This window comes from Micromonospora sp. NPDC047644 (assembly GCF_040704315.1).
Lineage (GTDB): Bacteria > Actinomycetota > Actinomycetes > Mycobacteriales > Micromonosporaceae > Micromonospora.
Window position 1 is genome coordinate 1 of sequence record NZ_JBEYSY010000001.1, and the last position, 57,671, is coordinate 57,671.

Below are 57,671 nucleotides of genomic sequence, written 5' to 3' on the forward strand. Positions count from 1 at the left end.
TGCCACTCGGGCCGGACGAGTCCGGCTGGAGCATGCCGCACGGGCGTGGCTGAGCCGGGTCGGCCGACCGCCCCGACCGTTCCGAGCGCCCGCGCACCGGGGCGGCTGGCAGCGCCCGACGGCGGCCGGAGCCACCACCGGGGCGTGCGGCGTCCCGGATCAGGCCGGGGCGACGGCGCGCGTACGGCGCATCGTCAGCACGTACTCGACCAGCGAGATCAGCACGTGCTTCGTCGACTCCCGGTTACGGGCGTCGCACGCCACCACCGGCACGTCGCTCGAGATCGCCAAGGCGTCCCGGACGTCCTGCGGGTCGTGGTACTGCATCCCGTCGAAGCAGTTGATCGCCACCAGGTACGGCAGGCGTCGGTGCTCGAAGAAGTCGATCGCCGCGAAGCAGTCGGCCAGCCGGCGGGTGTCCACCAGCACGACCGCACCGATCGCGCCCCGCACCAGTTCGTCCCACATGAACCAGAAACGGGTCTGACCCGGCGTACCGAACAGGTACAGGATCAGGTCACGGTCGATCGAAATCCGGCCGAAGTCCATGGCCACCGTGGTCGTCGTCTTGCCCGGCACCTGCCGGGTGTCGTCGACGCCCACGCCAGCGGAGGTCATGATGGCCTCGGTGGTCAGCGGCGTAATCTCCGAGACCGAGCCGACCAGCGTCGTCTTACCGACGCCGAATCCACCGGCGATAACGATCTTCGCCGACGTCACGCGGCCGCCCGGGTTCGGCGGGCGGTGCGACATGTCAGAGCCTGCGAAGTCCACTCAGCACCCTCTCCAGCAGTTCAGTGCCCACCGCGTCGTCGGAGTCGTCCAAAATGGTCGGCTCGTGGACCGCGACCAGGCCGTCCGTCGCCATGTCGGCGATGAGCACCCGGGCCACACCGAGCGGGAGCTGCATCCGCGCCGCGATCTCCGCGAGCGACTGCACGCGACCGTCACACAGCGCGGCGATGTACTGGTGTTCGCGGCCCTGGCCGCCGTTGCCATTGGCAGCGGCCCGACCGCGCACCGTCGTCTCGACGAGCGCCTCCAGCGCGATGTCGAGCCGGGGACGGGTGCGACCACGGGTCACGGCGTATGGACGGACCAACGCTCCGGTTGGTTCGTCACGATCGGCCATCTCGCCGCTCACCTCCTTCGCACCCGTTACCGGCTCCCACCGGTGAAACCCGTCGTTGTCGTTGTTGACGTCGTGCCGACCTCACGATCGGCGAGACGTCAGCCCAGCATGCCCGCAGCCGCACGCGGCTGCGGGGTCAGCGCGTCGCCCACCCGGTCGACCAGCAGCGCCATCTCGTAGCCGACCTGGCCCACGTCGGAGCTGCGGGCGGCCAGCACGGCGAAGGACGAGCCGTCGGAGATGGACATCAGGAACAGGAAGCCATTGTCCATCTCCACGACGGTCTGCAACACCGCGCCTCCCTCGAAGCAGCGTGCTGCCCCCTGGGTCAGGCTGACCAGACCCGACGAGATCGCGGCGAGCTGATCTGCCCGGTCGCGCGGCAGATCCCGTGACGACGCGAGGAGTAGGCCGTCCGCCGATACGGCGACCGCATGCGCGACGCCGGGCACCCGGTCGGCGAAGTTGGCCAGCAGCCAACCAAGATCCTGCGTAGTTGTCATCCTTCTTGCTCCTTCTGCCCGCTCCCGGCCACCGGGCCTGAGCCAGACTGCGAGGATTGCCCTCCCGGAGTCGCCTCCGGGCTGGTCGGGTTGTCCGAGGTGCTACGCCCTCGCTGCACGCCCCGGTGGTAGGCGGAGAGCAGGCCACGAACCGCCTCCGGGGAGCGCCGCTGGACCGAGGTGGTGGGCTTCTCCACCGCACCAGGTACCAGCTGCGCCATCGGCTTGCGCTTCGGCAGACCGGTCGTGGTGGTCTCGCTCACCGGCGCCGCGCCGGCCGCCGCGGAGGCAGCACGCCAGCCGTCGTCGGCGGCGGTCTGCCAGCCGTTGCTCTGCGGTTGGGGCCGGCGGTTCGGCAGGCTCTCGGCGAGGCTGGGGCGGGTGCCCTCGTTCGCTGTGGAGCCGTTGTCCCGCGGCGCTCCTCCGGCCGTCGGAGTGTCTGCCATCGGTGTGTTACCTGTCGTCCCGGGTGGTGTCTTGTGGACTGCCCGACCGGTGGCCTCGACCGCGGCGAACTGCTGGGTCGCGGAGTCGCCGTTCGTCGCCGGCTCGGCGCCGGCCGCGGTCTCCTCGGAGCCCGGGCGACGGGTACGGAACCAGGCCGACTCGAGCTCCCGGAAGATCGGCAGCTCCATCGTCTCATCCGCGTACCGCTGACGGTTCTGCGCCTGCGGCTGCTGCGGCGTCGGCCGAGTCTGCGGAGCAGCCGGAGCCGGAGCGGGGGCCGGCGCTGCCGCCGGGGTCGGCGCCGGTGCCGGAGGCTGGGCTGCGGCCGGCTGCTCGCCGGGTCGCGGCACCCTCGGCAGCTCCGTCGTCATGTCCAGCGCGGCGGCGAGCCGCTCGGGCACCGGCGGGGTGGCGGTGTCCCGGTCGCTTCCCGGCACCGGCGGCCAGGCTGGCGGCGCCGGGGCGTTGGGGGCCGGCGCGGGCGGCGCGGACCGGGGCGCGAAGCCGCTGAACGACTGGCTGGCGGCCGGCGGCGCCGAGTACGGCTGGTTCGCGTACGGCTGGCCGGACGCCGGCGAGGCCGAGACGGGCGACGCGGACACCGGCGGACCGGCGTACGGCTGCCCGGAGGCCGGAGCGGCGGACACCGGCGCGCCGCCGTACGGCGCACCCGAGTAGGGCTGCCCGGAGTACGGCTGGCCGGAGGCCGGCGAGGCGGAGACCGGGGCACCGGAGTAGGGCTGCGCGGAGACCGGCGGCGCGGAGTACGGGTGCGCCTCGGGGCTGCTCGGCAACTGACGCGGAATGGACGGCTGCTGGTCGTTGGTCGGGGTCTCGTCCCCGGCCCGACGCTGCGGCAGCGGGTCGTTGCCGTGACCGTTGGTCGGCCGGGGGGTGAACCCGTCGCCGCCGTTGACGCCGTTCGTCCCGGCCGCGCCGGTCAGGTCGGACCAGGCCGGCATCGACCGGTACGCGCCGCCGTTGGCGGGGGTGCCGGCGCCGTTGCGCGTCGCGGGGTCGAACGGGCGGCCGCCCAGGGTGACCTGGTTGCCGGACTCGCTCGGGCGAGGGCCGTTGCCCAGGGCGGGCAGCGCGCCGAAGACCGGGGCGGGCCCACCGGACTGCGGACCGCCGAACTGGGGAGCAGCGGACTGCGGACCACCGAACTGGGGCGCACCGGCCGCCGGCAGCGCCGGAGGTTGCTGCACCCGACCGGAGAGCGCCCGGGGCACCAGCACCGAGGTGGGCAGGGTCACGTCGGCGACGGTGCCGCGGTCGTTGCCGGGTCGCAGCTCGACCCGCACCCCGTGCCGGGACGCCAGCCGGGCGACCACGACCAGGCCCATCATCCGGGACACGGCCACGTCCACCTGCGGCGGCGTCGCGAGCCGCTCGTTGAGGTCGTGCAACTGCTCGGCGCTGATGCCGATGCCGCGGTCCTCGACGTACAGCGAGGAGCGGTCACCGACCCGGCGGGCCTCGACCATGACCTGCGAGTCGGGCGGGGAGAACGCGGTGGCGTTGTCGAACAGCTCCGCGACGAGGTGCACCAGGTCGTTGACCGCGTGCGCGGCGACCTCGATGTCACGGTCGATGACCCCGAACTCGATCCGGGTGTAGTGCTCGACCTCGGACTGCGCGGCGCGCAGCACGTCGATGAGAGCGGCCGGCTCACGCTGCACACGGGTGGAGTCGGCGCCGGCGAGCACCAGCAGGTTCTCGTCGTTACGGCGCATCCGGGTGGCCAGGTGGTCGAGCTGGAACAGCTCGGCCAGCCGGTCCGGGTCCTCCTCGCCGCGCTCCAACCGGTCGAGGTGACCGATGAGGCGGTCGACCAGGATCTGGGAACGACGGGCCAGGTTGACGAACATGGTCGCGACGGAGGCACGCAGCGCCGCCTGCTCGGCGGCCGTGCGGACGGCTTCCAGGTGGACGGCGTTGAACGCCTCGGTCACCTGGCCGAACTCGTCCTTGCTGCGCACCGGCAGCGGTTCGGCGATCTGGTTGGCCAGCTGCACCGGCGAGAGCTGCCCGACGACCTGCGGGTCGCGCAGACGGGCCACCGCCTGTGGCAGACCGTACTGGGCAACGGAGAGCGCACCCTGCCGCAGCTCACGCAGGGAGCGGGCCATCGAGCGGGCCACCAGGTAGGCGAAGAGGATGGCCAGCAGCAGCATGCTGAGCAGCAGGCCGGTCTCCAGGAAGACCTGGCGCTGGACGTCCGAGCGGAGCGCGTCGGCCTGGTCGACCACCTCGCTGTCGAGTTTGATCTCGACGGTGCGGATCAACCTGGAGTTGGCCGTCATGGCGGCTTCCCACTGGTCCGGGCCGAACGGCGCACCGCGCATGTCGCCGGTGGTGTTGCCGTCGATCCAGCCGGTGTAGTTCTGTGCCTGCCGACGGTCGCCGCCCGCGACCGTCTGGTCGTGGAACTTGGCGTCGTCCGGGGTGGCGACGGCCTTGAAGCTCTGCAGGGCCTGCTGCTGGCCGGTGTCACTGGCGATGTAGTCCCGACGCAGTGCCGAGGTCAGGCGCTGACCGCCCTTCACACCCAGCGCGCGGTGCACCACGACCCGACGTACGGCGAGGAACTCCTTCTCCCGGGCGATCGCCGCGGCGGCGCGCATCCGGTCGCTCAGCTGGTTGTCACCGGCGAGCTGCGTGGACGAGTCGCGGATGGCCAGCAGGTCGCTGATCAGCCCCTCGTACGCCTGCACGGTCTCGGTGAGCGCGAGCTTGCCGTTGAACACCTGGCTGCGGACGCCCGCCAGATCCTGAAGGTTCTGGTCGATGCTGTCGAGCAGACCTTCCAGGCTGCTCGGCAGGTCCTCGACCTCGGCCCGCTGCTGCCGGTAGGGGGCCGCTGCCTGGTCCACCCGGGAGTTCACCCGGTTGTAGGCCTCCTGGTACTGCGCCGTCGGCTGCGTCCCGTCGGCGGCCAGCAGCAGTACGGCGGCGGTCCGCTCGTCCTGGAGTGTGTCGACCAGGTCACCGGAATAGCTCGACAGATTCGCCAGGTCGCCAGCTCGGTTGGCATTGTTGAGCGTCTCCACGTGGTCGATGAGACCACTGGTGCCCACCACGACCGTGGCGATGGTCGGCACGATCATGATGAGACCGAGCTTGGACCAGATCGGCATGTCCCGGAGCCGGCTGGCCGGCCGGCGCAGCCGCGACAGGAAGGAGCCCGCCGTCTTTGGCCGTTTGCTCACGTCACCGCCCTCGCGATTACAGCTTGAACGCGTTGCCCCGGGCAACGCCCAGCGACCGACCCGGCGGGTCGGACCCCCGAGATTCCATCACGCCGGTCGACAAGAAGAAAGCCCAGGTTGTCCCAGACCGAAGGTGTGATGAGATGTTGATGCGATTTGATAGCAGTCTGTCTGGCCGGAGTAACTGAAGGTAATGGAACATCCGCACCGAGTTGTCCTACTGGCCGGCCCATCGGGGTCCGGAAAGTCGTACATAGCGCAGCAAACCGGCTTGCCGGTGCTGTGCTTGGACGACTTCTACAAAGACGGCGATGACCCTACGTTGCCGAGACGAAACGGCCAGGTGGATTGGGAATCGCCGCACTCCTGGGACGCCCTCAGTGCGGTGGAAATCATTGCCCAACTTGCCCGTGAGGGCCGAGCCGATGTGCCGGTTTATGCGATCGGCGCAGATCGACGGGTGGCCACCCGGCCATTTGATGTCGCCGGATCGCCACTTTTCGTGGCCGAAGGGATCTTCGCCGCCGAGATCGTCGAGGAGTGCCGTCGCCGCGGCCTGCTCGCCGGGGCGTACGCGCTGCGACGCCCGCGCGGGGCCACCTTCCTACGCCGACTCGCCCGCGACCTGTCCGAGCAGCGCAAGGCGCCCCGGGTGCTTATTCGGCGCGGGGTGACGCTGCTACGGGCCGAGCCCGCCGTGCTGCGCCGGCAGATCGGCCTCGGCGCGGAGGCGGCCCGGGCCCGGGAGGTGCTGCGCCGGGTGGCCGGGCTGCTCGCCGGCCACCCGCATGGCTGAGCTCAGGCCAGCAACTTCGCGTACGCCGGCTTGATCACGTCATCGATGATCCGCAGCCGCTCGTCGAACGGGATGAAGGCGCTCTTCATCGCGTTGATGGTGAACCACTGCAACTCCTTCCAGCCGTAGCCGAACGTCTCCACCAGCAGCGACATCTCCCGCGACATCGAGGTGCCGCTCATCAACCGGTTGTCGGTGTTGACGGTGGCCCGGAAGCGCAGGTCCCGCAGCAGGCCGATCGGGTGGTCCGCGATCGAGGCCACCGCGCCGGTCTGCACGTTCGACGAGGGGCACAGCTCCAGGGGGATCCGCTTGTCCCGGACGTACGCGGCGAGCCGGCCGAGTGAGCCGTCGGGGGCGATGTCGTCGACGATCCGCACCCCGTGGCCGAGCCGGTCCGCCCCGCACCACTGGATCGCCTGCCAGATCGACGGCAGGCCGAACGCCTCGCCGGCGTGGATGGTGAAGTGGAAGTTCTCCCGTTGCAGGTACTCGAAGGCGTCCAGGTGCCGGGTGGGCGGAAAGCCCGCCTCGGCGCCGGCGATGTCGAAGCCGACCACCCCGGCATCCCGGTGCCGCACGGCCAACTCGGCGATCTCCTGGGAACGGGCGGCGTGGCGCATCGCGGTGAGCAGGGTGCCCACCCGGATGGTGAGGCCCGCCTCCACCGCCTGGGCGGTGCCCTCGGCGAAGCCGGCCAGCACCGCCTCGACGACCTCGTCCAGGCTGAGGTCCCGTTCCAGGTGCTGCTCCGGGGCGAAACGCACCTCGGCGTAGACCACGCCGTCGGCGGCCAGGTCCAGGGCGCACTCGCGGGCCACCCGACGCAACGCGGGCGCGGTCTGCATGACGGCCACGGTGTGCGCGAACGTCTCGAGGTAGCGCTCCAGGGAGCCGGAGTCCGCGGCGTCGGCGAACCAGCGTCCGAGCCCCTCCGGGTCGGTGGTGGGCAGCTCGTGGCCCACCTCGGCGGCCAGGTCGACGATCGTCGCCGGCCTCAGCCCACCGTCGAGGTGGTCGTGCAGCAGCGCCTTCGGGACCTTGACGATGTCCTCGTACCGGATAGTTGCGACCATGCTCAGACCCTAGTCAGCGGCCTGGGCGGACCGGTACGGGACCGGCCGGGCGTCACGGCCGCCAGCCGTACACCCGGTGCACGTCGAGTCGGATCACCAGCCGGCCGTCGGCGACCATCGCGGCCCGGTAGTCCGCCCAGTCCGGGTGGTCACCGCGAATCCGGCGGTAGACCTCGACGAGTTCGTCGACTGTCTCGTCGGTGGTGGCCAGGGCCGGCTCGCTGAGCGTCACGGCCCCCTCCGCGACCGCGTACGCGCCGCCGTCCGGCGTGGTGACGTGGAAGCTGGCCCGGGGATCGCGGCGCAGGTTGCGGACCTTCGCCCGGTCGCCGGTGGTGGAGCAGCGCAGCAACCCCGGCTCGGCCAGGTAGTCGAGGTTGGACAACTGGGGCCGCCCGTCCCGGCGCACCGTGGCGAGCACTCCGCGCCCCCGCTGGCCGAACAGCTCCCACAGCCGGTCAGCGGCGGCCGCCGCCGGCACCCCAGGCCCCTGGCGAGAATTGGTTGACATGTCATCGAAACTAGAGGCAGATCGATGACATGTCAACGAAAGCGTTAGACTCGACGGATGGACACACCCCGGTGGTTGGACGCTCGGGAGGACCGCGCCTGGCGTGGCTACCGCCGGATGCGTCGACTGCTCGACCTGGAACTGGCCCGGGAGCTGACCCAGGACGCCGGCCTCTCCGAGGCCGACTACGACGTGCTGTCCGACCTCTCCGAGACACCGCAGGGGCGGCTGCGCCTGCGGGAGCTCGCGGACCGGATGCTCTGGTCGCGCAGCCGGCTCTCCCACCACCTGACCCGGATGCAACAGCGCGGCCTGGTCACCCGCGAGGAGTGCGCCGATGACGCCCGGGGCTCGGTCGTCGCCCTCACCCCCGCCGGGCGGCAGGCCATCGAGTCCGCCGCCCCCGGTCACGTGGCGGCCGTCCGCCGGCACCTGATCGACCTGCTCACCCCCGCCGAGGTCGACGCCCTCGGCGCGCTCACCCACCGGGTGGTCGACCACCTCGGCGGGCGGGCGCCCCGGCCACGGCACGATGCGGAGGTCTGACGTGGACCCCCGCATCCTCGACCGGCTGCGCTGCCCGGTCTGTGGCGAACCGCTCGCGCCGGCCACCGACACGAGGGCGCTGCGCTGCCCACGCCGGCACAGCTTCGACATCGCGCGCCAGGGCTACGTCAACCTGCTCACCGGTCGGGCCCCGCACGTCGGTGACACCCCCGACATGGTCGCGGCCCGCGCGGACTTCCAGGCCGCCGGGCACTACGACGTCATCTCGAGCGCCCTCGCCGCCGCCGCGACGGACGCTGTCGGCCGTCTCGCCGGAGCGCCGCTGGAATCCACGCCAGCAGCGGCACAACAGCCTGGCTTCGGGGCGTACCCCCTGGTGGTGGACGCCGGCGCCGGCACCGGCCGCTACCTCGGCGCGGTGCTGGCGGCGCTGCCGGACGCCGTGGGGCTGGCCCTGGACGTCTCCAAGCCGGCGCTGCGCCGCGCGGCCCGCGCGCACCCCCGGGCCGCCGCCGCGCTCGCCGACACCTGGCAGCGACTGCCGCTCGCGGACGCCTCGACCGCCGTGCTGCTGAACGTCTTCGCCCCGCGCAACGGCCCGGAGTTCCACCGGGTGCTACACCCGGCCGGCACGTTGCTGGTGGTCACGCCCGACACCGACCACCTCGCCGAGTTGGTGGACACCCTCGACCTGCTGCGGGTGGACCCGGACAAGGCCGACCGGGTGGCGGCCAGCCTGGGCGGGCACTTCACGCCGGTCAGCTCGGCGGTGCACCGGGCCGGGTTGGCACTGACCCGGCCCGAGGTCGCCACAGTGGTCGGCATGGGCCCCAGCGCCTGGCACACCGACGCGGCCGCGCTCACCACCCGACTGGCCGCGCTGCCCGAACCGGTCCGGGTCACGGTGGCGGTCCGGCTCGACGTCCTGCGACCTCGCTGACCTCAGGTGGAGAGGTCGACCTCTTCCCAGCCGGGCGGCTCGTCGTGGTACGGCCCGCGCAGGATCACCGCCCACTCCAACGCCCAACGCCGCTGCCCGATCGCGTTCGCGTCGACCAGGCCCGGTGCCCGCCGGCCGCCGCGCTCGGTCTCCAGGTACGCCCAGTCCAGGCAGTAGTGCAGGTCGAGCAGGGCTGCCGCGTCGGCCGGGTGCTGCGGCGCCGTGAGGATCCGGGAGCGCCAGTGCGCGAAGGTCTCCCCGTCGACGATGTGCGGCATCCGCTCGACCAGCCGCTCGTCGACGGCCAGCGTCGGGTCGAGCTGCTTGCTCAGCCCGAGCACCCAGGCCAGCGCGAAGAGCGCGTCGTGGTGCAGCACGAACGACCGGTGGTCACCCTTACCGCCCATCACGAACTGCCACTCCGGCGGGGTGACCATGTCGACCAGATGCGAGCCGAGCAACCAGCTCATCGCGGCCTGCGGGGGCATCCCGAAACAGCGCGCCAGGATGAGGTGCAGCACCGCGATCCGCGCCTCGATCTCCACGGTCGGGCGCAGGTCGATCTGGTCACCCGGCTCCCAGACGAGGGGAAACTGGGCCGGCGGCAACGGCAGGCCGAGCCGGGACAGCTCGTCCAGGCTCGCCTCGCGCACCTCACGTGGGTCGGGGGCAGCAACGGTCACGGCGGATCTTCCTGTCTGCTCGCGCCGGCGCAAGGCCGGTTGTCCCCCCTTGGCCTGCGACAATAGCGCTCCCACGGGACCGGCACCATGCCAGGGCGAGGGCCGGGTCGATCAGCCGACGCGTTCGATGACCAACGACGTCGCCGCCGGGGCCGTCGACCCGATCCGCACCGCGTTCGCGGCCTCGGTCAGCGCGGCCGGAATCCGCGTCGCGTCGTCGGCACGCAGCTCGTAGAGCGGGTCACCGGCCCGCACCTCGTCACCCGGCCGCTTGTGCAACACCACACCGGCCGGCACGCTGACCGGGTCCTCCTTGCGCGCCCGGCCCGCGCCGAGCCGCCACGCCGCAACCCCCATGGCGTACGCGTCGACGGCCGCGACGTACCCGTCGCGCTCCGCGCGCACCACCTCCACCTCGGCCGCCGCTGGCATCGGCGCGTCCGGATCGCCGCCCTGCGCCCGGATCATCGCCCGCCAGGAGTCCATGGCCCGGCCGTCGCGCAGCGCCGCGGCCGGATCGGCGTCCGGCAGACCGGCGGCGTCGAGCATCTCCCGGGCCAGCGCGAGGGTCAGCTCCACCACGTCGGCCGGCCCCCCACCGGCCAGCACCTCGACCGACTCGGTCACCTCGACCGCGTTGCCGATCGCCAGACCGAGCGGGGTGGACATGTCGGTGAGCAGGGCGACCGTCCGCACCCCGTGCGCACCGCCCAGCTCGACCATGGTGCGCGCCAACTCGCGGGCCTGGTCGACGGACTTCATGAAGGCGCCCGAGCCGACCTTGACGTCGAGGATCAGCGCCCCGGTGCCCTCGGCGATCTTCTTGCTCATGATCGAGCTGGCGATCAGCGGGATCGCCTCCACGGTGCCGGTCACGTCGCGCAACGCGTACAGCTTGCGGTCGGCGGGGGCGAGCCCGGCACCGGCCGCGCAGATCACCGCACCGACCTCGTCCAGCTGGGCGATGAACTCGTCGTTGCTCACCGTGGCCCGCCAGCCCGGAATGGACTCCAACTTGTCCAGCGTGCCGCCGGTGTGCCCGAGACCCCGGCCGCTCAGCTGCGGCACGGCCGCGCCGCACGCCGCCACCAGCGGGGTGAGCGGCAGAGTGATCTTGTCGCCCACGCCGCCGGTGGAGTGCTTGTCGACCGTCGGCCGACGTACCGCCGACAGGTCCAACCGCTCGCCACTCGCGATCATCGCGGCGGTCCACCGAGCGATCTCCGGCCCGGTCATGCCGTTGAGCAGGATCGCCATCGCCAGCGCGGACATCTGCTCGTCGGCGACAACCCCCCGGGTGTACGCGTCGACCACCCAGTCGATCTGCGCGTCCGACAGCACACCGCCGTCCCGCTTCACCCGAATAACGTCAACAGCAGCAAAACTCATCAGAAGATCTTCCTAGTCCTTTGGCGGAACCGACGCACGGCATTGCCGACGCGGGGCGGGGGCCGACCGTGCCCGGCGGAGGGATCAAGCCTGACCGCCCGGAGCCGGGCACGGTCGGCCCCGCCCCCAAGCTCAGCCACCAGACCACCGAGTCGGGATCTCCAAAGGCGGCTCACCCTCGCCGGCCCAGAAGATCGTGCCGGTCGCGTCGACCACCACCACCCGCGGTGTCCGGGCCAGACCCCAGGTGATCGCCTCGGCCGGGTCGTCCCAGCTCGGCGCCTCCTCCAGCACCCCGGTCTCGGCACCCGCGTCGTCGCCGGCCGACCGCTCCCAGTACGCCGTCCAGACCTGCTGGCCGGCGGACATGTCCGGGTGTACGAAGACCGTGCCGCGCCCGCGCCAGGCGGCCAGTCGCTCCGGAACCACCGGCACCGGTGTCTCACCGACGACGGCTTCCAGGTCCTCCACGCCGAAGGCGTGCGGCAGCAACTCGGCCATCCGCAGCGGGTTGCCCTTGGTCTCGATCAGGCACTCCGGGCCGCCGTGTTCCCAGAGCAGCTGCCGACACCGACCGCAGGGCATCAGCGGCTCACCGGTCGCGTCGACGCAGGAGAGCGCGACGAGTCGACCGCCACCGGTGGCGTGCAGGCTGGACACCACCCCGCACTCGGCGCAGAGGGTCACCCCGTACGCGGCGTTCTCCACGTTGCAACCCACCACCACGCGGCCGTCGTCGACAAGCGCGGCCGCGCCGACCGGGAACGTCGAGTACGGCGCGTACGCGTGCCGCATCGCGTCGGTGGCGGCGGCGCGCAACCGCGCCCAGTCAATGTCGCTCATGCCGCCATTCTGCCCAGGTAGCCCAGGTCAGAAGCGGGCAGGGGTCCAGGGCGCGGTCCAGCCGACACGCCGACCAACGCACCGCAGAGCGTTGATCAGGTGATGAGAAGTAGGCCATGGACGGCCGTGGCACCTACTTCTCATCACCTGATCATGGTGGCGCAACGCCAGGGGGTCAGCCCTTGATGTACGGCTTGCCGTCGGCGGCTGGCGCCCGGACCCGACCGACCAGCCCGGCGACCGCCAGGATGGTCGCCAGGTAGGGCAGCATGGCCAGGAACTGGCTGGGGATCGAGCTGCTGATCGCGCCCAGGTACGTGGCGAGCTGGTCGGCGAACCCGAAGAAGAGCGCGGCGAGCAGCGCGCCGGTCGGGTTCCACCGGCCGAAGATCAGCGCGGCCAGGGCGATGAAGCCCTTACCGCCGATCATGTTCTTGGTGAACGAGTAGAGCGCCAGCGTGTAGGACGCGCCACCGATGCCGGCGACGACGCCGGCCAGCAGCACGTTGCGGTAACGCACCCGCAGCACCTTGACGCCGAGCGTGTCGGCGGCGATCGGGTGCTCGCCGACCGAGCGGGTCCGCAGCCCCCACCGGGTGCGGAACAACCCGATGTGGATCACCAGCACCAGGAGCAGCCCGAGGTAGAGGAAAATGTTGCCGCGGAACAACGCCGGACCGAGCACCGGGATGTCCTTCAGCAGCGGGATCTCCCAGTTGCTGAACCGGGGCGCGCTGTTGTACTTCGCGGCGTCGGTCTGCATCAGCCGCTCGTACAGGAAGCCGGTGACGCCGACGGCCAGCAGGTTCAGCACGATGCCCATGACGACCTGGTCGACCAGGTAGCGGATGGCGAAGACGGCCAGCAGCAGCGAGATGAACGCGCCCCCGATGGCTGCGGCGACCAGGCCCACCCACACGCTGCCGGAGATGCTGCCGAACAGGGCCCCGCTGAACGCGCCCATCAGCAGTTGACCCTCGATGGCCACGTTGACCACGCCGGACCGCTCACAGAGCACCCCAGCGAGCGCGCCGAAGATCAGCGGCAGGGCCAGAATGAACGTACCCCGGATGATGTTGACCAGCGGCATGAAGTTCTGCCCGGTCGGCGCGGCGCTGACCTGCCAGCAGAGGAACGACAGCACGAAGGCGACCAACCCGACGCCGAGCACGGGTAGGAACCAGCGCTTCGGCACCCCGGCCAGCAGCGCCGCGCCAGCGGCGATCGTGATGATCCCGAAGAGGATCGCCCCGATCGTGCCGTTGATCTCCAGTGCGGCACCGGCCGCGTCGTCGCTGAGGGTGAACCGGGCCTGTTGGTCGGTGGCGAGCGCGCCGAAGAGCACCGCGGCCAGCAGGCCGAGCGCCAGCAGCGTGAGACCGACCTTCCGGCTGCGGGTCCAGAAGCCCTCGTCGACCGGGGCGACCGCGATGTCGGGGACAGCCATGGTGGACATGAGTTACCAGCCCTTCGCCAGGCTCGTCTGCAACCGGGCGGCGCGCGCGGCCCGGAGCTGGAAGATCGCCTTCACCAGGGCCGGTGCGGCGATGAAGATGACAATCAGCGCCTGAAGCACGGTCACCAGCTCCAGCGAGATCCCGGAGTACGACTGCATCCGGTTACCACCGGCCTGGAGCGCGCCGAACAGCAGCGCGGCGAGCAGCACCCCCCAGGGCTTCACCCGGCCGAGCAGCGCCACCAGGATGCCGTCGAAGCCGATCTGCGCGACCACCAGCGGGGTCAACGCGCTGGCGGTCGAGCCGAGCACCATGTTCGAGCCGCCGAGGCCGGCCAGGATTCCGGCGAAAACCATGATCAGGATGTACGTCCGGGTGACGCTGATGCCCGCGGTCCGGGCGGCGTCCGGGTTGGCGCCGACCGCGCGCAGCTCGAAACCGAGCGTCGAGCGGTTGAGCAGCCAGGCGACCGCCCAGGTGGCCAGCACGGCGAGCAGGATGCCGGCGTGCACCCGCAGGTTGTCGCCGAGCAGTCGGGGCAGCTGGGCGGAGGTGTCCACCGCCTTGCTGATCGCGTCGGCACGGCTCGGGTCCTGCACGCCGTTCTGCACGATCAACCAGGTGAGGAAGTACGTGGCGACGTAGTTGAGCATGATCGTGTTGATCACCTCGTGCGCGCCGGCACGGGCCTTGAGGATGCCGGGGATGAAGCCCCAGATCGCTCCACCCAGCGCGCCGGCCAGCACCGCCACCAGCAGGTGCAGGCCGGGCGGCAGCGGCAGCAGGAAGCCGGCCAGCGCCGCCATGATCACACCGATGATGGCCTGGCCCTGGGCGCCGATGTTGAACAGACCGCCCCGGAAGGCCAGCGCCACCGACAGGCCGGTGAAGACCAGCGGCGCCGCGTAGGTCAGCGTCTCCGAGATCGGCGCGAGCACCGCCTGCCACCCGTTGGCGCCGTCCAACCAGCCGGAGAACGCCTCGGGATCGAAGATCGAGCCCTTGAACAGGTTCGCGTACGCCTCGCTGACGAGCGTCCAGCTGGAGTTGATCGCGTCGGACGGGCGGGAGGTGATGTACGAGTAGGTGGAGAGCACGTCGGGATCAGAGATGATCATCAGCACCGCACCGACCACGATCGCCAGCACCAACGACAACAGGGTCACCGTGAAGGTGTTCGCCGCCCAGAGGTTGTCCAGGAACAACCGGCCCAGGCTCGGCTTCGGCTCCGGGCCCGACTCCGCCACCGAGCGGTCCGGCTCGGTGGCCACCTCGGCGCGTTCGGTGTTGCCGAGCGCGTTCTGCGCGGCCTGCGCCTCGCTCGCCGGTTCCTTGTCCGGCGAGCCGGACTGCGGGTTGGAAGGGTTGGTCATGCCGTCACTCCGCTTCGCTGCCTGACGTCATGACGCACCAACCCCCGACAACCATGATTCACTCGCTGGCGCTCGCTCATGCCTTGTCCTCGCTCGCGGAGCCCGCGTCGCTCGCCGGGCTCCCGTCTGCCGCTTCGGGCTCGCCGTCGGCGGGTGCCGCGACGGCTTCGTGGGCCGCGTCCGGGCTGATGCCGGCCATCAGCAGGCCGATCTCCTCACGAGGGGTGTCCGGGCCGACGATGCCGATGATCCGACCGCGGTACATCACCGCGATCCGGTCGGCCAACCCGATCACCTCGTCGAGTTCGCTGGAGACCACCATGACGGCCGTGCCGACGTCGCGTTCGTGGATGATCTGGCTGTGGATGAACTCGATCGACCCCACGTCGACACCACGGGTCGGCTGGGCGGCGATGAAGAGCTTCAGCGGCCGGGACAACTCCCGGGCCACGATCACCTTCTGCTGGTTGCCGCCGGACAGGGTGCCGACCGCCGCGTCGGCCGATGAGGTACGGACGTCGAACTGCTCGATCCGTTCCTTCGCCGAGGCCGCGATCGCGTCCGGCTTCAGCGCGAGCCCGGAACCGAAAGGTGGCCGGTCGTAGATGTCCAGCACCAGGTTCTCCGCGACGCTGAACTCCTTGACCAGGCCGTCCACGCTGCGGTCCTCGGGCACGTAGCCGACGCCCGCCCGGAGCACCTTCTTGGGCTTCCAACCGTCGATCCGGTCACCGGCCAGGCTGACCGTGCCGGCCAGCACCGGGCGCAGCCCCATGATCGCCTCGATCAGCTCGGTCTGACCGTTGCCCTGCACACCCGCCACGCCGAGCACCTCGCCCGCGTGGACGGTCAGGTCGATGCCGTCGACCGCGCGGATCTGCCGGTCATCGTCGACGACGAGCCCGGCCACCTCCAGCACCGGCTCGCCCGGCGTGGCCGGGGACTTGTCCACGGTGAGCCGGACGTTGCGCCCGACCATCAACGCCGCCAACTCGTCCCGGCTGGCCTCCGGCGAGGCGGTGCCCACGGTCTTTCCGCGTCGGATCACGGTGATCCGGTCGGCGATGGCCTTGACCTCGCCGAGCTTGTGGGTGATGAAGACGATCGACTTGCCGGCCGCCTTGAGCGACCGCATGACCGTCAGCAGCTCCTCGGTCTCCTGCGGGGTGAGCACCGCGGTCGGCTCGTCCAGGATGAGCAGGTCGACGTCGCGGGTGAGCGCCTTGACGATCTCGACCCGCTGCTGGATGCCGACCGGCAGGTCCTCGATCACCGCGTCCGGGTCGACCCGCAGGTTGTAGCGCTCGGACACCTCGGTGACCTCGCGCCGGGCCCGACGCCGGTCCAGGAAGCCGGCGATTCCGCCCCGGACCTGCTCGGCGCCGAGCATGATGTTCTCGGCGACGGTGAAGACCGGCACCAACATGAAGTGCTGGTGCACCATGCCGATCCCGGCGCCGATCGCGTCGGACGAGCCCTTCAGCTTCAGCGGCTTACCGTCGACCAGGATCTCGCCCTCGTCGGGCTGGTAGAGCCCGTAGAGCACGTTCATCAGGGTCGACTTGCCCGCGCCGTTCTCGCCGAGGAGGGCGTGAATCTCTCCAGGCTCCACCGTCAAGTCGATGTGATCGTTGGCGACCAGATCACCGAACCGCTTGGTGATGCCGCGCAGTTCGAGTCTCAGCGCAACCTCCTGGAGTGCGAGCGATGGTGCAGCCTAGCTGCCGTCGAACCGGCCGGACCGGCCCGGCCGCCGTGGTGCGCGATCGGCCGCTCCGACCCTGCGGGGCATCCGCGGAGCCAGAGCGGCCGATCGGTCGTAGCTGTCCCCGCCGACCTCCCCGATGATCTCACCGGAGGGGCCGGCCGGTTGTCACTTGGTCGGCTGGGCCTTCGAGGTGACGGTGATGGTGCCGGCGGCGATGTCCGCCTTGATCTTGTCGACCTCGGCCTTCAGCTCGGCCGGAACCTTGCTGTCGAAGTCGTGGTACGGGGCGATCGAGACACCGTTGTTGGCCAGGGTGCCGACGAAGCCCGGCGTGGCCGGCAGCTTGTCACCGGCGGCGGCCTTGACCACGGCCTCCTTGACGGCGTCCGGGATGTTCTTGACCACGGTGGTGATGATCGCCGCGCAGTCCGGGGTGCTCTCGCAGCCGTCGACGTCCACCCAGATGGTGCTGTACTTGCCGCCCGACGCCTTGGCCGCGGCCGTGGTGCCCAGGCCGGAGCCGCCGGCGACCGGCATGATGATGTCCGCGCCCTGGGCGACCAGCGCGTCGGAGACCTTCTTGCCCTCGTCCTGCTTGTCGAAGGCGTTGGAGAAGGAACCCTTCTGGGTCTCCTTGTTCCAACCCAGGGCCTGGACGTTCTTGCCCTTGGCGGTGTTGAAGTACTTCACACCGTCGACGAAACCGTCCATGAAGATGGTCACCGGCGGGATCGGAACCGCACCGTAGGTGCCGACCTTGCCGCTCTTGCTCATCCCGGCGGCCAGGTAGCCGGCCTGGAACGCGGCCTGAGCGGTGTCGAACTGCATCGGGTAGACGTTGGCGTCACCCGGGTTCGCGTCGACGATGCCGAACTGCTGGTTCGGGTTCGCCTTGGCGATCTTCGAGGTGGCGTCGCCCATCAGGCCACCGACCGCCAGGATGAAGTCGCACTTCTGGTTGACGAACTGCGTCAGGTTCGGCTCGTAGTCGGCCTCGGCCTTCGACGCGACGTACTTGATGTCGATGTTGTCGTTGGCGGCCTTGGCCTCCTGCAGGCCCTTCCAGGCCGAGGCGTTGAACGACTTGTCGTCGATGCCGCCAACGTCGGTCACCATGCAGGCGCTGAACTTCTTGGCGCCACTGCCGGCGTTGTTGTCATCCTTGGGCGCCTCGCCACAAGCGGCGGCGGAGAGCGCGAGCCCACCCACCGCGAAGATCGAGGCGATCCGCATCCCACGCACCGAGCGCAAGACGTCTCCTTCCCATTGCTCACCGCGCCTTGTGCGGTGGCAGCCCATCAGCCGGCCTGCGGGTGTGCCGCCGGCTGTCCCACGTTACGGACGGGAGCGTACGCCCGCGCCCACCCACCGGCCGACAATCGTGCACGACTGTTGAGCGCCTGTTACCCGGGTGTAACCCTTGCGTGGGGCACGTCACTCTTCGTGCTGGTAACCGTGCGCCGCAGCGTCCGCAACGTCCGTTTTCAGGAGGCCCCTTCCTCCCCGGACGTTACCGCCAAAAGACCGCGACCGCCGCGTTGACCAGGGTCAGACCGACGATCGCGAGGAAGTGACCGCGGTTGACCACGTCCCGCTTCCGCGAGAAGAAGACCATGACGAAGATCAGCAACGCGATCACCAACTTCGTCACAAGTTTCGCCGGGCTCGGCTCGTCGTCGCCGCCACCGCGCAGCGGCGCGGAGAGGCCCAGCCCGGTCAACAACTGGATCACCGCGCCCCACAGCATGGCCGGGTTGATCCGCAGCCGACCGCTGGCGTACTGGGCGATCGAGCCACCGAGCAGCAGGGCGAACCCGATCAGATGGACGTAGAGAAGGATGAGTCTGAGAGCTTCCACGCTCGCCATACTCCCCTATGAACGACGGATCGTAGTAGAGGGAATCGCCCGCGAACGCGGATCAGTCGATCAACCGGCCACCGCAACGCCGCCCACTCTCGTTGCGGGGACGCAAGCAAGGCGTTGCAAGTAATGGAAGAGCTTGCAGGCGTACCCCGCAAGAACTTGCCGGTGGGCTACAGTGCCGCCATGCGCGCTCGACTGTCCGACATCGCCCAGCAGGCCGAAGTCAGCGAGGCCACGGTGTCGCGGGTGCTCAACGACCGCCCCGGCGTGGCCCCGGAGACCCGGCAGGCCGTGCTCACCGCCCTCGACGTGCTCGGGTACGAGCGGCCGGCCCGGCTGCGCAAGCGCAGCGCCGGTCTCGTCGGGCTGGTGGTGCCGGAGCTGGACAACCCGATCTTCCCCGCCTTCGCCCAGGTCATCGAGTCCACACTGGCGCAGAGTGGATTCACGCCGGTGCTCTGCACCCAGACCGCCGGCGGCGTGACGGAGGACGAGTACGTGGAGATGCTGCTGGACAGGCAGGTCTCCGGCATCGTCTTCGTCTCCGGGCTGCACGCCGACACGGCCGCCAACCACGACCGCTACCGGGCGCTGCTCACCCGGCCGATGCCGGTCGTGATGATCAACGGGTACGTGCCCGGCATCGGCGCGCCCTTCGTCTCCTGCGACGACCGGGAGGCGGCCGAACTGGCAGTTGCCCACCTGGTCGCGCTCGGGCACCGACGGATCGGCCTGATCACCGGCCCGGACCGGTTCGTCCCGGTGCAGCGCAAGGTGGCCGCCTGGCGTTCCGCGATGACCCGGCTGGCCGGCGTCGCCGAAGCCGACCTGGGCCCGCTGGCCGAGCTGTCACTGTTCGGGGTGGAGGGTGGCGAGGCGGCGGCCGGCCGCCTGTTGGACCGCGGCGTCACCGGCGTGGTCTGCGGCTCCGATCTGATGGCGCTCGGCGCGATCCGGGCCGCCCGTCAACGCGGCCTCGACGTGCCCGGCGGCCTCTCCGTGGTCGGCTACGACGACTCCCCGCTGATGGCCTTCACCGACCCGCCGCTGACCACCATGCGGCAACCGGTCACCGCGATGGCGGTGGCCGCCGTCCGCGCCCTGGTCGACGAGATCAACGGGCACGGCGCCCCGCACTCGGAGTACCTGTTCCGCCCGGAGCTGGTGGTGCGCGGCTCCACCGCTGTCGCACCGAGTTCCGCCCGCTTGTCTTACGCAAGATCTGCTTGACTCTTGCAACGGCGGGCCGGCATATTGCTCGAATGATCAGCACCGCCAGCCCGCCGCAGACCACCGACGCCGACTGGTGGCGCTCCGCGGTCGTCTACCAGGTGTACGTCCGCAGCTTCGCCGACAGCGACGGTGACGGCATCGGCGACCTCCAGGGCATCCGGCAGCGCCTGCCGTACCTGCGCGACCTCGGGGTGGACGCGCTGTGGCTGACCCCCTTCTACACCTCGCCGATGATCGACGGCGGGTACGACGTGGCCGACTACCGGGACGTCGACCCGATGTTCGGCACACTCGCCGACTTCGACGAGATGATCGATGACGCGCACGCCCACGGCCTTCGGATCATCGTCGACCTGGTACCCAACCACACCTCCAGCGCGCACCACTGGTTCAGCGCGGCGCTCGCCGCCGGCGCCGGCTCATCGGAGCGGGCCCGCTACCTCTTCGCCGACGGTCAGGGCACGCACGGCGAGTTGCCCCCGAACGACTGGGAGAGCATCTTCGGCGGCCCTGCCTGGACCCGGATCGCCGACGGCCAGTGGTATCTGCACCTGTTCGACAGCTCGCAGCCGGATTTGAACTGGCGTCACCCGGAGGTTCGCGCCGAGTTCGAGGACGTGCTGCGGTTCTGGCTGGACCGGGGCGTCGACGGATTCCGCGTCGACGTGGCGCACGGCATGATCAAGGCCGAGGGGCTGCCGGACGTCGGCTTCAGCACGGCGACCACCGGCCAGCGGCAGGTCGAACTGCTCGGTAAGGGCCGGCTGCCGTACTTCGACCAGGACGAGGTGCACGAGATCTACCGGGCCTGGCGGCCCATCCTGGACAGCTACCCGGGCGGTCGAATGGCGGTCGCCGAGGCGTGGGCCGAGACGCCACAGCGCCTGGCCCGCTACATCGGCCCGGACGAGTTGCACCAGGCGTTCAGCTTCGACTTCCTCGACGCCACCTGGTCGGCCGAGTCGTTCCGCAAGGTGATCGACACCGCGTTGGCCGAGGCGACCGTCGTCGGAGCGCCCACCACGTGGGTGCTGTCCAACCATGACAAGCAGCGCCACGTCACCCGGTACGGCGACGGCGTCGAAGGGCTGCGCCGAGCCCGGGCCGCCAGCCTGCTGATGCTCGCCCTGCCTGGCTGCGCCTACCTCTACCAGGGCGAGGAACTGGGCCTGCCGGAGGTCCTCGACCTCCCCGACGAGCTGCGCCAGGATCCGGCGTTCCTGCGCACCGGCGAGAGCCGTGACGGCTGCCGGGTGCCCATCCCGTGGAACGGCGAGCTGGCTCCGTACGGCTTCGGGCCGGCCGGTAGTGCGCTGAGCTGGCTACCCGCGCCGGCGCTCTGGCGGGCGCTGTCCGTCACGGCGCAGACCGACCTGCCCGGCTCGACCCTGGAGCTGTACCGGACCGCGCTGCGGATCCGCCACGTTCATCCCGCGCTCGCCCTCGACGCCGACGGGGTCACCTGGCGGGAGAGCGAGCCGGGCGTGCTGGCCTTCTCCCGCTCCGCCGGCGCGACCGAGCTGACCTGCGTCGTCAACATGAGCGGCGCGCCGGTCCTGATCGACGGGTACGGTCAGCCGCTCGTCGCCAGCGACGAACTCACCGAACAGGGCTCCGGCCGGCTGCTGCCAATTGACGCGGCAGTCTGGTTGGAACGGCGCTGAACGGGTAACTCGTTCTCGACCTGGTCGTTCGTCGTGCCCCGCGCCGGCGGGCGACTGGGCTACCGGCCCCTTGTGGTGGGGGGTGAGGTGCCACCGGTGCCACGCGGAGTCCACTCCGCGTGGCGCCGGTGTCCGTGCACACCGACCCAGGTCGTCACTTCGCGGTGAGCAGCGCCGCGATCCGGGTGAAGCCGGCACGCACCTCGGCCTCGTCCGGCGCTTCGACGGGCTCACCGTGGCCGGCCTCGTCGGCTGCCGCGTCCAACTCCTCGTCGATCACGTCCTCGAAGTCGCCGTACAGGTCGGCCCCCTCCACCTGCCGGGCCTCGTCCTCGGCGGCGACCTGCGCGGCGGCGATCTCGCTGCGGATCTCGTCGGGGGACAGCGCCGGCAGCAGCGGCTCCACCACGGCCATCAACTGCTCCTCGGCCACCACCGCCTCGGCCAGGGCCAACGCGTGCGGTCGCTCGTACGGCCCGCAGACCACCGGCTCCCACTCGTCGAGATCACCGAGCGGACCGAAGGTGATGATCCACGGCAGGCCGAGGAGCGGCGAGTCCGCTGGCAGGTCCAGTGTCATGAGTGCGCCCACCGGCTCATCATGGTCCGCGAACGCGAGCGGTGGCGCGGTTCTGCTCAGTTATCGCCCGTCCGACGGTCCATCGGCAGCCGGTCAGCCGGGGCGGACCGCGTCCAGGGCGGCGCGGACCAGGGCGAGCGCGGTGGCCGGTGGCACGCCGAGCCGGCCCGCCTCGGCCGCGTAGCCGGCCGCCGCCCGCTGCAACCGGTCGACGGCGTCGTCCCGCCCGGGAGCGACGAAGGTGCCGTTGCGCCCCCGGGTCTCCAACAGCCCGGCCGCCTCCAACTCCCGGTAGGCGCGGGCCACCGTGTTCGCGGCCAACCGCAGGTCGGCCGCGAGCTGCCGGACGGTGGGCAGCCGGCTGCCCACCGGCAACCGGCCGTCGCCGATCAGCTCGGCGAGCTGCACGCGCACCTGCTCGTACGGGGGCACCGACGAGTCCGGGTCGACCGAGATCAGCACCTGCACGCCTTCCGTCATCAGCCCGCACCGCCCGGCGTACCGGGGTCGATGCCCTCGTCGACATCCTTCGGCGGGGCGGGGGTCTCCGCCAGGTCCACCACCCGGCCGGTGGTGCTGGTCGCCAGGAGGGCCGCGCCGAACAGAACCAACTGGTTGAGCAGGTAGAGGTACAGCAGCAGACCGACGGCGCCGGCCACCACGGTGTACGCCGGGTTCCGCTCGGTCCGCACCACGTAGTACCGGCCGACGGTGTTCAGCAGCGTGATGCCGACAGCGACGAGCAACACCACCGGGCGCAGCCGGGACCGGCTCATCCGCAGCCGGGGCACGGCGAGCAGCAACGCGGTGGCGAGCACGGTGTTGACCAGCACGCTGAGCACCGCGCTGATGGTGGTCAGACCCACCGAGCCGGTGCTGCGCAGCAGGAAACGCAGCAGCGACTCCAACGCGTCCACTGCCGCGACCGAGACGCCGAGCAGCACGAAGACGCCGATCATCACGCCCAGGTCGACGAGCCGCCGCACCACCAGATTGCCCGGCTGCTGGTTGAGCTGGTACATCAGCCGCTGCGAGGATCGGATGGCCTCGACCCAACCGATCCCGGTGAAGACCAGGATGACCAGGCCGACCACACCGACGGTGCCGCTGGAGTTGGCGATCTGCTCGGCGTCCAGGAACGGCAGATTCTCCTTGAGGAAGTCGGCCGCAGCCGCGCTGACCTCGTCGTTGTCCTCCAGGATCGCACCGAAGACGGAGAACGCGACCAGGGCCAGGGCGAACACGGCGAAGAAGCCGTAGTAGGCGATCGCGGCGGCCAACCGGCCGGCCAGCACCTCGCCGTACAGCACCCCGGCCCGCCACACATGATCGAAGAGTCCCGACCGGTGGCGCGCGGCGCTCACCCAGCGGTCGATGCCCGTCTCGATCCGGCCGATCACGTTCACGCGGTCATCCTCGCCGATCTCCCACCGCTGTAGTGGCAACCGGCTCCCGATGCTCGCCGGCCGGCGCGTCGCTGCTTCAGGTGCTGACGGCTCGGTTGCCGGCGTTTCAGGTGCCGAGGCAGAAGTCGCGACGCGGCTGCCACCTGGCCTGCCCGCTGTGCGAGAAGAGGGTGAACCCGTCGACCTCGAACATGGCGGAGAAGTCGGCCAGATCCTCGTACACCCGGTCCAGGGCCTCCGGCGCCACGTCCTGAGCCACCGTGACGTGCGGATGGTAGGGGAAGCGGAGTTCGCGGTGCAGGCCCGGCGCCGCGGCGATGGCCGCGGCCAGCAGCTCGCACTCGCTGATCCCGGCGGCCACCGCGACGAACACCACCTGGGTGACCGGACGGAACGTGCCGGTGCCCCGCAGGTGCAGGGTGAACGGCAGGTGCGCGGCGGCGACGGCGGCCAGGTGCCGCTCGACCGCCGGCAGGTTGGCCGTCCGGATCTCGGTGGGCCCGAGCAACGTCACGTGCGCGGGCACCGCCAGCGGATCACCGGCCTCGACCCGCCGCCGGGTGAGCAGGGCACCCCACGGCTCGGGGATGTCCACGGCGATGCCGATCTGGATGGTGTCGCCGGTCGGCGGCACCCCGCCACTGCGATCCACGCTTCGCGCCGCCCCTCCGAGCACCGAGCCGTCCACCTGTACCGCGGAGCTACTCGCCGCGCACGGGCGGGAAGAACCCGACCCGCTCGTACGCGGACCGCAGGGTCGCCGCGGCCACGGTGCGGGCCTTCTCCGCGCCGGAGGCCAGCAGCTTGTCCAACTGCGCCGGGTCGTCGAGGTAGGCGCGGGTGCGCTCCTGGATCGGCCGGACGAAGTCCGTCACCACCTCGGCCAGCTCCTTCTTCAGATCGCCGTAGCCACGGCCCGCGTAGGCGGCCACCAGCTCGTCGATGCCGCGGCCGCTCAGCGCCGAGTAGATGGTCAGCAGGTTGGACACACCCGGCTTGGTCTCGGTGTCGAAGACGATCTCCCGACCGGTGTCGGTCACCGCGGACCGGATCTTCTTCGCGGACCGCGCCGGGTCGTCGAGCAGGTCGATGATGCCGGCTGGCGAGGACGACGACTTCGACATCTTCGCGGTCGGGTCCTGCAGGTCGGTGATCTTGGCAGTGTCCTTGACGATGTGCGGCGCGGGCACCGTGAAGGTCGCGCCGAACAGCGAGTTGAAGCGCTGGGCCAGATCCCGGGAGAGTTCCAGGTGCTGGCGCTGGTCCTCGCCGACCGGGACCGCGTTGGCCTGGTAGAGCAGGATGTCGGCGGCCTGGAGCACCGGATAGGTGAACAGCCCGACGCTGGCCCGCTCGTTGCCCTGCTTCTGCGACTTGTCCTTGAACTGGGTCATCCGGCTGGCCTCGCCGAAGCCGGTGATGCAGCCGAGCACCCAGGCCAGCTGCGGGTGCTCGGGCACCTGCGACTGGACGAACAGCGTGCTGCGTTCCGGGTCGAGCCCGACCGCGAAGAGCTGGGCCGCGGCCACCCGGGTCCGCTGGCGCAGCAGCGCCGGATCGTGACCCGCGGTGATGGCGTGCAGGTCCACGACGCAGTAGAACGCGTCGTGGGTGTCCTGTAGCGCCACCCAGTGCCGCACCGCGCCGAGATAGTTGCCGAGGTGGAACGAGTCGGCTGTCGGCTGGATGCCGGAGAAGACGCGGGGCCGGGCGGGAACGTCGGACATGGCGATAATTCTGTCAGCAAGCAACCCGGTCCGTCATGACGGGCCGGCGGGTCGGCTCCGGCCCGCCGGTGCCGGGGCGCTGACCTCGCGTGGTTCGCCAGCGCCGACCCGGCGCGTCGGCCCGACCGATACCCGGCGGTGCTGCCCCGTCACCGCCTCCCGGGTCGGCTCGGGGCCGCCCGCCGAGGGCGACGTGACGTCGTACTCGCGGCGCTTGCCGGGGCTCTGCTCTCGGCGCTGATCGGTGGTGCGGGCGGCGGAGACGGCGAGTCGGGCCACCCGGCGGCCGTCCAACGTGAGCACCCGCAGCAGCCAGCCGGCCGGCAGCTCGGCCGGATCGGGTGCGCCGACCTCGGCGGGCGCAGCCGGCACCGGCACCTCGTCGCCGGTCACCGGGAGCCGGCCCAGCGCGGCCATGACGAACCCGCCCACCGTCTCGTACGGTCCGGCGGGCAGGGCCACCCCGGTCCGCTCGGCGAAGTCAGCGAGGTTGAGGCGACCGTCCACCACGGCCGGCAGGCCGGCACGCTCCGGGTCCGGGGTGGCGTCGTACTCGTCGTGGATCTCGCCGATCAACTCCTCGATGAGGTCCTCCAGGGTGACGATCCCGGCCGTGCCGCCGTACTCGTCGACCACCACCGCGAGGTGCTTGCCCTCCCGGCGCATCTCGGTCAGCGCGGCGAGCACCCGTTTGCTGCTCGGCAGCCGCTTCACCTCCCGGGCCAACTCGCCGACGGTGACGCACGGGTCGGCGTCCGGGCGCAGCAGTACGTCACGAAGGTGCACGAAGCCGACCACGTCGTCGTGCGTGCCGTCGGTGACCGGGTAACGGGTGTGCGTCTCGGCGCGGACCAGTCGGGCGGCTTCGACGATGGTCATCCGTGCCGGGAGGAAGACCACCTCGGTGCGCGGCATCATCACCTCGCGGATCAGACTGGCACCGGCCACCAGGACCTCGTCGATGATCCGCCGCTCGTCCGGGTCGAGCACGGTGTTCGCCGCGACAAGGTCCCGCAGGTCGGCCTCGGAGATGTGCTCCCGGCCGGCCGTCGGACCGGTCCCGAGTAGATCGGTGACGAGCCGGGTGGCACCGTCCGCAGCGCGAACCAGCACCCGGGCGACGGCCCGGGCGAGCGGGCCAGGGTCGCGGCGGGGGTGTGCCCGCGCGTGTCGCCGGAGCCCGGTACGGGCCGCTTCCCGCATGACAGAGATGGTAGACACCGTGGGCCCACCGCACCGGCGATCACGCGGAGCGGCGGAGAGATGTTCGGCTCTGTTTAATCATGAAAGGTTATGATGGAATGGGGTTGGCGGTGGCGACGGCGAGAGTGCCGGCCACCGCCCTAGTGTGATCACCGGAAGGCCACGTCCCGGGCGGGCCAGGCAGGAGGCAACGACGTGAAACTGCTCGTCACCGGGGGCGCCGGCTTCATCGGGAGCGTGGTGACCCGGATGCTGCTCGACGCGGGTCACCAGGTGGTCATCCTGGACGACCTGCGCACCGGCCACCGCGAGGCCCTCGCCCCGGACGCCACCCACGTGGAGGCGTCCATCCACGACGCCGCCCAGGTCATCACCGCGGACGCCGGTTTCGACGGGGTGCTGCACTTCGCCGCCCTGATCGCCGCCGGCGAGTCGATGGTCAAGCCGGAGCTGTACTGGCAGAACAACACCATCGGCACACTCGCCCTGATCGACGCGGTCCGGGCCGCCGGGGTGCCTCGGATGGTCTTCTCCTCCACCGCCGCCGTCTACGGCAACCCCACCGAACTGCCCATCACCGAGAACGCGGTCAAGGCACCCACCAACACGTACGGCGCCACCAAACTCGCCGTCGACATGGCACTCACCTCCGAGGCGGTCGCGCACGGGCTGGCCGCCGTGTCGCTGCGCTACTTCAACGTGGCCGGCGCCCACCTCGACGGCGACATCACCCTCGGCGAGCGGCACGACCCGGAGACGCACCTGATCCCGATCGCACTGGACGTCGCCGCCGGCCGGCGGGAGAAGCTCCAGCTCTTCGGGGACGACTACCCCACAGTGGACGGCACCTGCGTCCGCGACTACATCCACGTCGCCGACCTGGCCCGCGCGCATCTGCTGGCGCTGGACGCGGCCACCGGCGGTCAGCACCGGATCTACAACCTGGGCAACGGCAACGGCTTCACCAACCGCCAGGTCGTCGACGTGGTCCGCGAGGTCACCGGGCACCAACTGCCCGTCGAGGTCGCGCCGCGCCGCGAGGGCGACCCGGCCGAGTTGGTCGCATCCTCCGCACTGGCCCGCGACGAGCTGGGCTGGGTGCCGCAGAAGCCGACCCTGCACGACATGGTCGGGGATGCCTGGGCGTTCTACCGCACGCACATCCTGGGCCAGTCATGACCCGCCCGAGCAGTGATGTCGCCGAGCGGGCCGCGGCCGGCTTCTCCGCGCAGTTCGGTGCCGAGGCCACCGGACGCTGGGCCGCCCCGGGGCGGGTCAACCTGATCGGTGAGCACACCGACTACAACGAAGGCTTCGTGCTGCCCTTCGCCCTGCCGATGCGCACCGTCGTCGCCGCCGACCGGCAGGACGGCGAGCACTGGACGGTCTGGTCCGAACTCTCCGGCGAGTCGATCACCTTCGGCGCGGACGACGTCGCCGAGCCGGGTCGCGTCGCCGGCTGGGGCGCGTACGTCGCGGGTGTGGTCTGGGCGCTTCGCGAGGCCGGTCACCCGGTGCCCGGCGCCCGGCTGGCGATCGCCTCCGACGTGCCGCTGGGCGCCGGGCTCTCCTCCTCGGCCGCGCTGGAGTCGGCAGTGCTGGCCGCCCTGCTCGACCTCGGCGAGCTGGAGCTCGCCCCGGAACTGCAACCCCGGCTGGCGCAGCGGGCGGAGAACGTCTACGTGGGTGCGCCGACCGGCATCATGGACCAGTCCGCGGCGATCCGTTGCCGCGCCGGGCACGCCCTCTTCCTCGACTGTCGGGACGAGTCGGTCGAGCACATCCCGTTCGACCTCGACGCCGACGGGCTGGCTGTGCTGGTCATCGACAGCCGCGCCCCGCACCGCCACGCCGACGGGGAGTACGCGGCCCGCCGTCGCTCCTGCGAGGCCGGGGCCAACGCGCTCGGCGTCACCGCGCTGCGGGACGTGAGCATCGACCAGCTCGACGCCGCGCTGGCCCGGCTGGACGACGAGGAGACCCGGCGACGGGTCCGGCACGTGGTGACCGAGGACCAGCGCGTACTGGACACGGTGGCGTTGCTCCGCGCCGCCCGGGTCCGCGACATCGGCCCGCTGCTGACCGCCTCCCACGTCTCGATGCGCGACGACTTCGAGATCACCGTGCCGGAGATCGACACCGCGGTCGAGGCAGCGTTGGCCGCCGGCGCGCTGGGTGCCCGGATGACCGGCGGCGGCTTCGGCGGCTGCGTGCTGGCCCTCATCGAGGTCGACAGTGCCGACGCGGTGACCGCTGCCGTGTCCGACGCGTACGCCCAACGGGGCTTCACCGCCCCCGACACCGTGACGGTCCTCCCCTCCCCCGGCGCCACCCGCCTGCCCTAACCCCCCACACCCACTCCAGGCCGGCGGTGATCAAGAGCTTTGCGTCAGTTCGAGGCCGAATCCTGACGCAAAGCTCTTGATCACCCGCCGCAGGCGGGGGTGGGGGTGGGGGGTGCGGGGTGGGGTTAGCTGGCTTCGACGATCATGGCGGCGCCCACCGTGCGGTTGGTCGCCTCGTCGATGATGACGAAGCCGCCGGTGGTGCGGTTACGGCGGTACTCGTCGGCCAGCAGCGGCACCGTCGTACGCAGTCGCACCCGGCCGATCTCGTTGAGCCGCAGCTCGTCGGCGGACTCGTCGCGGTGCAGGGAGTTGATGTCCAGCCGGTAGTGCAGCCCGCGCACGATCGCCCGTGCCGACCGGGTGGTGTGCTTGATCGCGTACCGGCCGCCGACCCGTAGCGGGGCCGTCTCGTCCATCCAGCAGACCATCGCCTCGATGTCCTGGGCCACCGCCGGCGCGTTGTTCGGCCGGCAGATCAGGTCACCCCGCGAAATGTCGATCTCGTCGGCCAGTCGTACCGTCACCGACATCGGCGGGAACGCCTCCGCGACCGGCCCGTCGGCGGTCTCCACGGCGGCGATCCGGCTGGTGAAGCCGGAGGGCAGCACCATCACCTCGTCGCCCGGCTTCAGCACGCCGGAGGCGACCTGGCCGGCGTAGCCGCGGTAGTCGGTGACAGTGGTCGACTGCGGGCGGATCACGTACTGCACCGGGAACCGGACGTCGACCAGGTTGCGGTCGCTGGCGATGTGCACCCGCTCCAGGTGGTGCAGCAGCGACGGGCCCTCGTACCAGGGCATGTTGTCCGACCGGCTGACGATGTTGTCGCCGCGCAACGCGGAGACCGGCACCACTGTCAGGTCCGGTACGTCGAGCTTCGCCGCGAATGCGGTGAACTCGTCGGCGATCCGCTCGTAGACCTCCTGCGACCAGTCGACGAGGTCCATCTTGTTGACACAGAGGACCAGGTGCGGCACCCGCAGCAGGGAGCAGAGGAACGCGTGCCGGCGGGACTGCTCGACGAGGCCCTTACGCGCGTCCACCAGGATCAACGCCAGGTCCGCCGTCGACGCGCCGGTGACCATGTTCCGGGTGTACTGGATGTGGCCCGGGGTGTCGGCGATGATGAACTTGCGCCGGGGGGTGGCGAAGTACCGGTACGCCACGTCGATGGTGATGCCCTGCTCCCGCTCGGCACGCAGACCGTCGGTGAGCAACGCCAGGTTGGTGTATTCGTCGCCGCGGGCCGCGCTGACCGCCTCCACGGCCGCCAGCTGGTCGGTGAAGAGCGACTTGGTGTCGTAGAGCAGCCGCCCGATCAGGGTCGACTTCCCGTCGTCCACGCTGCCGGCGGTGGCGAACCGCAGCAGGTCCATCGGCCGGGCCTCCGACCCGGCGCCGGCGACAGCCCGCGCGTCCGCGCTCGCGGCGGCCACGATCTCGGTACTCATCAGAAGTAGCCCTCCCGCTTGCGGTCCTCCATGGCGGCCTCGCTGACCCGGTCGTCACCACGGGTGGCGCCGCGCTCGGTGATCCGGGTGGCCGCCACCTCCTCGATGACCTTCTCCACGGTGTCCGCGTCGGAGCGGACCGCGGCGGTGCAGGAGGCGTCGCCGACGGTGCGGTAGCGCACCTGCGCCTTGAACCGCTCCTCACCCGCGCGGGGGCGGAAGAACTCGTTGACGGCGTAGAACATGCCGTCCCGCTCGATCACCTCGCGCTCGTGCGCGTAGTAGATCGACGGCAGCGGGATGCGTTCCCGGGCGATGTAGTGCCACACGTCCAGCTCGGTCCAGTTGGACAGCGGGAAGACCCGGATCGACTCGCCCGGATGGTGCCGGCCGTTGTACAGCGACCACAGCTCCGGCCGCTGGTTCTTCGGATCCCACTGACCGAACTCGTCGCGGAAGCTGAACACCCGCTCCTTGGCCCGGGCCTTCTCCTCGTCGCGGCGGGCGCCACCGAACAGCGCGTCGAAGCGGTGCTTCTCGACGGCGTCCAGCAGCACCGGTGTCTGGATCCGGTTGCGCATGCCGTCACCGGACTCCCGGACCATGCCGCTGGCCAGGGCCTCCGGCACGCTCGCCACCACGAGTTGCAACCCCAGCTCGGCGACCCGTTGGTCGCGGTATTCCAGGACCTCGGGGAAGTTGTGCCCGGTGTCGACGTGCATCACCGGGAAGGGGATGTTGGCGGGGGCGAACGCCTTCTGCGCGAGCCGCAGCATGACGATCGAGTCCTTGCCACCGGAGAAGAGCATCACCGGGCGTTCCATCTCGGCGACCACCTCGCGCATCACGAAGATGCTCTCCGCTTCCAGGGCGTCCAGGTGGGAGACCTGGTACGCCGCGGGGGTGGTCATGACAGCGGCTCGATTCGCTCGCTCATCCGATTTCCAGACCTTTCCGGTCGGACATGTCAAGAAAGTGCGCTCAGGCTACCCGGAATGTTTCTGCAGCGCTGCAAGCAACCGGGTGGCGAGATCCTTGCGGCAGACCAGGAGGTCGGGCAGCCGCGGATCCGCCTCGTTGTATTTCAGCGCAGAACCGTCGATCCGGGAAGCGTGCAGTCCGGTGGCCGTCGCCACAGCGATCGGGGCCGCCGAGTCCCACTCGTACTGCCCACCTGCATGGATGTACGCGTCCACCTCCCCGGTGACCACTGCGGCGATTTTCGCGCCGGCCGAACCCATCGGCACCAGGTGCGCCCCGACGTCCTCGGCCAGATCGGTCAGGAAGACCGGCGGCCGGCTCCGGCTCGCGGCCAGGCGGATCTTCCGCTCGCCGGCCGTCGCCGCCTCCACGGTCATCGGCGGGTACGCCGGTGGGTAGTCGGTGCCCAGCACCCGGTGCTGCGCCGGCAACCCCACCGCCCCGGCGACGAGCCCGTGCGGGCTCGGCGCGTTGCGCGCCCAGAGCGCCACGTGCACCGCCCAGTCCGAGCGGCCCTCCTCGGAGAACTCCCGGGTGCCGTCCAACGGGTCGACGATCCACACCCGGTCCGCGTTCAGCCGGGACACCGCTCCGGTGTTGACCTCCGCGGCCCAGGCCAACCGCGACCCCTCGTCCTCCTCGGAGAGCACCGCGTCACCCGGACGCCACTTCGCCAACTCCGTGCGGATCAGGTCGTGCGACACCTTGTCCCCGGCCGACTTGAGCGCACCGGCGTCGGAGAACCCCATCTCCGTACGCAGGTCGAGCAGCGCCTGCCCGGCCCGGGAGGCCAACCATCGGGCGAACGCGCCATCGATCATCGGAGGACTGCTCATCTGTCCGCTCCCGTCGCCTCGCCGCGCTGCCCGCACGGGCCGATCCGCCGCGACTCGCGTCGCCGGTCGCGGCACGCTGAAAGGCGCAGACTACCGGCCCGCCGTTTCCGATTCGGGTACGCCCCGCCCGGCTCAGCCGCCGTGGTAGAGGTTCTGGGTCGGCTCCACGCCCTTGGTGATCACCGACTCCACCATGTCGGCGGCCCGGTCCACCAGGAAATCCAACTCCTTGCGCTCGGCCGCGCCAAAATCCGACAGCACGTAATCCGCCGGATCCTGCCGCCCCGGCGGTCGGCCGACGCCGAACCGCACCCGGGCGTAGTCCTTGGTCCCCAACGACTTCGACATCGAGCGCAGGCCGTTGTGCCCGCCCTCGCCGCCGCCGAACTTGACCCGCACCTGACCGAAGCCGATGTCCAGCTCGTCATGCACCGCGATCACCTGCGCGGCCGGCACCTTGTAGAACTGTGCCAGGGCAGCGACCGGCCCGCCGGACAGGTTCATGTACGTCAGTGGTTTGACCAGCACCAGCTTCGGCCCACCGAACCCCAGCCGCGCCTCGGCGACCTCGGCCACCGCCCGCTTGTGCCGGCCGAAGCGCGCACCCAACCGCCCGGCCAGAAGCTCAGCCACCATGAACCCGACGTTGTGCCGGTTGCCGGCGTACTCCCGGCCCGGGTTGCCCAGGCCGACCACCAGCCACGGCCCCGCCTCGTCTGTCACGACCCGTCCCTTCCGACGCCCACCGCAGCGACTCCCGATATGCCGACAGGCGCCCCCGAACATCCGGGGACGCCTGTCGCACAGTACGAACCGATCAGGCCTCGGTACGCGCCTCGGTCGTCTCGCCACCCTCGGCCGGGGCCTCGTCCGCGCCCTCGGAGCCCTCGGTGGTCTCGCCGACCTCGGCCTCGGCCTCGTCGGTGGCGACCTCGACGTCGGGCAGCGTCGCCTCGAGCTGCTCGGCGGTCGGGGCGGCGGTCACCGACGCGACGGTCAGCTCCGAGTCGGCGGCCAGCTCCACGCCGGCCGGCAGCGTGACATCGCCGGCGGTCACCTGGGTGCCCGCCTCCATGCCCTCGATCGACGCCTCGAGGTGGTCCGGAACCTTGGTGGCGTCCGCGGTCACCGACAGGGTGTCGTGGTCGTGCACGATCAGGGTGTCCCGGGCGGCCTCGCCGGTCAGCTGGACGGGAACCTCGACGGTGACCTTCTCGCCCCGGCGGACCAGGATCAGGTCGACGTGGTCGAAGGTGTCGCGGATCGGGTCACGCTGGATCGCCTTCGGCAGCGCCAGCACCTGGGTGCCGTCGGTGATGTCGATCGCGAAGAGCTGGTTGGCACCGCCCTTGCGGATCGCGGCGGCGAACTCTCGCGACGGCAGCGCGATGTGCTTGGGCTTCTCGCCGTGGCCGTACAGCACGGCGGGCACCTTGCCGGCCCGGCGGGTACGGCGGGCACCACCCTTGCCGAACTCGGTACGGGGCTCGGCGCTGATCTTTACCTCGGACACGGGGAAACTCCTGATGCTTTTCGCTGCGGCGGCTTGTCGTCTAACGGTGCTGGGCGAGGGGCTCGCTGGGGCTCATGCGTCATGAACGACTGCCCGGAGCACCGCGTCGATGACGGTGCCTCCGTGCGGCGCTTTTCAGCGGCCCGCCGGGCACCCTCGCCGTGGCAACCGCACCAGTCTACCCGAGCTGTTTCCAGGGTTTCCGGCAGTCCCCGATCACGGCTCGGGGCCGGCGCGTCGGTGGCGCTCCCACCAGCGTGCCGGCCCCGTTTCCACCAGTTTGCCGGCCCCGCCCCCACCGGCGCGCCGAGTGGGGAAACGGGGCTCAGGCTCAGCTCAGGCCACCGAAGAGGGTGGTCACCGAGCCGTCGTCGAAGACCTCGCGGATCGCCCGCGCCAGCAGCGGCGCGATCGACAGCACGGTGAGCTTGTCCAGTTGCTTCTCCGGCGGGAGCGGCAGGGTGTTCGTCACCACGATCTCGCTGATCGAGCCGTTCTTCAGCCGCTCGGTGGCCGGGTCGGACAGCAGCGCGTGGGTGGACGCGACAACGATCTCCGCCGCGCCCGACTCCTTGAGGATGTCAGCGGCCTTGGCGATGGTGCCACCGGTGTCGATCATGTCGTCGACGATCAGGCAGACCCGGCCCTCCACCTCGCCGACGACCCGGTTCGCCACGACCTGGTTCGGCTTCATCGGGTCACGGGTCTTGTGGATGAACGCCAGCGGGCACCCGCCCAACCGGTCGGTCCACCGCTCGGCCACCCGCACCCGGCCCGAATCCGGTGCCACCACTGTCATCGGCCGGCCGGCGTACTTGTGCTCCACGTACTCGGCGAGGATGTCCATCGCGAAGAGGTGGTCCACCGGGCCGTCGAAGAAGCCCTGGATCTGCGCGGTGTGCAGGTCGACGGTGAGGATGCGGTTCGCGCCCGCGGTCTTCAGCAGGTCCGCCACCAGGCGGGCCGAGATCGGCTCCCGACCGCGGTGCTTCTTGTCCTGGCGGGCGTACGGGTAGAACGGCAGCACCACGGTGATCCGCTTGGCCGACCCCCGCTTCAGCGCGTCCACCATGATCAGGGTCTCCATGACCCAGGTGTTCACCCCGTGCGTGACGGACTGCACCACGAAGGCGTCCGAACCACGTACCGAGTCCTTGAACCGTACGAAGATCTCGCCGTTGGCGAACTCGTACGCGTCGGCCGGCGTCGGCGCGACGCCGAGCACCTCGCCGATCTCCTTGGCCAACTCCGGAAAGCCACGTCCGGAAAAGAGCATCAGGCTTTTGCGGTTTTCGGCGACGATGCTGCCCATGGGCCCGTCTGCTCCCGTTATGTCGGCGGTACCCGACCCGGTGGTGGTGGGTCGGGGACTATTCGGTTGCAGTATCTCCCGTGCCGGATGCGCCGCCCACCGTCTCGGTCGCCCCGTGGATTGCCTCACTGTGGCTTGCGGCACCAGACGTACCGGCCACACCCTTCGCGTCGCGGGCCCGCTGCGCCGCCTCCGCCGCGGCAGTGCCGGCGCGTCGCTTGACGACCCAGCCCTCGATGTTGCGCTGGCGCGCCCGGGCGACACCCATCGCCCCGGCCGGCACGTCGTCGACGATCACCGAACCAGCCGCCGTGTACGCCCCGTCGCCCACCTCGACCGGTGCCACGAACATGTTGTCCGCACCGGTCCGCGCGTGGCTGCCGATCACCGTGCGGTGCTTGTTGACGCCGTCGTAGTTCACGAAGACGGACGCGGCCCCGATGTTGGTCTGCTCGCCGATCGTCGCGTCGCCGACGTACGTCAGGTGCGGGACCTTCGCGCCGGCGCCGATCTGCGAGTTCTTCACCTCGACGAACGTGCCGATCTTCGCCTTCTCGGCCAACTGGGCGGCCGGCCGCAGGTACGCGTACGGCCCGACGGTCGCGCCCGCGCCCACCTCGGCGCCGACGGCGTGGCTGCGGATCACCGACGCGGCGGGGCCGACGATCGTGTCGATCAGGGTGACGTCCGGCCCGATCAGCGCGCCCGCGCCGATGACCGTCCCGCCGCGCAACTGGGTGTTCTGGTCGACGACCGCGTCCCGGTCCAGCGCGACCGTCACGTCGATCCAGGTGGTGGCGGGGTCGAGCAGGCTCACGCCGGTGCGCATCCACGCCTCGTTGATCCGGTCGCGCAGCAGCCGACGCAGCGTGGCCAGTTCCACCCGGTCGTTGCAGCCCAACGTCTCGACGTGGTCCACGGCGACGTGCACCGCCACCGGCTCGCCGGCGGAACGAAGCAGACCGAAGACGTCGGTCAGGTACTCCTCGCCCTGGTCGTTGTCGGTGGAGAGCTTGCCCAGCGCCTCGCGCAGCCGCACCGCGTCGAACGCGTAGATGCCGGCGTTGATCTCCCGGATCGCGCGCTGCGTCGGGTCGGCGTCGCGCTCCTCGACGATCTGCTCCAGGCGCCCGTCGGCGTCCCGGACGATCCGCCCGAGGCCGGTCGGGTCGGGCACCTCGGCGGCCAGCACCGTGGCCGCCGCGGCGGCCTCCTCGTGCGCGGTCACCAGCGCGCCCACCGTCTCCGGGCGCAGCAGGGGCACGTCACCGTTGATCACCACCACGGTGCCGGGCCCTTCCGGTACGGCCTCCAGCGCGATCCGTACGGCATGTCCGGTGCCGAGCTGCTCGGCCTGGAGCACCGGGGTGGCGTCCGGGGCGATCTCGGACAGGTGCGCCCGCACCTGGTCGGCGCCGTGCCCCACCACGACGACGGTGCGGTCCGCGCCCAACGGGGTGGCGGCGCTCAGCACGTGACCGACAAGCGTCCGGCCGAGCAGCGGGTGCAGCACCTTGGGCAGTGTCGACTTCATCCGCTTGCCCTCACCGGCGGCAAGCACGACGACGGTACGGAGGTGGGGCTGGGGCACGACGTGGCTCCCGTCGGGACGGCGGACACTCTCGCGGCCATGCTAGCCGCGAGGCCCGGCACGTTCCCCTCTTACCCCCACCGGGCCCTAAAACGGACGCAGGTGGGCAGCTCGGCCGCCAGGGTTCGAACCTGAAATACGGGTACCAAAGACCCGGGTGTTGCCAATTACACCACGGCCGATCTGCGACGCGAGCACGTCGCACGAGGGATGGACACCCCGCCGCTACACCTTAGCGCCCCGGCCGTCGGACGCCAGCGCTCATCCCACCGCACGGCGAGCGGTCGATGCCGTGAACCGTCCCAGGGGTGCTCGGTCCGCACCTTGGCCACCCCCCTCGCCGGATCGACCGGGTTGCCGCCACAGAACCGTTTGACCTGCGGCTACGAGCGGCTACGCGAAGGCGATTCCAAACTTCCCCGTGCGATCTACTGTCCCGTAAGTTACGGTGACGTAGGCGTAACTTAGTGATCGTCTCCATCCCCCTGCGAGGTCCCGTGTCCACTGCTGTTCTCGATCCCAACACCGCCGCCCCCGGCCCGAAACCGCTCACCGACGGCAGCCAGTCCCCCGGCATCCTGGCCGCCCTCTGGGCGTTCGTGGTGATCCCCTTCGTCGCTCTGCTGGTCGCCGTTCCGGTGGCGTGGGGCGGCTGGCTCGGCTGGACCGACGTGATCATCGGACTCGTCTGGTACGTCGTCTCCGGGCTCGGCATCACCGTCGGCTTCCACCGCTACTTCACGCACGGCTCGTTCAAGGCCAAGCGGTGGCTGCGGGTGACTCTGGCGGTCGCGGGTTCACTGGCGGTACAGGGCGAGATCATTCAGTGGGTCGCCGACCACCGTCGCCACCACGCGTTCTCCGACCTGGAGGGTGACCCGCACTCGCCGTGGCGCTTCGGCACCAGCTTCTGGGCGTTGACCCGGGGCCTGTTCCACGCACACGTGGGCTGGCTCTTCCGCCGGGAGCTGTCCAACCGGGGGCGTTTCGCACCGGACCTCGTCGCCGACCGGGACATCAGCCGGGTCGACCGGCTCTTCCCCGCGCTGGTGGCCATCTCGCTGCTCGGCCCGGCGCTGATCGGCGGTCTGGTGACCTGGTCCTGGCAGGGCGCGCTGACCGCGTTCTTCTGGGCCGGGCTGGTCCGGATCGGCCTCCTGCACCACGTCACGTGGGCGATCAACTCGGTGTGCCACGTCTACGGCGAGCGTCCGTTCGCGATGCGCCAGGGTGACCGCGCGTCGAACTTCTGGCCGCTGGCGATCCTGTCGTTCGGCGAGAGCTGGCACAACCTGCACCACGCCGACCCGACCAGCGCCCGGCACGGTGTGTTGCGCGGTCAGGTGGACATCTCCGCCCGGGTGATCTGGTTGTTCGAGAAGACCGGCGCGGCGACGCAGGTGCGCTGGCCAAAGCCCGAGCGCCTGGCCGCCAAGCTGGTGAAGCCGGTCGCACCCCGCTGAAACCGGGCGGTGCACGAGGAGGCCGCCTGGCAGGATGGCCGGGTGACCGAGCCATGCGGGGGGACCAGGCGGCTCGGCGGACGGGGAGCCGAGCCCGATCCGGGTACGGTCGAACGGCGCGTCAGGGCGGTCGAACCGCCCGACAGTTAGGCGACGACGTGAACGGGCACAGCGGAGGAACCATTCCACGGCAGGGCGTCACCGAGCGCCAGCGAGGCGGCGACATGCCTGAGGTCAGCGACGACACGGCGGCAGCTGTCGGCGGCCGACGGGCGACGCCGACGGCGGCACCGAAAGCCAAAGCTCCCTCCCGGGTCCGCATGTCGGCGGCCCAACGCCGGGAGCAGTTGATCGCGACCGGCCGGCAACTCTTCGCGGAACGCGGTTTCGACGCCACCTCCATCGAGGAGGTGGCGGCCCGCGCCAAGGTCTCCAAGCCGGTGGTGTACGAGCACTTCGGTGGCAAGGAAGGGCTCTACGCGGTGGTGGTGGACCGGGAGGTCCGGGCCCTGCTGGACCGGATCACCACGGCGTTGACCGCCGGGCATCCGCGGGAGCTTCTGGAACAGGCGGCACTCGCCCTGCTGACCTACATCGAGGAGGAGACCAGCGGTTTCCGGGTGCTGGTCCGCGAGTCGCCGCTGATGTCCGGCACGGCCAACTTCAGCAGCGTCATGAACGACGTGGCGCACCAGGTCGAGCACATCCTGGGCGCCGAGTACAAGAGCCGAGGGTACGACCCGAAGCTCGCCGAACTGTACTCACAGGCGCTGGTCGGCATGGTGGCGTTGACCGGTCGCTGGTGGTTGGAGGTGCGTAAGCCGCGCAAGGAGACGGTGGCGGCTCACCTCGTCAACCTGGCCTGGAACGGGTTGTCGCACCTGGAGGCCAAGCCGACGCTGATCACCGCGCGGCGTAACTGACCCCGATCAGCGGCGGTGCACGTCGGCCACCGGGTGCTTGCGGTGCTCCAACTCCGCCTCGGCGGATTCCGGTGGGCCGACCTTGTCGTAGAGGCCGGTGCCGAGCAGGATCAGGCCGAACAGCATCGACACGATCACTGTCGACATCGAGAAGTTGAGAATGTTCGCCTCGGTCTGCAGCACCGACATCGTCAGGATGCTGGTCACCAGGAACACCACGCCCGCTGTGAGGTTCATGTAGTGGCCGAGGTTGGTACGCCGCGACGCCCCGATGATCAGGACGACCCCGAAGATCACCGAGGCGAGCGAGAAGGCCAGGTTGGTCCGGAGCCCGAGCGCCCAGGTGCTGTTGCGGGCGAAGAGCGGATCCCCGATCGTCTCGGCGACACCCCACACGCCGAAGACCAGGATGTAGACGCCGATCAGCCCGGAGAGGACCCGGTAGAGCGGCCGTGCCGGATGGTTGACCGGAAAATGCGGCATACCGAGACCCCCTGATGTGACCGTTTCAGGAGGATTGTCGCCCAGGCCAAACCCAACTGTCCGAAGAACCACAAAGCCGAAAGGGTCCGCCGAAGGCTGGACCAAGGTCAGGTTTTCGCCGGAGCCCGAGCGGCGCAGGGATCAAGCCTGACCGCCCGGAGCAGCTCGGGCTCCGGCGAAAACCCACGGCCGCAACCAGGATCAGAGCACCAGACGAGCCTTCTGAAACGCCTCTGCCTCATCGTCCGTGCCGACCTTGCCGTACATGCCGACCATGAGCAGCACCAGAGCGGCCGTCATCACCACGATCACGGTGGTGATGCTGAAGTTGAAGATGTTGGCGTCGGTCCGGATGAACGCGAGACCGGCCAGGCTGACCACCATGAGGCCGTACGCCAGCCACTGGTTGATCGCCACGTCGATGTTGCGGCCGAGCGCGGTGCCGACCAGCACGACGACCCCGACCAGCACGCTGAACAGCGAGAAGCCGAGGTTGGTGCCCTGACCGAGAACCCGGGTGTCGTCCTGAGCGAGGATCTCGTTGCCGGTGCTGGCGATGAAGCCGAGCACACCGAAGACGACCAGGTACAGACCGGTCAGCCCGCCGATCGCCCGGTAGATCGGCCGCGCGGGGTGGTTGACGGGGGTGTGTGCCATGTCTGTGTCTCCAACGCCGTGGGGTAGGTGTCGCCGACGATTGTCTCGCACGTGGTGGTGTGACGCCGCACACGGGGGCCGGGCCGGCGCGCCCGGCCGGTCAGCTCTCGGGCAGGTCCTCAGCGAGGGTCATCCAGCTCTCCTCGATCCGCTCCCGTTCGGCGCGCAGATCCTTGAGCTGGGTGTCCAACTCGGCGACCCGGGCGTAGTCGGTGGCGTCCGCCGCGAGCTGATCGAGCAGCGTGGTCTCGCGCTGGTCGAGCTTGCTGAGCTGCCGCTCCAGCCGGGTCAGTTCCTTGCGGGCCTGCCGGACCTCGGCGGCGGTCATGCCGCCTGGAGAGGGAGCGCCGGGCGCGGAGGCCGAGGTCGCGCCCGCCCGGGGAGAGCCGGCCCGCTCGGCGGTCCGCGCGAGGTATTCGTCGACACCGCCCGGCAGGTGCACCAGTCGACCGTCGCCGAACATCCCGTACGCCGTGTCGGTGACCCGCTCGATCAGGTAACGGTCGTGGCTGGCCACGATGATCGTGCCGGGCCACGAGTCGAGCAGGTCCTCCAGCGAGGCGAGGGTGTCCGTGTCCAGGTCGTTGGTGGGCTCGTCGAAGAGCAGCACGTTGGGCTCGCCGGCCAGCAGCCGCAGCATCTGCAACCGGCGGCGCTCCCCACCGGAGAGATCACTGACCGGGGTCCAGAGCCGGCGGTCGTCGAAGCCGAACACCTCGGCCAGCTGCGAGGCGGAGACCTCCCGGTCGCCGAGCTGAACCCGGCGGGCGACCTCCTCCACCGCCTCCAGCACCCGCAGGTGTCCGGGCAGCTCGGTGAGTTCCTGGGAGAGGAAGGCCGGCCGCACCGTGGAGCCGGTGCCGAGACGACCGCCATCGGGGCGGGTGACGCCGGCGAGCATCCGCAGCAGCGTGGTCTTGCCGGCGCCGTTGGCACCGAGGATGGCGATCCGGTCGCCGGGGCCGACGAGCCAGGAGGTGTCGCGCAGGATCTCCTTCGGGCCGGCGTGCAGCTCGACGTTCTCCAGCTCGTACACCTGCTTGCCCAGGCGGGAAACCGCCATCCGCTGCAACGACATGGTGTCGCGCGCCGGCGGCACGTCGGCGATCAACGCGTTCGCGGCGTCGATGCGGAACTGCGGCTTGGAGGTCCGGGCGGGCGGGCCGCGGCGCAGCCAGGCGATCTCCTTGCGGAGCAGGTTCTGCCGGCGGGCCTCGGTGGCGGCGGCCACCCGCTCGCGCTCCGCGCGGGCGAGGGTCCAGGCGGCGAAGCCACCCTCGTAGGCGCGGACGGTCTGGTCGGCGACCTCCCAGGTCGTGGTGCAGACCGCGTCCAGGAACCACCGGTCGTGGGTGACCACGACGAGGGCGCCCTTGCGGCCGACCAGGTGCCGGGCCAGCCAGTCGACCCCGCCGACGTCCAGGTGGTTGGTGGGCTCGTCGAGGATGAGCAGGTCGGAGTCGCGCACGAGCAGCGCGGCGAGCGCCACCCGGCGGCGTTCGCCACCGGACATCGGGCCGACCGGCTGGTCGAGGCCGAGGTGTGCCATGCCGAGGCCGTCGAGAATGGCCCGCACCCCGGAGTCGCCGGCCCACTCGTGCTCGGCGCCCATGCCCTCGGCGAGCCAGGCGGTGCCGAGCACCACGTCCCGGACGGTCGCCTCGGGAGCGAGGGTGAGCTGCTGCGGCAGCCAGAGCACCCGCACGTCACGGCGGTGGGTCACCCGACCGTCGTCGGGCTCCTCCTGCTTGGTGAGCAGCCGCAGCAGGGTGGACTTGCCGGCGCCGTTGAGGCCGACCACGCCGATCCGGTCGGCGTCGTCCAGGCCGAGCGAGACGTCCGTGAGCAGCCGCCCGGCGGCGCCGTACCCCTTGGACACCCGGTCCAGATTGACGATGTTCGCCACGTTCCACCCTTCATGATCAAAGCGCCCCGGTGCCGGCGGGCACCTGGACGCCTCTCCCAAGGGTACGCGGAAGCCCCGGACGCCCGCGCCGCGCGCCGGCAGCTCCGGTGGGACGGGTGGTCAGCCGACGCGGGCGCCGGCTACCGGACCGTGGGCCACCCGCGCCTCCCGGCACACACCTGCGGCGGTCAGCTCGGCGGCGATCCGCTCCGCGTCGGCCGCGGTGGCGGCGAGAAACACGCAGGTCGGGCCGGAGCCGGAGACGATGCCGGTGAGCGCGCCGGCCGCCTCGCCGGCCTTCAGGGTGTCGGCCAGCGCCGGGCGCATGGCCAACGCGGCGTCCTGGAGGTCGTTGCCGAGCGTACGGGCGAGCACCCGGGGGTCACGCTGGCGCAGCGCGCCCAGCAGCGCGTCGGTGCTGCCCAGCGGGGCCCCGGCGGCACCGGAGTCGCGGAGCCGATCCAGCTCCCGGTAGGCGGCCGGGGTGGAGAGGCCGGCGTCGGCGATCGCCACCACCCAGTGCCAGGAGGTGGCGCGGGCCAGCACGGGGCTGACCGCCTCGCCCCGGCCGGTGCCCAGCGCGGTGCCACCGTAGATCAGGAACGGCACGTCGGAGCCGAGGTCGGCGGCGATGCCCGCCAGCTCGTCGCGGGACAGCCCGGTGCCCCAGAGCGCGTCGCAGGCCACCAGCGTGGCGGCCGCGTCGGCGCTGCCGCCGGCCAACCCACCGGCGAGCGGGATCTGCTTGCGCAGGTGCAGCCGGGCGTGCGGCAGCACCCCCGCGTACCCGGCGAGAGCGTGCGCGGCGCGGATCACCAGGTTCGTGTCGTCCAGGGCCAGCTCGCCGGTCCCCTCACCCTCCATGGTCAGGGCGAGGGTGTCACCCCGGCGGGCCGTCAGCTCGTCGTAGATCGAGATCGCGTGGTAGACGGTGTTCAGCTCGTGGTAGCCGTCCCGGCGCAGCGGGCCCACCCCCAGGTGCAGGTTGACCTTCGCGGGCACCCGCACCCGCACCGGGCCGATGGCTCCGCGTCGCTCGTCGTCGTCCGGTCGCCAGGCCTCGGTCACGGGGTGATGTCCCGCACGCGCAGGCGGATGTCGAACGGCTTGGCCACGATCAGCTCCTCAGCGTCCTGGGCGGGCACGGCGTCAGCCTACTTCCCGGCCGGCGTACCGGCCGGAGCCGACGCGGCGATGGCGGCGAACTGCTCGACGGTCAGTGACTCCCCACGGGCACCGGGGTCGACGCCGGCGGCGGTGAGCGCCGCGGCGGCCCGGTCCGCACCACCGGCCCAGCCGGCCAACGCGGCGCGCAGTGTCTTACGCCGCTGCGCGAACGCCGCGTCCACCACGGCGAAGACCCGCTCCCGCGGTACGTCGACGCGGGGCGGCTCGTGGCAGGTGAAGGCGACCAGGCCGGAGTCGACGTTGGGCACCGGCCAGAACACGTTCGGCGGCACCTTGCCGGCGCTCCGGGCCTGGGCGTACCAGGCGAGCTTCACCGACGGGATGCCGTACACCTTGGAACCGGGACCGGCGACGAGCCGGTCGGCGACCTCTTTCTGCACCATCACCAGGCCGTGGCGCAGGGTGGGCAGCACGGCGAGCAGGTGCAGCACGACGGGCACGGCGACGTTGTAGGGCAGGTTCGCCACCAGCGCCGTCGGCGCCGGGTCGGCCAGCTCGGTGGCGGCGACACGCAACGCGTCCGCGCGGTGCACGGTGAGCCGGGCGGCATCGTCCCCGGCGTGCCGGGCGACGGTCTCCGGCAGCGCCCCGGCGAGCACCGGGTCGATCTCCACGGCGTGCACGTGCCCGGCGACCGGCAGCAGCCCCAGGGTCAACGAGCCGAGCCCGGGGCCCACCTCCAGGGCCACGTCGTCGGGGGTGAGGCCGGCGGCGGTCACGATCCGGCGCACCGTGTTCGGGTCGTGCACGAAGTTCTGGCCCAGCTTCTTGGTGGGCGCGACGCCCAACCGGGCGGCGAGTTCCCGGATCTCCGCCGGGCCGAGCAGGCTCACCACGGGCCGAAGGCCCGCTCGCCGGTGGCGGAGATGGCCGCGCACAGCTCGTCCAGGTCGCTGCCGGTGGTCGCGGCGAGCGCGCGGACGGTGAGCGGAATGAGGTACGACGCGTTCGGCCGGCCCCGGTACGGCATCGGGGTGAGGTACGGGGCGTCGGTCTCCACCAGCATCTGATCCACCGGGGTGAGCGCGGCGGCCTCGCGTAGCGCCGTCGCGCTGCCGAAGGTGACGGTGCCGGCGAAGCTCAGCAGGTAGCCGCGGCGGACGCACTCGCTGGCGAAGTCGGCGTCGCCGGAGAAGCAGTGCAGCACCACCCGGTCGGGGGCGCCCTCGTCGTCGAGGATGCGCAGCACGTCGGTGTGCGCGTCACGGTCGTGGATGACAAGCGTCTTGTCGTACCGCTTGGCGATGGCGATGTGCGCCCGGAAACTGTGCTCCTGCGCGGCACGCCCCTCGTCGCCGGTCCGGAAGAAGTCCATTCCGGTCTCGCCGATCCCCCGGACCCGGTCGCGGGCGGCGAGTGACTCGATCTCCCGCAACGCCTCGTCGAGGTCGCCGAGCCGGGGTGCCTCGTTGGGGTGCAGCGCCACGGTGGCCAGCACCGCCGGGTACTCGTCGGCGGTGTCCGCGCCCCACCGGGACGAGGCGACGTCCACGCCCACCTGGACCAGCCGGTCCACGCCGACCGTGGTGGCCAACGCGATGGCCACGGCGACCGGGTCGTCGGCCGGCCCGCCGCCGGGCACACCGGCCTCGCTGACCGTGATGTCCAGGTGGGTGTGGCTGTCCAGCACCGCCCGGGGCAACGGCTCGGGGGCGGGCGGAAACTCTCCGGCCCGCCGGGCGGCACGCTCACGGCGGGATTCAGTGGGCTCGCTCATCAGCGACAGCATCACACACCGGGCCTGTCCATCTGCCCGCCACCCGACGTTCACCCCGACTACGCCGCGCGACTCTACGGTCGCTCACGAGCGGACGCGACAGCGTGCGGACCTCATCCCACCGAGCAGCGAGGCGACGGCATGAGCGTCACTCCCCAGGCCGGTGGCAGCGCCGGCGAACGGACCGGACTGAACGTGGCGTTCGGCGGCGGCGTGTACCCGGCGGAGGAGATCGCCCGAGGCGCCGCGTACGAGTTGTTCAGCGCCGACGAGGTGGCCGGCTTCGAGTGGGCGCCCCGCCCGGGAAGCGCCCTGCCGTGGCGCCGGTTCGTGCACGTCACCGAGGTGACCGGTGTGCACGGGGCGACGGAGCCGACCGACGAGCCGGAGACGCCGCTGCTGATGCCCGCTCACCGCGAGCGGGGTTGGGCGTACCTGCACCAGCTCAGCCAACAGCCGGCGGCGGCGGGCGACCCGATGTTGACGGCCGCGCGCGCGTCGGCGGTGGTCCGGCGGGGCACCCGGATGATGAAGGTGCTCTCGGCCCAGCAGGTCGCCGGCTACGTACGGGGCTGGCTGCCGCACGGCTTCTGCTACCGGGAGCACGACGTGGCGCACCTGCGTACGCCGGCGACGACGACGGTGCTGCGGACCGACGGTGACGCCGGCCGGGACGGCTCGGACGTGGCGTACGCCCTGCGCTGGCGCGCGTCCGACCCGGGCGACTACGACGTGCCGGTGGGCCCGGCACACCGCGGCCTGACCGCGCTGGCCGCCCGGGACCGGCTCGGCGCCCCGGTGCTCGGCACCGGCTTCGTGCCCAGCAACGGTCAGCTCATCCCGGAGTTCGTCACCCGGGACTTCGCCGACCTGCCGATGCCGGCGAACGCCGCCCTGATCGCGTACCCGGCGGAGGGGGTGGAGGTGGTGCTCTACACCTACCAGGCCGAGCAGCGCGGGTGGCTGCGGATGGTGGGCCCGCAGTGGCGGCACCTGCTGGCCGCGGCGCCGGGGCTCTCCCCGGACCAGGAGTACGTGCCGAACGCCGACGCCCCCCGCTCCACCCAACTGGTCGGCACGTACGGCGACAGCGAGTACGAGGCGGTCGCCGACCTGCCCGGTGGGTTCCGGGTGCTGGCGATGACCCGGGCGGCCCGCTACCCGGTCGACGCGGTGGCCCGCCGGCTCCGGTTCGCCCAGTGGCGGGGGGTGCCGTGCCTGGTGCTGCGAGAGGAGGCCGGCTGGCTGCGGCTGCGCCTGCGCTACCCGAACCCGGACAGCGTGGTCACGACCGGCGCGCAGTGCCAGGAACGCGGCATCTACGAGGCCTGGGCGCCGGGCGCCGAGGTGACCGACGACCAGGTGATGGACACCCGGTACATCATGTGACGACTCCCCTCCCGGGTTGGGAGAGCGAGCCGTTCGGTCTGGAAACGGGACACCACGACACTTAGATGATCATTAGGGTCGGAGCTTCCGGCGTGCTGCGCGCCGGCGTCTCTCCGGAGGTTTCCCATAGTGTTTCGTCGAAGGCTGTCAGCCGCCGCCGTGGTGGTGGCCGTCGCTGCCGGCGCGCTCGTCGCGCCCAGCCCAGCGCTCGCCTACACCAACACCCAGATCCCGGCGTCGAGCTGGGCCTACACCGATTCCGCCACACCCAGTCGCGCCACCGTCAACGCCCAGACCGACGCGCCCATCGGGCGCTGGCTCGACGCCGAGGGGAAAGCCCACACCTCCCGCTTCTACTTCTCCATCAGCCTGGCCGAGCTGGCCGGTAGGCAGCTGTCCGACGCGGACCTCATCGTGCGGGAGAGGAAGGTCACCGACTGCGGCAAGACGACCTCGGTCGAGTTGTGGCGTACCGCCGGGTTCGCCAACACCAACTCCTGGAAGAAGCCTCCGGCCGAGCAGGAGAAGCTCGGGACGATGAGCGCCGGCGGCGCCGGAGCCGAGTGTCCCGGTCCGCTCGTCCAGGACCTCACCGGCACCGTCCAGGCCGCCCTCGCGCGGGGGGAGACGCGGCTGCACCTGGAGCTTCGGCTGAACGCGGAGGCCGAGCGGGACGAGCGTCAGGGCCGCTGGCTGTACTACCGGCCCACACTCAGCGTGCAGCACAACGGGCTGCCGACCATCGGCGACCTCTCCCTCTACCCGAACAAGGGCTGCGGTGACGCCACCCACCCGGTCACCGTCGGAGGCGGCTGGATCACGTTCTCGGCGAAGGCCACCGACCCGGACCCCAACGACTGGGCCGACGTCTACTTCGCGGCCTGGCCGGTGGACCACCCGGACCAGCGCCGCGAGCGGGGCGGCAGCAGCTACGGCAGCGGCCAGGAGCACCGGACCGAGTGGGAGATGTCGAGCTATCCGCACGGCACCGTCCTGGCCTGGACGGCGCGGGCGACGGACGGGGACGGCGACTCCGGGTGGGCTCCCCTCTGCTACGTGCGGGTGGACGGGCAGGCCCCCGCCGTGGCTCCGCAGGTGAGCTCCGCCGAATACCCCGCCAACGGGGCTCCGGGTTCGGGAGGCGTCGGCGTGCCGGGCACGTTCCGCTTCGACGCGGGCGGCGACACCGACGTGACCCGCTACCGCTACGACGACCCCAACCAGGGGACGACCGTCGTGGTCAACGCACCGGCACCGGGCGCCGCCGCAACCTTCAGCTGGACGCCGCAGCGCAGCGGACCGATGACCATGCGCGTGCGGTCGCTGGACGCCGTGGGCAACGCCTCCCCGCCCCGCGAGTACGAGTTCTGGGTACGGCACACCGAGCCCAGCGTGCAGGTCGATGTGGCCGGCACCCATCTGCCCAGCACGCTCACCATGCGCTCCCCCGTCGCCGAGGTGACCTCCTTCGGCTACCGGATCGACAGCGGCGAGGAGGTGCGGGTGCCGGCGGCGGAGGCTGCGGCGACGGCCACTGTCACCTTCACCGAATCCCGCCTGTACCAGCTCGTGGTCTCGGCCTACATCGGTGACACGCTCTCCGGCTCACGGCACCAGTCGGTGTCCGTCAACGACGCGCCGAAGGTCGAGTCCGCGGACTTCGCCTGGAATCACAACGGCGTCGTCGGCGTGGAGGGAACGTTCACCTTCCGACCCCGCACCACCGACGTGGTGGCATACCGCTACGCGTTCGAATACGACGAGGAAACGCGAATTGCCGCGGCGGCGGACGGGACGGCGTCGTTGGCGTGGATCCCGCAGGCGCCCGACTACTACCAGCTCCACGTCCGTTCCGAGCGCGCCGACGGAACGATCTCGCAGGACACGAGGTACGAGTTCTCGGTGGTCGACAACAAGCCCACCGTCTACTCCTCGGATGTCGACGGGTCGCCGCGTCGGGACGGCCTCGGACTTCCGATGTCGTTCCATCTCAGCACGTCGATGCCCGACGTGGCGGAGTTCGTCTACCAGTTCGACGGCGAGGCCGAGCGGACGGCACCGGCGGAGTACGGGTCGGCCCGCGTGACCTGGACCCCGGATCGGGCCGGTGACCGCGAGGTGACGGTCCGGTCCCGGTACACCTCCGGCGAGCTGTCTCCCCCGGCGGTGTGGCCGTTCGCGGTCTGGACCGGGCCGGTCGTCCGTTCGGCCGCCTATGACTCGGGCAGCTCCGACGGGCGGGTGGGCAAGGAGGCCACGTTCACCTTCCAGCCGGCCCTGCCCGGTGTGGTGCGGTACACCTACCAGCTGAACTGGGGTCAGGAGCGAACCGTCGACGCTGGCGCTGACGGCACGGCCAGCGTGACGTACACCCCGAGCGAATCCGGCTACCAGACGATCGAGGTCACCAGCCACGGCGCGGACGGCACCAGGTCGCAGACCCGGACGTACGAGTTCTCGGTGAAGAGCGACCGGGTGGGCGTGGCCGGTTACTACAGCGACTGGGGCGTCACCGGTGGCATCGGTGTGCCGGGTTCGATGACGTTCTGGACCGACCTGTTCCCGGACGTAGCCGAGTACCGGTACCGACTCAACGACGGCCCCGAGCAGACGGTGGCCGCGGACCCGGACGGCACCGGCACCAGCTTCCTCCTCACCCCGGACCGCAACGGCGCGAGCACCCTGTCGGTCCGTCAGCTGCTGCGTGGCGGGGAGCTGTCCCCGGCGACCGAATACCGCTTCAGGGTTGGCACCGCGCCACTGGTCACCTCGGCGGAGTACCCGGCCGGGCAGTGGAGCGGTGGCGCCGGTCAGGCCGGCAACTTCACCTTCAGCGGAGGCACCACCGGCATCGTCGAGTTCGAGTACCAGGTCGGTGAGGACGACGCCCGGGTCGTCCCGGCCGTCGACGGCGCGGCCACGGTCAGCTGGACTCCGCCCTACTGGACCAGCTACACCATGACGGTGCGGGGCCGACTGGCCAACGGCACGTGGACCGACAGTTCGTCCTACAACATCCTCGTGCAGCCGTAACACGGCCCACCCGTACGAAACCGCGGCCCCGGGGTTGACCCGGGGCCGCGGTCCGTTCGGGGCAGGGTGTTCAGTCGGCGAGCCGGGCCAGTTCCTCGTCGACGATCGACGGGTCGAGCTTGCGGAACACCGGCTTCGGCGCGGCCAGCGGTCGGCCCGCCTCGATCGACACCGACTCCCAGCGCGCGCCGACGGTGTAGTCCCCGGTGAGCACCGGGTACGCCGGGCCGCCGTCCAGGTCGTCGACCTGCTCGATCACCGGCATCGGCGCGTGCACGCCGGTGCCCCCGAGCAGCTCGTGCACCTGCTGGGCGGAGTGCGGCAGGAACGGGGTGAGCAGCGTGTTGGCATCGCTGATCACCTGAAGCGCGACGTGCAGGATGGTGCCCATCCGGGGCTTGTCCGCCTCGTCCTTGAGCTTCCAGGGCGCCTGCTCGGAGAGGTACCTGTTCGCCTCGGCGACCACCTTCATGGCCTCACCGATCGCCTGCTTCTGCCGGTGCCGGCCGATCAGGTCGCCGACCGTGTCGAACCCGGCCCGCGCGACGGCGAGCAGCGCCTCGTCGGCCTCGGTGAGCCCGGCCGGGTCGACCGGCGGGATCGTCCCGAAGTTCTTCGCGGCCATCGAGACGCACCGGTTGACCAGGTTGCCCCAACCGGCGACCAACTCGTCGTTGTTGCGGCGCAGGAACTCGGCCCAGGTGAAGTCGGTGTCGTTGCTCTCCGGGCCGGCGGCGGCGATGAAGTAGCGCAGCGCGTCGGCGTCGTAGCGCTCCAGGAAGTCGCGAACGTAGATGACCACCTTGCGGGACGAGGAGAACTTGCGCCCCTCCATGGTCAGGTACTCGCTGGAGACCACCTCGGTGGGCAGGTTGAGCCGACCCAGCTCGCCCGGCTCACCGTCGCGGGAGCCCTCGCCGGAGTAGCCGGAGAGCAGCGCCGGCCAGATCACCGAGTGGAAGACGATGTTGTCCTTGCCCATGAAGTAGTAGGACCGGGCGTCCTTGCCCGCGCCGTCGGCGGACCAGTACTTCCGCCACGCGTCCGGGTCGCCGGAGCGACGGGCCCACTCGATCGAGGCGGACAGGTAGCCGATCACCGCGTCGAACCACACGTAGATCCGCTTGTCCGACCGGTCGCGCCAGCCGTCGAGCGGGATCGGTACGCCCCACTCCAGGTCACGGGTGATCGCCCGGGGCTGGAGGTCGTCGAGCAGGTTGCGGGAGAACCGCAGCACGTTGGGCCGCCACCCCTCGCGGGTGTCCAGCCACTGCCGCAGCACCTCGGCCAAGGCCGGCAGGTCCAGGAAGAAGTGCTCGGTCTCGACGAACTTCGGAGTCTCCCCGTTGATCCGCGACTTCGGGTTGATCAGGTCGATCGGGTCGAGTTGGTTGCCGCAGTTGTCGCACTGGTCACCGCGGGCGCTGTCGTACCCGCAGATCGGGCAGGTGCCCTCGATGTAGCGGTCGGGCAGGGTGCGTCCGGTGGACGGGGAGATCGCGCCCATGGTGGTCTTCGGCACGATGTAGCCGTTGCGGTACATCCCCTCGAACAACTCCTGCACCACCGCGTAGTGGTTGCGGGTGGTGGTGCGGGTGAACAGGTCGTACGAGAGACCGAGGCCGTGCAGGTCCTCGACGATCACCCTGTTGTACCGGTCGGCCAGTTCGCGCGGGGTGACTCCGTCGGCGTCGGCCTGCACCTGGATCGGGGTGCCGTGCTCGTCGGTGCCGGAGACCATGAGCACGTCGTGGCCGGCCATCCGCATGTACCGGGCGAAGACGTCGGAGGGAACGCCGAAACCGGAGACGTGGCCGATGTGGCGGGGGCCGTTGGCGTACGGCCAGGCCACTGCCGCGAGAACGTGACTCATGAGCAGTGAGCCTAGTGACCTGTCCGGGGCGTTCGCGAACCAATAGGGGGTGCCCGACCGGCGGACCGGGCCGGCAACCTCGCCCGTTGGTCCGATTTGTCGTCGACACGCGGCTCACCTGCCCGTTTCACCTCCTGGCGCGGTGTGCAATGAACGTCGTGACGGGCAGAGGAGCGGCGCGGGACCACGAGGACCGTCCCACCGGGTCGGCGGTCGGCGACGACCCGGGGCCCGGACCCGCCGCGTCCCGGGTCGCCGGGGTCGCGCCGCAGCCCCGGTTCGAGTCCACCGCCGAGCCGGGTGCGCAGCGGCCCACCCCGGCGGGGAGGTCCGCGGCCCCGGCCCGCCCCGCACCGGCGGCGCCGTCACCCACACCGACTCGTCCGACCCCGGGGGCACCCGTACCCAGCCCGGCCCGGCCCGGCTCGTCGGGCCCGCCGGCCGACTCGGCACCGGCCGGCGCGGAGCCGATCGAGGTGGAGCCGACGACCGGGGCGCCGGTGGACGCGGTGCCGCGTCGGGTGCCGGTCCGGCAGCAGGGCCGCCGGCAGCGCGACCATGGGCCCGACGGCGACCCGCCGGAGGACGACGCTGGCGCCTTCTGGGCGCCGATCGAGCAGGTGCACTGGGACGGCACCCCGGTTCGCACGGACGCGGCACCGGCGCGGTTCCGGGGCTTCCGACTGGCGCGGCGTCGGGCGCCGCACCGCACGCCCCTGCCGCCGGACCCGCTGCCCGGGCTCGCCGCGCTGGTGGTGCTGAGCCTGGTCGCGGCCTTCTTCGCCTGGGTCAGCGCCGGCCCGTTCTGGCTCGCGGTCGGGCACGCCCGGACCGGCACCGTGGTGATCGACAACTGCTCCGGCAACGGGCTCACCCTGCGCTGCCGGGGGACGTTCACGGCCGAGGACGACCGGTTCATCAGCCATGGTGTCCGGGTCACCGGCGTGCCCGTCGGGCGGAGCACGGCCGGCACCGCGCTGTCGGCACGGATGACCGGCCCGGACAGCGGTACCGCGTACGCGGACGTCGGCGTGGGCCGGCACCTGCGGTGGCTGCCCGGTCTGCTGGTGGTGCTGGCCTGCGCCGCCGGGATCGTCCGGTGGACCGGGTCGGCCCGGCTGCCCGGTCGCCGGCACCGCCGCTGGGCCGTGGCCGCCGCCGTAGCCGGCCCCACACTGATCACCGTCGGGTTCCTGGTCGCCGCGTGGTGACCCGGCGGTCCGGCGAGCCGGACCACCTCGATCAGCTGTGCACGATCGTGTAGACGTCGCGGCGGCGCAGCGCGTACTCGGTGGCGACGTCGGTGATGGCGTCCCGGCGGGACCGGCCGGCGGCCTCCCGCTCGGCGACGGCGGCGCGAAGGGTTTCGTCGTCCGGGCGTTCGGCCACGATCACCGGGGCTCCGGCCACCACCAGGGTGATCTCTCCACGCGGGTCCCCCTCGGTGGCCCACGTGGCCAGCTCGCCGAGGGGGCGGCGGAGCACCTCCTCGTAGGTCTTGGTGAGTTCGCGGCAGAGCGCGGCCGGCCGGTCCGCCCCGAACGTGTCGGCCAGGTCGGTGAGCGTCGCCGCGATCCGGTGCGGGGCCTCGAAGAAGACCAGGGTGCGCTCCTCGGCGGCGAGGGCCCGCAACCGGGACCGACGGCCACCGGGGGTACGCGGCAGGAAGCCCTCGAAGCAGAACCTGTCGCAGGGCAGCCCGGAGACGGCCAGCGCGGTGGTGACCGCGCTGGGCCCGGGGGCGACGGTGACCGGCGCGCCGACGTCCAACGTGGCACGGACGAGCCGGTAGCCGGGGTCGGAGACGCTGGGCATCCCGCCGTCGGTGACCAGCGCCACCACGTACCCGGCGAGGATGGCCTCGACCAGCTCGGGGGTGCGCCGCTCCTCGTTGCCCTCGAAGTAGGAGACGATCCGACCGCCGACGGTGAGGTCGAGATCGCGGGCCAGCCGGGTGAGTCGTCGGGTGTCCTCGGCGGCGACCACGTCGGCGCTGATCAGCACCTCCCGGAGTCGGGCCGAGGCGTCGGCGGGGTTGCCGAGCGGGGCACCGAGCAGAATCAGGCGCCCAACTTCGGACATTTCACCCACGAATTCGTCTCCTTCACTGCTGGGAATACCGGTATCAGGGACGACGGACGCCACCGGACACCTTGGCAGCCTACGATCGCCGGGTGACGAGTGCGTCGACAGCGCAGACCCCGAGCGCCGATCCGGACAAGATGATCCCGGCGACGGGCGAGCCCAGTGCCACCCAGGAGCCGACGGCACCGAGCGCCGAGGGCGGCGGGGTGGTCGCCGTGGTCCGGCGACGGTTCGCCACCGTCGACACCCAGGTGGACAGGTTCTCCTGGCTGGCCACGGCAGTGGTGGTGGCCATCGCGGCGATCGTGCGCTTCGTCGGGCTGTCCAGCCCGAAGGGCAAGATCTTCGACGAGACGTACTACGCCAAGGACGCCTACGGCCTGATCTCCCGTGGCGTGGAGTGGAACTACCGGGACAACGTCCCGTCGTACGTGGTGCACCCCCCGCTGGGCAAGTGGTTGATCGGCGTCGGCGAGTGGGCCTTCGGCTACCAGGACGCGGATTCGAAGGTCTCCGTTCCCGGTCACCTGATGACCACCGCACCGGAGTTCGGCTGGCGATTCTCGGCCGCGGTGATCGGCACCCTGTCGGTGCTGCTGCTGGTCCGCATCGGTCGGCGGATGTTCCGCTCGACGGTGCTCGGTTGCGCGGCCGGCCTGCTGCTCGCCCTGGACGGCTTCCACCTGGTGCTGTCCCGGGCGGCCCTGCTCGACATCTTCCTGCTTTTCTTCGTGCTGGCGGCGTTCGGCGCGCTGGTCCTCGATCGGGACGCCCGCCGTCGCCGCTGGGCTCGGGCCCTGGACGACGGGCTCGATCCGAGCCAGCCGGGCCGGGCCGGGCGTCCGCCGACCGGTTGGCGCACCTGGCCGTGGTGGCGGCTGGCGGCCGGGGTGCTGATCGGCTGCGCCTGCGCGGTGAAGTGGAGCGCCCTGTACTTCGTGCCGGCCTTCGCTCTGCTGGTGCTCTTCTGGGAGGTCGGCGTCCGCCGCTCGGCGGGGGTCCGTCGGCCCTGGCGGGACACGCTCGTCGACGAGCTGCCCTGGCTGGCGCTCGCCGGCGTGCTGATGGTGGGCACCTACCTCGCCACCTGGTCGGGCTGGCTGCTCACCGACGACGGCTACTACCGGCTCGCGTCGTCGAACCAGTACGCGTCCGACAAGCTGAGCGACCGCCCCGTGATCGGCCCGCTGATCAACCTCTACGAATACCACCGCGCGGCGTACGGCTTCCACGCCCAGCTTGACGACGCGCACAAGTACCAGTCCTGGCCGTGGCAGTGGCTGCTGTTGGGCCGGCCGGTGGCGTTCCACTACGCCGGCGACGGCGTCTGCGGCGCGGCGAGCTGCGCCTCGGAGATTCTGCTGCTCGGCACCCCGCTGCTCTGGTGGTCGTTCCTGCCGGCTCTGGTGGCGCTGGCCTGGCTGGGTGTGGCCCGTCGGGACTGGCGGGCCGGCGCGATCCTGCTCACCGTGGCCGCCGGGCTGCTGCCGTGGTTCTGGTTCGCTCTCGAAGGCCGGACGATGTTCTCGTTCTACGCCGCGCCGGCGGTGCCGTTCCTGGTGCTGGCCGTGGTGTATGTGCTGGGCGCGCTGATCGCGCCGGCCGGGGGTGACGTGGGTACGGTGACGCCGCTGGTGCCCGGTGACCCGAGTTACGAGCGCCGACTGGTGGGCAGCATCGCGGCGGGGGCGTACGTCCTGCTGGTGGCGCTCTGCTTCGCATACTTCTATCCGATCTTCGTCGGTCGGGTGATTCCGTACTCGGACTGGTTGTCCCGGATGTGGCTCGACGGTCGGTGGATATAAGCATCGACAGGCGGCGCGCCGCACAGCGCGACGGAAGAAGGGCCCGCACGCCGGAGCGTGCGGGCCCTTCTTGACAAAGACGCGCGCCCCGATCGCCTGCCACGGGGGAAGCGGGCGATTGGGGCGCGCATGAAGAGCTTAACCACCGCGCACCACCGGCACAACGGGTCGACTTGGGTCAGATTTCCGACGGAGGCTGGCCGAGCCGACACCTTGCCTCTCACAGTTGACCGAGGGTGACCCGCCATGGACCCTGAGCGCGGGTGCTGCCGATCCGAGCCGAACCCGACGTGGGCGGCGTCGCCGATTCCGCGCGCCCGCACCCAAACGATCATCCAAAGTGGATCTCATTACACTGCGGGTCGTGATCAACTTCAGACGATCGACGGCGGTCCTTCTCGGACTGTTGGCGACCACCGCGCTGGCCGGCCCGGCGCAGGCCGACGAGGAGCCGGTGCCCGAGCCGCCCCGGGTCGAGCTGGTACTCGACGTCAGCGGGTCGATGCGCGCCGCCGACATCGACGGACGCACCCGGATCTCGGTCGCCCAGCAGGCGTTCAACGAGGTGGTCGACGCGCTGCCCGAGGAGACACAGCTCGGCATCCGGGTGCTCGGCGCGACCTACCGCGGCAAGGACAAGAAGGTCGGTTGCCAGGACACCCAGCAGATCGTGCCGGTCGCGCCGGTTGACCGGTCCGCCGCCAAGGCCGCGGTGGCGACACTGCGGCCGACCGGGTTCACTCCGGTCGGCCTGGCGCTGCGCTCGGCCGCGCAGGACCTGGGCGCCGGGGCCACCACCCGGCGGATCGTGCTGATCACCGACGGCGAGGACACCTGTGCGCCGCCGGACCCGTGCGAGGTGGCCCGGGAACTGGCCGCCCAGGGCACCAGCCTGGTCGTCGACACCCTCGGCCTGGCCCCCGACGACAAGGTTCGCCGGCAACTGCTCTGCATCGCCAACGCCACCGGCGGGACCTACACCGCCGCGCAGAGCGCCGAGGAGCTGACCGACCGGATCAAGCAGCTCGTCGAGCGGGCCGGGGACACCCACACCCGGGCCCCGACAGTTGTCGGCGGCACGAGCGCGTGCGACTCGGCGCCACTGCTCGCCCCCGGCGTCTACGCCGACCGGGAGGCGTTCTCCGAGCATCGCTACTACCGGGTGCCGATCCGCCCCGGGCAGGAGCTGCGGGCCTCGGTGAGCATGGCGTTGGACCGGGCCGTCAACCGGGACTACGGGGTGCTGCTGCGGGCCACCGCTGCCGACGGCCGGGAACTCGTCCGCGGCGCGGACGCCGGCAGCGGGCGGACCGACGTGCTCTCCGCCGGGCTGCGCTGGTCGGCCAGCGCCGACGACGAGGACGCCGCCGAGACCGGGCAGAGCGCCGCACCGATCATCGAACCCACCACCGTCTGCCTGGTGGTCAGCAATTCTTTCGCCCCGCGTCCCGGAACCGCGGCCACCCCGGGAATGCCGGTGGAGTTGACCATCGACGTGGTCGCCGCCGCACCCGCACCGGACGGACCGCACCTCGGCCGGGGCTGGGTGCTGCTGGCACTGCTCACCATCGCCGGTCTGCTCACCGGTCTGCTGGCCGGCCTGCTCACCCGCTGGTGGGTCGCCACCTGGAGGGAGAACTGATGCGTACCGCACCGATGCGGCCGATGGCGGCGCTGCTCGCTGCCGGCGTGGCCGCCCTGCTCCCCACTGCTGCCGCCGCCGCACCAACCCCCTCCCCGGGCGCCACGCCGGTGAACCGCGCCGGCACGTCGTTCCTCACCGCCACCCCGATCACCGCCGGACAACCGGTACGGGTGGATGCCTCGATCGGCGATCACCTCTACTGGTCGTTCCCGGCGACAGCCGGCCAGGTGCACGAGATCAACGCCACCGTCACCTTCCCCAAGGGACGCAGCGGCGCCTCCACCTGGACGGTGGACGTCTTCGACGGGCTGCGCCGACGCCAGGCGTGCACGGCGGGGGCCCAGACCCCGACAGCGGACGCGAAGGCGTCGAACCTGGTGTTGGGTTGCACGCTGCGCGAGGTGCGGCCGTGGGCGGAGCCCTGGTCGGCCGACCCGCTGCCCGGCACGTACGTCGTCCGACTCTCGGTGATCGATCTGCCGGAGCCGGATCTGGGTGCGCCGATCGACGTCGACCTGCTGGTGGGCACCATCGCCGACCGGGGCGCCTCGGCCGACGACGGCGAGTTGGCCGCCCCGCTGGTGCCGAACACCAAGGCCGGCACGGTGCTCAACGCCGTACCCCCGGTGGACGCGGAGGCCGACGACGAGAGCGGCTCGCTGACGGACTGGTTGCCGGATCTCGGCTCGCGCTGGGTCTGGACCGGCATCGGCGGCGCGCTCGCCGCGGTGGCCGGCGTGTTCGGCTTCGCGCTGACCCGACGCCCTCGACGTCGCTGACACGCTCCTCTGGTGGCCCCGCCCAGCGGCGGGGCCACCAGAGGCTCAGCTACGCCGGGAGCCGCGCGGTAACCAGCCGATGAACCTGTCCTGGAGCGACATCACCGGGGCCGCGCGCAGATCCTCGGTGGCGGCGGCGAGGCAGGAGCCCAGATAGACGCTGAGCATGGCGCGGTCACCCCCGTATTCCGCCAGCAGCCGGGTGCGCTTCGTCGCGCACGGCCACTCGTCACCGCAGGAGCCGCAGCTCCAGCAGGGGGTCTTCGGGGCGTGTTCGTCGGCCCGCACCCCCGGCCGTTCCAGACCATCGGTCATCGCACGTCCTTCCAGATGTCCACGGGACTGGCGGCTGCCGTGCCGGCCAGCATTGATGGTGGTCCCCCCGGAGCCATCAGGGAGAGCGCTGCGCGTCCCTCCGGTGTTACATCTTTGCGGTACC

At 71.2% G+C, this 57,671-nt stretch carries 51 protein-coding genes and 1 tRNA gene; 15 read left to right on the forward strand and 37 right to left on the reverse strand.

Annotation, left to right across the window (positions count from 1 at the left end; all coding sequences use genetic code 11):
• Window positions 1-159: 159 nt before the first annotated feature.
• The 4 genes from AB0877_RS00005 to AB0877_RS00020 form a co-directional block, all read right to left on the reverse strand.
• Complete coding sequence (locus AB0877_RS00005) at window positions 160-753, reverse strand: ATP/GTP-binding protein (RefSeq protein ID WP_139581860.1); 594 nt, start codon at window positions 751-753, stop codon at window positions 160-162.
• 1 nt (window position 754) lies between these two features.
• Window positions 755-1,132 (reverse strand): DUF742 domain-containing protein, encoded by a 378-nt coding sequence (locus tag AB0877_RS00010; protein WP_030329021.1) that lies wholly within the window; start codon window positions 1,130-1,132, stop codon window positions 755-757.
• Window positions 1,133-1,230: 98 nt separating this feature from the next.
• The gene (locus AB0877_RS00015; RefSeq protein WP_030329023.1) at window positions 1,231-1,635 is read right to left on the reverse strand and encodes a roadblock/LC7 domain-containing protein; all 405 of its coding nucleotides are present in this window, start codon (window positions 1,633-1,635) and stop codon (window positions 1,231-1,233) included.
• Window positions 1,632-5,294 (reverse strand): nitrate- and nitrite sensing domain-containing protein, encoded by a 3,663-nt coding sequence (locus AB0877_RS00020; protein ID WP_366605209.1) that lies wholly within the window; start codon window positions 5,292-5,294, stop codon window positions 1,632-1,634. Before AB0877_RS00020 ends, AB0877_RS00015 begins: the two co-directional genes overlap by 4 nt.
• A 502-nt stretch (window positions 5,295-5,796) precedes the next feature.
• Here AB0877_RS00020 and AB0877_RS00025 point away from each other — a divergent pair.
• A complete protein-coding gene (locus AB0877_RS00025; RefSeq protein ID WP_366605211.1) occupies window positions 5,797-6,090 on the forward strand; it encodes a hypothetical protein in 294 nt (97 codons plus the stop codon).
• A gap of 2 nt (window positions 6,091-6,092) precedes the next feature.
• Here AB0877_RS00025 and AB0877_RS00030 read toward each other — a convergent pair whose 3' ends face one another.
• Together AB0877_RS00030 and AB0877_RS00035 are read right to left on the reverse strand one after the other, a co-directional pair.
• On the reverse strand, window positions 6,093-7,166 hold the full coding sequence (locus AB0877_RS00030; protein ID WP_366605213.1) for an adenosine deaminase: 1,074 nt from the start codon (window positions 7,164-7,166) through the stop codon (window positions 6,093-6,095).
• A gap of 52 nt (window positions 7,167-7,218) precedes the next feature.
• The gene (locus AB0877_RS00035) at window positions 7,219-7,677 is read right to left on the reverse strand and encodes a PPOX class F420-dependent oxidoreductase (protein ID WP_366605215.1); all 459 of its coding nucleotides are present in this window, start codon (window positions 7,675-7,677) and stop codon (window positions 7,219-7,221) included.
• Window positions 7,678-7,734: 57 nt separating this feature from the next.
• On the opposite strand from AB0877_RS00035, the gene AB0877_RS00040 reads away from it, so the two are divergent.
• Entirely contained in the window at window positions 7,735-8,223 is a 489-nt protein-coding gene (locus AB0877_RS00040; protein ID WP_366605217.1) for a MarR family transcriptional regulator, read from the forward strand.
• A gap of 1 nt (window position 8,224) precedes the next feature.
• On the forward strand, window positions 8,225-9,124 hold the full coding sequence (locus tag AB0877_RS00045; RefSeq protein WP_366605219.1) for a putative RNA methyltransferase: 900 nt from the start codon (window positions 8,225-8,227) through the stop codon (window positions 9,122-9,124).
• 2 nt (window positions 9,125-9,126) lie between these two features.
• Here AB0877_RS00045 and AB0877_RS00050 read toward each other — a convergent pair whose 3' ends face one another.
• The 8 genes from AB0877_RS00050 to AB0877_RS00085 all read right to left on the reverse strand — a co-directional run bounded on the left by AB0877_RS00050 (window position 9,127) and on the right by AB0877_RS00085 (window position 18,435).
• A complete protein-coding gene (locus AB0877_RS00050) occupies window positions 9,127-9,807 on the reverse strand; it encodes a DUF4272 domain-containing protein (RefSeq protein WP_366605221.1) in 681 nt (226 codons plus the stop codon).
• 111 nt (window positions 9,808-9,918) lie between these two features.
• Complete coding sequence (locus tag AB0877_RS00055) at window positions 9,919-11,199, reverse strand: thymidine phosphorylase (RefSeq protein WP_366606130.1); 1,281 nt, start codon at window positions 11,197-11,199, stop codon at window positions 9,919-9,921.
• Window positions 11,200-11,328: 129 nt separating this feature from the next.
• Entirely contained in the window at window positions 11,329-12,039 is a 711-nt protein-coding gene (locus AB0877_RS00060; protein WP_366605223.1) for a cytidine deaminase, read from the reverse strand.
• Between the two features lie 175 nt (window positions 12,040-12,214).
• On the reverse strand, window positions 12,215-13,495 hold the full coding sequence (locus tag AB0877_RS00065; protein WP_366605225.1) for an ABC transporter permease: 1,281 nt from the start codon (window positions 13,493-13,495) through the stop codon (window positions 12,215-12,217).
• A gap of 3 nt (window positions 13,496-13,498) precedes the next feature.
• On the reverse strand, window positions 13,499-14,869 hold the full coding sequence (locus tag AB0877_RS00070) for an ABC transporter permease (protein WP_366605226.1): 1,371 nt from the start codon (window positions 14,867-14,869) through the stop codon (window positions 13,499-13,501).
• 76 nt (window positions 14,870-14,945) lie between these two features.
• Window positions 14,946-16,553, reverse strand: a complete 1,608-nt coding sequence (locus AB0877_RS00075) for an ABC transporter ATP-binding protein (protein ID WP_366606132.1) — start codon at window positions 16,551-16,553, stop codon at window positions 14,946-14,948.
• 189 nt (window positions 16,554-16,742) lie between these two features.
• Complete coding sequence (locus AB0877_RS00080; RefSeq protein WP_366606134.1) at window positions 16,743-17,810, reverse strand: BMP family ABC transporter substrate-binding protein; 1,068 nt, start codon at window positions 17,808-17,810, stop codon at window positions 16,743-16,745.
• A 277-nt stretch (window positions 17,811-18,087) separates the two neighbouring features.
• On the reverse strand, window positions 18,088-18,435 hold the full coding sequence (locus AB0877_RS00085) for a hypothetical protein (protein ID WP_366605228.1): 348 nt from the start codon (window positions 18,433-18,435) through the stop codon (window positions 18,088-18,090).
• A 189-nt stretch (window positions 18,436-18,624) separates the two neighbouring features.
• Here AB0877_RS00085 and AB0877_RS00090 point away from each other — a divergent pair, with 189 nt between their 5' ends.
• A complete protein-coding gene (locus AB0877_RS00090) occupies window positions 18,625-19,671 on the forward strand; it encodes a LacI family DNA-binding transcriptional regulator (protein ID WP_366605230.1) in 1,047 nt (348 codons plus the stop codon).
• Between the two features lie 35 nt (window positions 19,672-19,706).
• Complete coding sequence (locus tag AB0877_RS00095) at window positions 19,707-21,338, forward strand: glycoside hydrolase family 13 protein (protein ID WP_366606136.1); 1,632 nt, start codon at window positions 19,707-19,709, stop codon at window positions 21,336-21,338.
• Between the two features lie 154 nt (window positions 21,339-21,492).
• Here the strand turns inward: AB0877_RS00095 and AB0877_RS00100 are convergent, their stop codons facing one another.
• The 6 genes from AB0877_RS00100 to AB0877_RS00125 all read right to left on the reverse strand — a co-directional run bounded on the left by AB0877_RS00100 (window position 21,493) and on the right by AB0877_RS00125 (window position 26,254).
• Window positions 21,493-21,930 carry a hypothetical protein gene (locus AB0877_RS00100; protein ID WP_366605232.1) on the reverse strand — a complete coding sequence of 146 codons (438 nt, stop codon included), beginning with the start codon at window positions 21,928-21,930 and terminating at the stop codon, window positions 21,493-21,495.
• A gap of 81 nt (window positions 21,931-22,011) precedes the next feature.
• A complete protein-coding gene (locus AB0877_RS00105; RefSeq protein WP_366605234.1) occupies window positions 22,012-22,398 on the reverse strand; it encodes a GntR family transcriptional regulator in 387 nt (128 codons plus the stop codon).
• Entirely contained in the window at window positions 22,398-23,324 is a 927-nt protein-coding gene (locus tag AB0877_RS00110; protein ID WP_366605236.1) for a YhjD/YihY/BrkB family envelope integrity protein, read from the reverse strand. Before AB0877_RS00110 ends, AB0877_RS00105 begins: the two co-directional genes overlap by 1 nt.
• Before the next feature lie 106 nt (window positions 23,325-23,430).
• Complete coding sequence (locus AB0877_RS00115) at window positions 23,431-24,000, reverse strand: 2'-5' RNA ligase family protein (protein WP_355010199.1); 570 nt, start codon at window positions 23,998-24,000, stop codon at window positions 23,431-23,433.
• A gap of 25 nt (window positions 24,001-24,025) precedes the next feature.
• Window positions 24,026-25,051, reverse strand: coding sequence for a tryptophan--tRNA ligase (trpS, locus tag AB0877_RS00120; protein ID WP_366605238.1), 1,026 nt, complete (start codon window positions 25,049-25,051; stop codon window positions 24,026-24,028).
• Between the two features lie 33 nt (window positions 25,052-25,084).
• Window positions 25,085-26,254, reverse strand: a complete 1,170-nt coding sequence (locus AB0877_RS00125) for a hemolysin family protein (RefSeq protein ID WP_366605239.1) — start codon at window positions 26,252-26,254, stop codon at window positions 25,085-25,087.
• Between the two features lie 195 nt (window positions 26,255-26,449).
• Here AB0877_RS00125 and galE point away from each other — a divergent pair, with 195 nt between their 5' ends.
• Together galE and galK are read left to right on the forward strand one after the other, a co-directional pair.
• Window positions 26,450-27,433: a UDP-glucose 4-epimerase GalE gene (gene galE / locus AB0877_RS00130; RefSeq protein ID WP_366605241.1), complete on the forward strand. Its 984-nt coding sequence runs from the start codon at window positions 26,450-26,452 to the stop codon at window positions 27,431-27,433.
• Window positions 27,430-28,599 (forward strand): galactokinase, encoded by a 1,170-nt coding sequence (gene galK, locus AB0877_RS00135; protein WP_366605242.1) that lies wholly within the window; start codon window positions 27,430-27,432, stop codon window positions 28,597-28,599. The genes galE and galK overlap by 4 nt, the downstream gene beginning before the upstream one ends.
• A gap of 125 nt (window positions 28,600-28,724) precedes the next feature.
• On the opposite strand, the gene AB0877_RS00140 is transcribed toward galK, so the two are convergent.
• From AB0877_RS00140 to AB0877_RS00175, 8 genes are all read right to left on the reverse strand, one after another.
• Window positions 28,725-29,978, reverse strand: coding sequence for a GTP-binding protein (locus AB0877_RS00140; RefSeq protein WP_366606138.1), 1,254 nt, complete (start codon window positions 29,976-29,978; stop codon window positions 28,725-28,727).
• Window positions 29,979-30,052: 74 nt separating this feature from the next.
• Entirely contained in the window at window positions 30,053-30,964 is a 912-nt protein-coding gene (gene cysD, locus AB0877_RS00145) for a sulfate adenylyltransferase subunit CysD (protein WP_124862940.1), read from the reverse strand.
• 75 nt (window positions 30,965-31,039) lie between these two features.
• Window positions 31,040-31,870, reverse strand: a complete 831-nt coding sequence (locus AB0877_RS00150) for a 3'(2'),5'-bisphosphate nucleotidase CysQ (RefSeq protein WP_366605244.1) — start codon at window positions 31,868-31,870, stop codon at window positions 31,040-31,042.
• 132 nt (window positions 31,871-32,002) lie between these two features.
• Window positions 32,003-32,593: an aminoacyl-tRNA hydrolase gene (pth, locus tag AB0877_RS00155; RefSeq protein WP_366605246.1), complete on the reverse strand. Its 591-nt coding sequence runs from the start codon at window positions 32,591-32,593 to the stop codon at window positions 32,003-32,005.
• 94 nt (window positions 32,594-32,687) lie between these two features.
• A complete protein-coding gene (locus AB0877_RS00160) occupies window positions 32,688-33,383 on the reverse strand; it encodes a 50S ribosomal protein L25/general stress protein Ctc (RefSeq protein ID WP_366605248.1) in 696 nt (231 codons plus the stop codon).
• Between the two features lie 331 nt (window positions 33,384-33,714).
• Window positions 33,715-34,695 (reverse strand): ribose-phosphate diphosphokinase, encoded by a 981-nt coding sequence (locus tag AB0877_RS00165; protein ID WP_366605249.1) that lies wholly within the window; start codon window positions 34,693-34,695, stop codon window positions 33,715-33,717.
• 58 nt (window positions 34,696-34,753) lie between these two features.
• Entirely contained in the window at window positions 34,754-36,286 is a 1,533-nt protein-coding gene (gene glmU / locus AB0877_RS00170; RefSeq protein WP_366605251.1) for a bifunctional UDP-N-acetylglucosamine diphosphorylase/glucosamine-1-phosphate N-acetyltransferase GlmU, read from the reverse strand.
• Between the two features lie 110 nt (window positions 36,287-36,396).
• Window positions 36,397-36,468: transfer RNA gene (locus tag AB0877_RS00175), tRNA-Gln, on the reverse strand.
• A 315-nt stretch (window positions 36,469-36,783) separates the two neighbouring features.
• Here AB0877_RS00175 and AB0877_RS00180 point away from each other — a divergent pair.
• Both AB0877_RS00180 and AB0877_RS00185 read left to right on the forward strand, forming a co-directional pair.
• The gene (locus AB0877_RS00180; protein ID WP_366605253.1) at window positions 36,784-37,749 is read left to right on the forward strand and encodes an acyl-CoA desaturase; all 966 of its coding nucleotides are present in this window, start codon (window positions 36,784-36,786) and stop codon (window positions 37,747-37,749) included.
• A 224-nt stretch (window positions 37,750-37,973) separates the two neighbouring features.
• On the forward strand, window positions 37,974-38,672 hold the full coding sequence (locus AB0877_RS00185; RefSeq protein ID WP_366605255.1) for a TetR/AcrR family transcriptional regulator: 699 nt from the start codon (window positions 37,974-37,976) through the stop codon (window positions 38,670-38,672).
• A 6-nt stretch (window positions 38,673-38,678) separates the two neighbouring features.
• Here AB0877_RS00185 and AB0877_RS00190 read toward each other — a convergent pair whose 3' ends face one another.
• From AB0877_RS00190 to AB0877_RS00215, 6 genes are all read right to left on the reverse strand, one after another.
• Complete coding sequence (locus tag AB0877_RS00190; protein ID WP_366605256.1) at window positions 38,679-39,155, reverse strand: DUF4383 domain-containing protein; 477 nt, start codon at window positions 39,153-39,155, stop codon at window positions 38,679-38,681.
• Between the two features lie 201 nt (window positions 39,156-39,356).
• Window positions 39,357-39,812 (reverse strand): DUF4383 domain-containing protein, encoded by a 456-nt coding sequence (locus tag AB0877_RS00195; protein ID WP_366605258.1) that lies wholly within the window; start codon window positions 39,810-39,812, stop codon window positions 39,357-39,359.
• Between the two features lie 100 nt (window positions 39,813-39,912).
• On the reverse strand, window positions 39,913-41,718 hold the full coding sequence (locus AB0877_RS00200) for an ABC-F family ATP-binding cassette domain-containing protein (RefSeq protein WP_366605260.1): 1,806 nt from the start codon (window positions 41,716-41,718) through the stop codon (window positions 39,913-39,915).
• A 120-nt stretch (window positions 41,719-41,838) separates the two neighbouring features.
• Complete coding sequence (locus AB0877_RS00205; protein WP_366605262.1) at window positions 41,839-42,786, reverse strand: 4-(cytidine 5'-diphospho)-2-C-methyl-D-erythritol kinase; 948 nt, start codon at window positions 42,784-42,786, stop codon at window positions 41,839-41,841.
• Between the two features lie 86 nt (window positions 42,787-42,872).
• Complete coding sequence (gene rsmA / locus AB0877_RS00210) at window positions 42,873-43,742, reverse strand: 16S rRNA (adenine(1518)-N(6)/adenine(1519)-N(6))-dimethyltransferase RsmA (protein ID WP_366605263.1); 870 nt, start codon at window positions 43,740-43,742, stop codon at window positions 42,873-42,875.
• Entirely contained in the window at window positions 43,736-44,635 is a 900-nt protein-coding gene (locus AB0877_RS00215; protein WP_366605265.1) for a TatD family hydrolase, read from the reverse strand. Before AB0877_RS00215 ends, rsmA begins: the two co-directional genes overlap by 7 nt.
• A gap of 129 nt (window positions 44,636-44,764) precedes the next feature.
• Between AB0877_RS00215 and AB0877_RS00220 the strand changes: the two genes are divergently transcribed.
• Window positions 44,765-46,012, forward strand: coding sequence for a hypothetical protein (locus tag AB0877_RS00220; protein ID WP_366605267.1), 1,248 nt, complete (start codon window positions 44,765-44,767; stop codon window positions 46,010-46,012).
• A 129-nt stretch (window positions 46,013-46,141) separates the two neighbouring features.
• Window positions 46,142-49,045 (forward strand): hypothetical protein, encoded by a 2,904-nt coding sequence (locus AB0877_RS00225; protein ID WP_366605269.1) that lies wholly within the window; start codon window positions 46,142-46,144, stop codon window positions 49,043-49,045.
• 70 nt (window positions 49,046-49,115) lie between these two features.
• On the opposite strand, the gene metG is transcribed toward AB0877_RS00225, so the two are convergent.
• Window positions 49,116-50,918 (reverse strand): methionine--tRNA ligase, encoded by a 1,803-nt coding sequence (gene metG / locus AB0877_RS00230; protein ID WP_366605270.1) that lies wholly within the window; start codon window positions 50,916-50,918, stop codon window positions 49,116-49,118.
• Window positions 50,919-51,067: 149 nt separating this feature from the next.
• On the opposite strand from metG, the gene AB0877_RS00235 reads away from it, so the two are divergent.
• Entirely contained in the window at window positions 51,068-52,129 is a 1,062-nt protein-coding gene (locus AB0877_RS00235; protein WP_366605272.1) for a hypothetical protein, read from the forward strand.
• Window positions 52,130-52,160: 31 nt separating this feature from the next.
• Here AB0877_RS00235 and rsmI read toward each other — a convergent pair whose 3' ends face one another.
• The gene (gene rsmI, locus AB0877_RS00240; protein WP_366605274.1) at window positions 52,161-53,009 is read right to left on the reverse strand and encodes a 16S rRNA (cytidine(1402)-2'-O)-methyltransferase; all 849 of its coding nucleotides are present in this window, start codon (window positions 53,007-53,009) and stop codon (window positions 52,161-52,163) included.
• A gap of 131 nt (window positions 53,010-53,140) precedes the next feature.
• On the opposite strand from rsmI, the gene AB0877_RS00245 reads away from it, so the two are divergent.
• The 3 genes from AB0877_RS00245 (at window position 53,141) to AB0877_RS00255 (ending at window position 57,232) form a co-directional block, all read left to right on the forward strand.
• Window positions 53,141-54,808, forward strand: coding sequence for a phospholipid carrier-dependent glycosyltransferase (locus AB0877_RS00245; protein WP_366606140.1), 1,668 nt, complete (start codon window positions 53,141-53,143; stop codon window positions 54,806-54,808).
• A 364-nt stretch (window positions 54,809-55,172) separates the two neighbouring features.
• Window positions 55,173-56,450 carry a VWA domain-containing protein gene (locus AB0877_RS00250; protein WP_366605277.1) on the forward strand — a complete coding sequence of 426 codons (1,278 nt, stop codon included), beginning with the start codon at window positions 55,173-55,175 and terminating at the stop codon, window positions 56,448-56,450.
• Complete coding sequence (locus tag AB0877_RS00255; RefSeq protein ID WP_366605279.1) at window positions 56,450-57,232, forward strand: peptidase; 783 nt, start codon at window positions 56,450-56,452, stop codon at window positions 57,230-57,232. Before AB0877_RS00250 ends, AB0877_RS00255 begins: the two co-directional genes overlap by 1 nt.
• Before the next feature lie 45 nt (window positions 57,233-57,277).
• Here the strand turns inward: AB0877_RS00255 and AB0877_RS00260 are convergent, their stop codons facing one another.
• Complete coding sequence (locus tag AB0877_RS00260) at window positions 57,278-57,547, reverse strand: hypothetical protein (RefSeq protein WP_203122828.1); 270 nt, start codon at window positions 57,545-57,547, stop codon at window positions 57,278-57,280.
• Window positions 57,548-57,671: the final 124 nt, after the last annotated feature.

Excerpts from the sequence above, each read along its gene's own strand:
- AB0877_RS00040 (WP_366605217.1), top strand. The coding sequence starts at position 7,735 with ATGGACACACCCCGGTGGTTGGACGCTCGGGAGGACCGCGCCTGGCGT.
- AB0877_RS00090 (WP_366605230.1), top strand. The coding sequence starts at position 18,625 with ATGCGCGCTCGACTGTCCGACATCGCCCAGCAGGCCGAAGTCAGCGAG.
- metG (WP_366605270.1), bottom strand. The coding sequence starts at position 50,918 with ATGAGTCACGTTCTCGCGGCAGTGGCCTGGCCGTACGCCAACGGCCCC.
- AB0877_RS00220 (WP_366605267.1), top strand. The coding sequence starts at position 44,765 with ATGAGCGTCACTCCCCAGGCCGGTGGCAGCGCCGGCGAACGGACCGGA.
- AB0877_RS00260 (WP_203122828.1), bottom strand. The coding sequence starts at position 57,547 with ATGACCGATGGTCTGGAACGGCCGGGGGTGCGGGCCGACGAACACGCC.
- AB0877_RS00125 (WP_366605239.1), bottom strand. The coding sequence starts at position 26,254 with ATGCGGGAAGCGGCCCGTACCGGGCTCCGGCGACACGCGCGGGCACAC.
- AB0877_RS00235 (WP_366605272.1), top strand. The coding sequence starts at position 51,068 with ATGAACGTCGTGACGGGCAGAGGAGCGGCGCGGGACCACGAGGACCGT.
- AB0877_RS00035 (WP_366605215.1), bottom strand. The coding sequence starts at position 7,677 with ATGTCAACCAATTCTCGCCAGGGGCCTGGGGTGCCGGCGGCGGCCGCC.
- AB0877_RS00005 (WP_139581860.1), bottom strand. The coding sequence starts at position 753 with ATGTCGCACCGCCCGCCGAACCCGGGCGGCCGCGTGACGTCGGCGAAG.
- AB0877_RS00185 (WP_366605255.1), top strand. The coding sequence starts at position 37,974 with ATGCCTGAGGTCAGCGACGACACGGCGGCAGCTGTCGGCGGCCGACGG.
- cysD (WP_124862940.1), bottom strand. The coding sequence starts at position 30,964 with ATGACCACCCCCGCGGCGTACCAGGTCTCCCACCTGGACGCCCTGGAA.
- AB0877_RS00030 (WP_366605213.1), bottom strand. The coding sequence starts at position 7,166 with ATGGTCGCAACTATCCGGTACGAGGACATCGTCAAGGTCCCGAAGGCG.
- AB0877_RS00060 (WP_366605223.1), bottom strand. The coding sequence starts at position 12,039 with ATGAGCGACATTGACTGGGCGCGGTTGCGCGCCGCCGCCACCGACGCG.
- AB0877_RS00070 (WP_366605226.1), bottom strand. The coding sequence starts at position 14,869 with ATGACCAACCCTTCCAACCCGCAGTCCGGCTCGCCGGACAAGGAACCG.
- AB0877_RS00245 (WP_366606140.1), top strand. The coding sequence starts at position 53,141 with ATGATCCCGGCGACGGGCGAGCCCAGTGCCACCCAGGAGCCGACGGCA.
- AB0877_RS00010 (WP_030329021.1), bottom strand. The coding sequence starts at position 1,132 with ATGGCCGATCGTGACGAACCAACCGGAGCGTTGGTCCGTCCATACGCC.
- AB0877_RS00015 (WP_030329023.1), bottom strand. The coding sequence starts at position 1,635 with ATGACAACTACGCAGGATCTTGGTTGGCTGCTGGCCAACTTCGCCGAC.
- trpS (WP_366605238.1), bottom strand. The coding sequence starts at position 25,051 with ATGTCCGACGTTCCCGCCCGGCCCCGCGTCTTCTCCGGCATCCAGCCG.
- AB0877_RS00165 (WP_366605249.1), bottom strand. The coding sequence starts at position 34,695 with ATGGGCAGCATCGTCGCCGAAAACCGCAAAAGCCTGATGCTCTTTTCC.
- AB0877_RS00105 (WP_366605234.1), bottom strand. The coding sequence starts at position 22,398 with ATGACGGAAGGCGTGCAGGTGCTGATCTCGGTCGACCCGGACTCGTCG.
- galK (WP_366605242.1), top strand. The coding sequence starts at position 27,430 with ATGACCCGCCCGAGCAGTGATGTCGCCGAGCGGGCCGCGGCCGGCTTC.
- AB0877_RS00065 (WP_366605225.1), bottom strand. The coding sequence starts at position 13,495 with ATGTCCACCATGGCTGTCCCCGACATCGCGGTCGCCCCGGTCGACGAG.
- AB0877_RS00195 (WP_366605258.1), bottom strand. The coding sequence starts at position 39,812 with ATGGCACACACCCCCGTCAACCACCCCGCGCGGCCGATCTACCGGGCG.
- AB0877_RS00190 (WP_366605256.1), bottom strand. The coding sequence starts at position 39,155 with ATGCCGCATTTTCCGGTCAACCATCCGGCACGGCCGCTCTACCGGGTC.
- AB0877_RS00140 (WP_366606138.1), bottom strand. The coding sequence starts at position 29,978 with ATGGACCTGCTGCGGTTCGCCACCGCCGGCAGCGTGGACGACGGGAAG.
- AB0877_RS00150 (WP_366605244.1), bottom strand. The coding sequence starts at position 31,870 with ATGAGCAGTCCTCCGATGATCGATGGCGCGTTCGCCCGATGGTTGGCC.
- AB0877_RS00215 (WP_366605265.1), bottom strand. The coding sequence starts at position 44,635 with ATGCTGTCGCTGATGAGCGAGCCCACTGAATCCCGCCGTGAGCGTGCC.
- AB0877_RS00255 (WP_366605279.1), top strand. The coding sequence starts at position 56,450 with ATGCGTACCGCACCGATGCGGCCGATGGCGGCGCTGCTCGCTGCCGGC.
- AB0877_RS00080 (WP_366606134.1), bottom strand. The coding sequence starts at position 17,810 with ATGCGGATCGCCTCGATCTTCGCGGTGGGTGGGCTCGCGCTCTCCGCC.